Genomic DNA, 52,734 nt, shown 5'->3' with positions numbered 1-52,734 from the left:
CGGATGGGCGGCTATCGCCCTCCTCGGCCTCATCCTCGTGATTCTCGCGAACCGGTGGGACACCCTCCCGCGCTGACCACCGCGCACGGGCCTCGTCGCTCTCACCCGCGACCAGGGCGCTACTCGGCATGCCCGAGAACCGATGCCACCCCCTCGAAGATCCCCGGCCACCGACCGGCGTAGAGGGCACCGGCAGCAGAAACTCCACAGCGATAAGCGTCACGACGCCGCACGAGCGCCCCGAACGGGGGAGCGCGCGGCCCGTGGTGTGAAGACCGCACACCAGCGGCGGGCCGTCTCGAGAGGACGGCTGGCAGTGATCGAAGGGATCACCAGATACTTCCGCTCCCACGGATCGGCCGCACGAACCCCACGGGGTCGGGCCGATGACGGAGCGAGCGCTGACGGTCTACGCCGAGGTTCGACTCCTCGGAGCGCACATGAACACACCGACAGACGAACAGGTTGGCGAATCGCTACGGGATGCGCGGGAGGCTTGCGGACTCTCGCAACGCGCACTCGGCGATCAGATGAGAGAGAGCGGTCACGGTCACGAGTGGTCACAGCCCACGGTTTGGGCCGTCGAGACGGGAAGAAGGCACCTGCGATGGACCGAGGCTGTCACCCTGAACCGTCTAGTCGGGTTCAGTATCGGCTCCGGCACGAACGAGACGCTTCTGAGGGAAGCCGCCGCCTACCGGCGGGTTCTCGCGGCCCTCTCGGAAGGGAGCGGGTTGTGAACGAGCGAGAACGTCGAACGAACTTCGGCCAGCAGATCCGCCTCGCGATGGACGCGAAGGGTTTCTCGCAGAGCGAGCTTGCTCGAAGGATGCGGGCAATCGGATGGGCCGGCTACTCCCAGATGACGGTCTCGAGGATTCTCAACTACGAGCGGAGCGTGCCTGTCGAGGAGTGGGACGATCTGGCCCGGGTTCTGGACATATCAGGCGTCGAGATCTCAACGGACGAGCGCCTTGAGCTACAACACCTGAGGGGTCTAGTCCGATCGCTCGAGGAGAGCTTGGCGCACCCTATTCTTCATCGCTATCGGTCCACTCCCACCTCGCATCGTTGAGGTCGTCGTCCCATGTGCGCTCTCGTGAGGGCACGATCGGGATTTCGGGAGGTAAGCCCTTCACCCGTCTCCGCGTCACATACCACCACGATCCGCAGGCTTGGCTAATGCTTCGCGCCCACTGTTCGGTTCGGCGTCTGGGGCGATATCGGAACGTCCACACGCTTTCTGCTTCGCGGTATTCGCCCCGCGTGTAGACGCCGCTCTCTGTATCGAGTCGACGTGGTATGTCGCCCCATTCCCAGAGATCGAGGGTGAAGGGCTGACCGTCACGGCCCCCGCCGACGAAAAGTCCATGCCATTCCGGCCCCGTGCGTATCCGTCGCATGGGGCCATTATGCGACCCGGCTGCTTCCCCCGTGCGCCGGGTTCCCCCGCCCGACCGCTTCCCCCGGCGTCGGGCACCCCCCCCTGGCCCGGCCGCGTCCCCCGCGCGGCCGGGCCTCTCACTCTGCCCCGCAGCCGTCGAAGGAGATCCGCGATGACCACGACCACTTCCCATGAGCCCGTCCGCGCGGCGAAGGTCGCCGAGACGACGTCGCAGCCGGTTCCTGCCGCGACCACCGCGACGTCGCCGCTCATCGTCGCGGCATCCGCCGCGGCCGTCGTCGCGCTCGCCCTGTTCGCGATCGCCGTCCCGCTCCTGCCGTGAGCGTCCGAAAAGAACCCGCGAAGGCCGTCGAGAAAGCGTTTCGCGATCTCGGCGCGACGAAGGAAACGCAGCGGCACGGCGTCAACTACACGTTTCCCGACGGCGCCACGAAGCTCGTCCCGCAGAACCTCCGGTGGGGGCACGCGCACGAACTGATGAGCGAGGCGACGCGCCGGTACGGCTACGCGCCTCGCGGCGTCGCAGGAACGCAGGAGCGCGGCCGGGACGTCCCGCAGCTCGACCTCCGCCGGCTCGACGCGACCCCCCACGCCAAGGAGCGCATGAACCTCATGCGCCGACAGGCCGGCATCCGCGTCGAGGAAGTGATGACGACGCTCGTCTGCCCCATCCGCGTGATGTGGTCCCGCGCTCACGGCTCGTGGGTGTGGGTCGGCGAACGCGTCGGCGTCGCGGTCCAGTTCCGCGACAACGGGCACGCCGAGATCCGCACCCTGCTCTGGTCGACCGCCGAGCTATGGGAACTACACCCCCGACCCCAGAAAGAAAACAGCAGATGACCATTTCAAGCGCCTACGCCGACGCCTCCCACATCTCCCGAGAAGGTGACCGAATCGTCATCATTGACGCGGTTACAAAAGAAGCCGGCGAAAGCCTCGACATCATCATCGGCCCGCAGGCGGAACTCGCGCTCAGCGAGTTGTTCCGCGCCGAGACAGACAAAAACCTCGGCCGGTGGAGGTGGCCTACCGACCCCGATTACGTCGTGTACGCATTTGGACTCCGTGACGTCAAAGTACTGCGCGAGAGCACCGGGGCCAGCAGATCATTCACCACGGACGAACTCACGGTTCCAAGCGCCATGCGGGACGCGGCGCGCGCCTACTTCGACGCGCACCCGGAAAAGAATTTGGACGCCCCGAAGCCGTGGCACAAAGCCACCCTCGGTGACGTGTGGGTCATGGGGCCTCTTAACGTGGCCTACACCGTCGTCGGAGGCGTGGACAGCGGCTCATGGTTTACCCGTGCTGACGTGTTTGGGAAGGTCGAGAAGCGCGACCTCACCGACGACGTGTTCACCACTGGCACGCTCATCTGGCGGGGGATTGCCCGATGAGCGGCACACGGGAACGTATCGATGCCGCTGTCGGTTCCGTCCTGTTCAACGTGTCGAACTTCCCCGAGAAGGCCCAGTCGCGGCTTCTCGGTCAGGACATGGCAGTGTTGCGGGCGCGGTTGACAGAAGCCGTTCTCGACACCGTGTCCGCCCCGCCCGCCGACGACGTGCGCGGCCTCTGTGACCAGTGCGGCAACTCATTCGACGAGCACTACTGCGCCCCGATCCCTTCCTGCATTCATCTCCCCGCCGAAGGGGACGATCGTGAGGCTCTGATCGCAGTCTTCGAGCGAACCCCGGGGGATGAACCCAGTCCCGAAGATGAGCACGAATCTGCGCCCGGCGCGTATCGCCGGATGTGGGAAGAGCACATGGCGGACGCCGTCCTGGGTGCAGGTTTTGCCCGTAAACGTGGCGGGGCTACGCCGCCCCCGCCCGCCGACGACGTACGCGAAGCGCTGGCGAGCGTTCACTACTGCCCGGAGCATGGCGATCTGCTCGCCCCGCTGGACGGTTCCGACACCCGCAGCCTCCGTTGCATCGAGGCTCACACGATCGCGCAGATTCTCGGATCGGTCCGCCCGCGCGGGACGGTCACCGACGCCGCGCACGATCGCGACGGAATGATGATCTGCCGCAAGTGCGGCTCGGGCCTCACTGCGCTTGACGTGATCAACGGCGAGAACCCGTGCTCCGGGACGCGCGGGACGGCTATCGCGCCCAGCGAGGACATGCACGCCAACAACGTGCGCGAGTTGTTGGGGGAGGCGCGTGAGCTTGTCGCGTCCTGGGATCTGCGCGGCTCGTGGACGACCGAATCGCCCGTCGGCCTCATCATGCGGCTCGCGAACGCGCTCGAAATCGAGGCGGTCCGCCCGCACGGGACGGTCACCCCGCCCATCGACGACGTACGCGAACTCGTGGACCAGGCAAAGAGTCACCTCGAGCGCATCGAAGGCGAGTGGGGCAGCAGCCGAAGCTACGAGCAACTGCTCGAACGCGGTGACGATGAGGCGGCCGTGATCGAGCGCGTTGACCGCTTCCTCCGCGGCTCTGCCGAGGAGCAGCGCTCGTGACGTCCGCGCCGCCCCTGATGCTTTGGGAGGACTCGCCGCGTGCTCGCGCCGACGACCCGCTTACGTCGCACGCCGCGGCCGACACGAACGACACCGCCGGATCTCGCCGGGCGGTGCTGCTCATCCTCGCCGCGTACGGCCGCGCCCTCGCCGACCACGAGATCGAAGCGATCCACACGGATGCCGGCGGCCGGTACACCGGGCAGCGTCTCCGCACCGCCCGCGCCGAGCTCGTCGACCTCGACCGCGTCCGCCAGCACGCAGAAGCGCTCACCCCGAAGGGCGCGGCGTGCTGGACGTGGCGCCTGACCACCCCCGGCGACCCGCCACCCACCGAAAAGCGACCGCGCGCACGCCGCGCGCACGCCACCACGAAGGAGAACCCGTGAAGTACCGGAAGTACCTCAGCGCGCCCGGCATCATCGCCGCGTCCGCCATGCCCGTGCTGCTCATCGCAGCGATCATGATCGGACACGCATCGGGGGTCGGTCGGTGACCGCATCCTCGGAATCGACCGCCCTCGTCCCCCTCGAAATGGACGTCGTGGATGCCGAGATCGTCGAGGAAGGCGTCGTCAGCGCTTTCAGCGGCCAGTACGGCATCTTTCACGACGTCCCCGAGGGGGCGTATCACGCGCACCCCGCGCTGTCTTCGACGCAGTTGAAGTGGCTGCTCGACTCGGCCGCCCGGTATCGCTACAACAAGGATCACCCGCAGCCGTTCAAAAAGGCGCTCGACGTCGGCTCCGCAACGCACGTGCTCGTCCTCGGCGTCGGATGGGGAGTCGTCGAGCTGGACTACCCCGACTTCCGCACAAAGGCCGCTCAGGCGGCCCGAGACGAGGCTTACGCCGCCAACGAGATCCCCATGCTGTCGAAAGACATGGCAATCGTCCGAGGCATGGCCGAAGCTGTGCTCTCAGACCCGGACGCCCGCGAGGTGCTCGAGGGAAGCTCTCGTGAAGTTTCCGTCGTCGCCCGCGACGCCGCGGCGGGGCTCGACCTCCGGTGCCGGTTCGACGTCTTCCAAGACGATCTCTCGCTCGTCGGCGACCTCAAGACCTCCGCCAACCGCGCCACCAAGGCCGGGTTCTCCAAGGCCGTCGCCGACTTTAAGTACGACGTCTCCCACGAGCACTACCTCGACACGCTGCAGCTCGTCGCCGGGGAGCGCCCCGAGAAGCGGTACATCGTCGTCGAGAAGGAGGCGCCCTACTTCACGGCCGTATTCAAGCTCTCGGACGACGAGATCCAGATGGGGCGGAAGGAGGCGCGGTACGCCCGCGCCGTTCTCATGTCGTCGCTCGAGTCGGGCATCTGGCCCCACCGCCCGCTCGGCGTGCAGACCACCGAGGCTCCCATGCGCCGTATCTACGAACACATCGACCGATTCAAGGAGTCCGCGTGACCAACCCCACCCCCATCAAGAGTCGCCTGCAGATCGCGCAGGAACGAGCCGCCCGAGATGATCTCCCTTCGACGGCGAGCGAGAACCTCGACGACTACGAGACGGTCGCGACGCGCGTCTCCCGTTTCTGGCGATCGCACAGCAAGGGCCGCATCCTCACCGAGATCCACGAGACGACCCACCGGATCTCCCGCGAGGGCGGGAGTGGCTACCGCTGGGTCGTGAAGGCGAGTGTCTGGAAAGACAAGACGGACGACGACGTGCTCGACGGCCGGATGCCGGACGCGACGGGGTTCGCCACCGAGACGGACGGAAGCGGCGACTCGATCACCGCGGCGTCCGCGCTCGAGACGGCCGAGACATCCGCCGTCGGCCGCGCGCTCGCGAACCTCGGGAAGAACGGGAAGTCGCCCCGCCCGACGCGTGAAGGCGTCGAGCGCACCCGCGCGAAGGTCGCCGCTACCGCGGCGTGACCGACGGGAAGTTCACCCCCGCCACAGTGGCCCTCATCCTCGACCGGGATGAGGGCCGCTGCTGGTGGTGCGGGATCTACGTCCTCAACGGCACCCGCGGATTCGACTGGTCGATCCATCACCGGTGCCCGCGCGGCATGGGCGGCACGTCCGAGCCGTTCGTCGGCGCGGCGTCCAACGGGATCGTGCTGTGCGGCAACGGCACCCAGGGATGCCACGGCGAGTTCGAGGACGACCGCGACCGCGCGCTCGACCTCGGCATCCTCGTGCACCGCATCGCCGCGTTCCGTCGCGAGGAGAACCGGCCCATCCACATACCGATCTGCGACCGCGACGGCCGCGCCTGGAAGCTCACCGACGACGGCGAGAAGAAGCCGGCCGACACCGAACAGGAGAACACCCCATGCCCTTCCCCGATATCGGCCTCATGGGGTGTGCGATCGACGTGACCTTCCGCACCCCCGACGGTGGCGCTCTCGTGCTGCACGTCGTCGACCTCGTCGGGATCAGCGAAGACCGCGAGGAGATCGCGACCTTCGCGTCGCAGCACGTCCGAGACGTGACGAAGGTGACCGCGGCGCTCCGACTGCACCGCCGCGCTGACGGGCGGCTCTACGAGTACCGCGAGCCCACCGCGCCCGACACCACACCCATCTACGACCGCCTCGTGCGCGATCGCGAGTTGCTCGACCGCATCCGCCGCGCCCAGGCCCGCATCGAACACCACCGAGGAGACACACCGTGACCGACAACACCAAGCCCCGCATCGTCAGCATGAGCCGCGACGGCCACAGCGAGAACTACCGTCTCAGCGACGGACGGGAAATCACCTCTCGCATCGACTGGACCCCGGAGGACGCGGCGTCGGGCCTCGTCGATGAGTGGGCGGACCAGGCCGAGATCAGCACCCCGCGCCGCATCCGCACGGCCGACGGGAAGCTCCTCGGCGTCCTCCTCACCGCCGACGACTACGAGGAAGGGTGCGACGCGATCCGCCGCGTCAACTCGGACGCGTACGGCGACGACAGCACGAGCTACCGGCCGTTCGGGCACTCGCCGTCGTCCTTCGCCGACCGGCTCATCAACACCGACGGCCTCGAGCGCGTCATGAAAAACCTGATCCACGGGGCCGACGCCGAGATCTCGAAGCAAGACGCCGACAGCATCCACTACGGCGCCCTCGTCGCAGCTATCCAGTTCACCTTCGACCCCGACAGCCGAGGCCTCGTCCCCGTCATGACGCCCGGCCGCGCCACCGACGGCACCGTCCAGGAGTACTACTGGTCGTTCCTCTACCCGACCCCCGTCGCCGGGCTTTTCCTCCGCCCTGACGACGACTTCATCGCAGGCACGAACTACACCCTCACCGCCGGGTCCGGTTACACACTCGTCGGCGGCTACTGGGACAAGGGCCACACCGAAGCCCTCGCCGTGAAGCTCGGCGAGGCGCTCCCCGGCCTCAACTGGTTCACCGTCAAGAACGGTGATCTCACCTCCGAAATCAAGAAGACCGCCACCGGGATCATCCGGGAGCACGGCCGCTACCCCAAGGAGGCCTGACGTGCCGATCCTGAACTACACGACCACCATCGACGTCGAGAAGACGATGGGCGAAATCAACCGAGCCCTCGCCAGACGCGGCGTCACCCGAATATCCACGATCTACGACGATCAGGGCGTCGCCGCCGGCATCGCCTTCACCATGAAGACCGACTACGGGTTTCGCGAGTTCGAGCTGCCCGTCCGCACCGCGGGCGTCCTGTCCGCGATGAAAGCCGACCCGGCAGTGAAACCGGCGCAGAAGACCGCTGCCCAGGCCGCACGCGTCGCATGGCGGATCGCGAAGGACTGGCTCGAGGCGCAGTCCGCGCTCATCGACGCGCAGCTCGCGACGCTCGACGAGGTGATGCTGCCGTACATGGTCGGTCCGAGCGGAGAGACGATGTACGCGGTCTTCCGCTCGCAGCAGAAGGAGATCACCCAGTGAGCACGGTGTCCCGAAACGTCGTGTTCTGGCCTCGCATGAGGGTGCGCGGACGTCGGAACCGCGCGAAGCTCGCCGCCCGCTACACCGACCGGGTCGTTCAGTATGCCGTCGTGGGGAACGCCTGCCCTGAGAGCGGCAGGGTCGAGTTCATCACTGTCCCCGCCGAACGCGCGACGCACCGGCTCGTGCACAGCCAGACGCGCGACGGGTTCGGTCGCATCGTCCCGACACCCAAGCCCGCGACGAAGTCAACCCCGAAACCGCCGTTGAGCGCCTTCCCGATGCCGAGACGGAGGGAGATCTCAATGAACCTCAACGTCGCGATGGACCCGGATGCCGCGCGCGACATCTTCGACTCGATCCTGGGGAGGGCGGCACCGCGAAATGCCCTGGTTCAAGATTGACGACGGCTTCTGGTCGCACCCGAAGGTGCTCGAGTTGTCGGATGCCGCGATAACTCTCTGGGTGAGAGCCGGGTCTTACTGCGCGGGGCACCTCACCGATGGAGCGTTGACGCGGGCGACGCTTCGCCTTCTGTCCGCTGTGCCCGACGACGCAACCGAACTGGTCGCCGTCGGTTTGTGGGACGTCACGCCGACGGGCTGGGAGTTCCACGACTGGGCGGACTACCAGCCGACGCGTGAGCAGGTTCTCGCGCAGCGCGCCGGCGACAACCGCCGACAGGAGCTATCTCGCAACCCGGAGCTTCGCGACGCCATTCGTCGCCGTGACGGAAGCAACTGCCAGTACTGCGGGCGCGCCGTCAACTGGTCCGACAGGAAAAGTCCGACAGGAGGCACGTACGACCACGTCGACCCGGCAGGTCCGAACTCGGTCGACAACCTCGTCGTGGCATGCCGAGGGTGTAATTCGAGGAAGGGAAAGCGAACACCCGATCAGGCCGGAATGAAGATGATGCGATCTAGGTCCGATCTAGTGACAAATCAAGCCCCGTCCCGTCCCGTCCCGACCCGACCCGACCCTCCTGACCTAGTCGGTCAGTCGTCACGCGACGGACTGACCGACGAGAGCTACGAGGAGATCATCGGAGCTATGGGCATCGACCCAGGGCGACTCAAGGCCCACATCAAGGAGAAGACCGGCCGCGTCGTCTCGGCGCAGGAAGCGATGAGCGTCGCCAGCGCGATCCTCTCCCGCGGCAAGGACGTAGCTAAGCCTCAGGGGTACGTGCTCGGCGCGATCACCCGCGCACCCGGCGAGGTGCGCGAGCAACTCGATCAGGCCCGGCCGACGTCCTCGCCTCGGCGCGAGCACGAGTGCGCCGAGCATCCGCACTACCCACTGCCGTGCGACAAGTGCGCGCAGATCGCATCAGAAGGCGCGCTCGCCGCCTGACCCCACCCCACCCACAGACCCCGGCCGCCGGTCGGGGTCACTTCGTGCTGCCGTCGCGCAGCTCCACAGAAAGAACCACCATGTCGCTGTACCTCATCATCGCCCTGTCCGTCATCGTCTTCGCCGGCTTCCTCTGCCTGATCTCCGGGATCGGGCAGACGTCGAAAGCGCAGATGGTGAGCAACGACTGGGCGCGCGCCCTCGGATGGGTCATGGTCGCCGCGATCATCGCCCTCGCCGCCGTCGCGGCGGTTGATCGGATGCCGCTGTGACGCTCGCTGACGCCGCCATGCTCGCGTTCCTCGAGCGCGTGTCGCGGCTGTATCGAGTGCGGGCGCGGTCTCGGCTCGCGCTCGAGCGTGAGCGGCCCCGTCGCCGTGGGTAGGCCGTCGGGCCGGACTTACCGGTGCCCGAAGACCCACAAGCACGGCGAGACGGCCACCTGCTACGCCCACGGATGCGGATGCGCCGACTGCCGCAAAGGGCACCGCGAGCGCACCGTGCGCCGCAGGAAAGACCAGGCGTACGGCCGCTACGAGTCGCCGATGGTCGACTCCGCCGCGACCGTCGCCAAGGTCGAGATCCTCCGCACCGATGGATGGACCTGGGAGCAGATCGCGACGGCCGCCGGGTTCAAGCTCAAGGCCCAGGCGCAGATGATCGTCAACCGGCGGTCGTCGAAAGTGCATCGGAAAACCGAGGCCGCAGTGCTCGCGATCACTGACCGCCCCGCCTCCCCGCCGCGCGCCACCGTCGACCCGACGGGGACGCGCCGCCGGCTGTACGCGCTCGCCCGTCTCGGATGGTCGTGGACGGCGATCGCCGAGGAGTCCGGCTACGGCTGGACGGTCAAGTTCGTCAGCCACACGGCCGTCGGCGGCAAGAGCGTGATGCTCAAGACCGCGGATGCCGTGCGCGAGGTCTACGAGCGACTCGCCGACACACCCCCGCCAGCAGGCGGCCCGAGCACCCGCGCGAAGAACTACGCGATCGCGCACGGCTGGCACGCGCCGATCGAGTGGCTCGACGTCGACATGGACGACCCCGAAGCCGAACCGACCCCTCTCGAGGAGTCGGAGCCCGGGTGGGCCGTCGCCGAGGCCGCACACCTGTACGCGCTCGGCGAGTCGTCCGTCCAGGCAGCGGCGCAGATCGGACGCGACCCGTCGGTGCTCGCTCGCCTCGCCCGCCGGCACGGCCGGAAAGACCTCGCGTCGTGGCTCGGAGAGAGCGCGCGCGCCGCATGACACACACATCACCCACGAAAGGACCGGACGCATGACCGCGCCCACCCTGGCATACGAATCCGACCTCGCGACGATCTGGCTCGGCGACGCCCGCGACGTCCTCCCGACCATCCCGAAAGAGTCCGTCGACCTCATCGTCACCGACCCGCCCTACTCGGTTGAGTGGCAGTCGAGGCGGCGTGCCGAGAGCTTCGAGCAGCTCCTCGGCGACGGCGATAACGACGACGACCGAGCCGTGATCTCGGCCGTGCTCACGCAGTGCGTCCGCATCGTCGGGCAGAACCGTCACCTGTACGTCTTCGGTCCCGCGGAAGCGCTGGCCGGCCAGAAGGTGTCGGAAGTCGTCGAGCTCGTCTGGGACAAGGGCATGCTCGGATCGGGCGACATGACGGCGGCGTGGGGACCGCAGCACGAGCGCGTGAGCTTCTGCACGTCGAAGTTCCGTCACGCCGGCGAGACGGGCAAGGCGAACGTGCCCACACGTCTTCGGAAGGGATCGGTGCTGAGCTTCACCCGTCCCACCGGCCGCAAGGTGCGGCATCCGTCGGAGAAGCCGTGGCCGTTGCTGGCAGAACTGATCGAGTCGTCGTCGCGGCGCGGCGATCTGGTGGTCGATCCGTTCGCAGGCGTCGGATCCACCGGCGTCGCCGCGATCCTCACCGGACGACGGGCGGTCCTCGTCGAGAAAGACCCCCGCTGGCTACCGATCGCAGTCGAGCGGATCAAGGCCGCCGAAGCGATCGCCCTGCAGGGGGTGGCGGCATGACGACCTACTTCGGAATTGACTTTTCGCTCGAGTCGACCGGCCTCGCCATGTTCGACGGCGAGACGTGGGACACCACGACGGTCAAGACGAAGACGCTCGGCCCCGCGCACGGCGACTTCATCGACCGCATGGACGAGATCGCCGGGAAGGTGATCTCGTGGTGCGACCCGCACGAGGGCGACGTGGTCGCCCTCGAGGGTCCGGCGCTGGCCGCGAAGTCGCGCGCACTCGACCGCATGTTCGGCGGCTGGTGGATGCTGTACCGCGCGCTCCGCGAGCACGGGGCCGAGCCGTTCGTCGTCACCACTGGGACGCTCAAGAAGCTCGCGACAGGCTCGGGGTCGGCGGGCAAGGATCAGATGCTCCTCGCCGGCGCGCGACGGCTGCAGGCGGCGCCCATCGAGAACAACGACGAAGCGGATGCCGCGTGGCTCACCGTGGCCGCGGCGCGCATCGACGGGCACGAGATCGTCAAGCTCCCGAAGCTGCACACCGACGGCCTCGACGGCCTCATCCGCGGCACGCGGAAGGCCACCCCGTGAGCGCGGTGCGGTGCATCGAGGGCCTCGTGCTCGCCTCGACGTCGGTCCGGGTGCAGTTCGGCGTGCCGCGGGCGTGGGTCCGCCGGTCGGGCTCCACCCGGATCGTGACCGAGGCGCACGCCGTATGGCGACTCACGGACGGGCAGTGGGAGATCGGCCGAGTCACCGTGACCTCCGCACCACCGCTCCGCGACGGCGTGACGCCGTCCACCCGATCGAAAGACCAGGATCTCGGCCGGTTCGAGATCCCGGCATTCCTCGACGCGTTCCCCGAGGTCGGCACCCCGCCGGCCGTGCGCGTCACCATCACCGACGGAAAGGCCCAGTAGTGGCGAAGGTCGAAGTTCAAGGCGTCGTCGAGCGCATCCACACCCGAGGCTCCGGGTTCACCGTCCGCGAGTCGTGGACCCGCCGCGACGGATCGGGGGAGTCGAGCCGGTTCTGGTCCGTCTTCCTGCCGGAGCGGACGGCCGTGCGCGTCATCGCCGGGGACCGCGTGCGCGTCGTCGGCGCGCTCCGCGCTGACGTGTCGAAGCGCGACAACCGCTACGTCGACCACACGGTCAGCAACGCGGCCGTCGAGATCACGCAGGAGAACGGCCCGCGCTCGTGGGGGCCGCCGTCTGACGATGAGCCGCCCGCGCCGACGGACGCCGACGCCCCGCCGGCTGACCCGGTGTGGGACGTCGCGCGCATCCCCGGCGACGAAATCCCGTACTGATCCTCACCATGCTCGCGCGCCCCGGCGTGCCTGCTCTCACATCGAAGGAGGCGGCGTGACCGACTCAAGAATCTGCATCACTCACGAGTTGAACCTGATCGCCCGCACGGACCGCCCGCGCCCGTGCATGCGGAAGGGCGAGCACTACGCCGCGTGCGAGACGGAGGAGACGGGATGCCGCGGGTGCGTCCCGCGCACGGCCCGACACGGCCTGCTCTGCGACGTCTGCTGGGAGGTGGCGAAGGACGCGATCGCCCGCGTCGGCGAACTGATCGCCCACCTCCGCTCCATCAACAACGGCGGCCAGTCGATCGGCGAACGCGTCGACACGTCCAAGACCATCAAGATCCCGCTCTACGAGTCGTGGCTCGCCGCCGACGAACTGCTCGACGCCCTCGGCGTACGCCCCATGCCGTCGACCGTCGAGATCTGGCAGTTGGCATGGATCGTGTCCGACGCTCTCGTCGACTGGCGCGACCTTGAGGCGCGCGTCGACACGATCGCCGGCGCATCCGGCGTCGTCATCCTCGCCCGCCGGATGCAGACCGCGCTCCGCCGCTGGCCCGGCGCGGAGGCCCACTTCCGCCCCATCCCCGAGCTGCTATGCCCGTCGTGCCGACAGCGCACGCTCTGGCGCCGTGGGCCGCTCGAGTTCGGCGACGATCTCCGCGCCGAGTGCCGCGGATCGAACCTCATGTACGAGCAGGGCATCGGCTACGACCACTGCGAGTTCTCGCAGGACTGGTTCGAGTTCTCCGCGATCTACGCCCCGATCTTCGAGTGGGTGCTCAAGAAGCGGGACCAGGACGAGCGCGCCGAACGGAAGAAGGCGCGGAAAGCGCAGCTCGCCGAGGCGTTCGGCGACGAGCAGAAGGAGATCGCGTGAGCGAGGTACAGGACTCCGACGTCGTGGAGGCGGTCGTCGGAACGGAGCGTCGCGAGGACGAGCACGTCGGCCGCGCAGTGACGGCCGAGGAGCGCATGTACGTGCTCCACTCCCGACGCTGCATCGAGTCCGGCATCGACGTGCGCGCGTGCGCGTTCTCGGCTTCCCTCGACCGCGGCATCGACCTCAACGTCTGGCGCGACCACATGGACGCGCCTGTCGTGCTCGGCATCGGCGACGCCCTCGGCGACCTCGAGCCGCGGAGCGCCGCGTGATCGGCCGCGACGGCATCGAGAGCGCCCGGGCGCAGTTCGACGCCGAGACGACCGAGCACCGCATGACGGTCGTGCTCGACGAAGGGCTGCACCGTCACCTGCACTTCGCCCGTCCCGGCACCGGCATGTGGTCGTGGAGCGTCATCACCTGGCCCGGCCACCTCGCGATCGCTGGCGATATCGGCGACGGATGGATGTTCGCCCGCGAGGACGACATGCTGCAGTGGTTCGGCCGCAACGGTCACCAGTCGGGCATCAACCCCGGCTACTGGTCCGAGAAGATGCCCGAGCACCACCGCAACGCGGCCCGGCATTTCTCCGCCGCCCGCTTCGAGCAACACATGCGAACGGCCGTCGCCGAGCTCGACGTGAACGAAGCCACCCGCCTCGACGTGCTCGGCGCGCTTGAGGACGACGTGTTCCTCGGCTACGACGACCTGTCGTGGACGGCAGCCGCCCTCGAGGGGATCAGCGACCTCGTCCCCTTCTACGCAACGGAGCCCACGGATGCCGACTAAGCCCATCCCCACCCCCCAGCCCGGCGACTTCGTCGGCGCGATCTGCCCCGCGTGCGGCGCATGGGGCGTCCACCACTGCACCACCTCGACCGGCCGCGACCACCCCTCACGCACCCGCGCCGAGGCCGCCTGGAACGCCGACCTCGATCGCGAATTCACCCACCTGACCAACACCATGAAGGAGACACGATGACGAGCCTGACGAAGATCCTGGCCGCCGACCCGACCGTCCCGATCCCCACGCAGGGCGCGCTCCCCGAGTACGCCCGTGCCGGCGACGCGGGTGCTGACCTGTGCGCCGCCGATGACGTCTGGCTCACCCCGGCCGGCTTCCGCGTCATCAACACCACGACGCGCGTCAAGATCCCCGAGGGGCACTTCGGACTCGTCGCCGGCCGATCCGGGCTCGGCCTCAAGCACGGCATCGCGCTCGTCAACGGCATCGGTGTGATCGACGCTGGCTACCGCGGCGAGATCGCCGTCGGCCTCATCAACCACGGCGCCCAGCCGTTCCACGTCGAGAAGGGCGACCGCGTCGCGCAGCTCATCATCGTGCCGTTCGTCACCGGGCACTTCGAGTCCGCCGTCGTCCTCGCTGAAAGCGAGCGGGGCGAGGGCGGCTTCGGTTCGACGGGGGTGCGCGGTGCAGCGTGAGCGTCGGCGCGCCGGGCGCGCGATCCGCAAGGCCCGCCGCGAGCAGCGTGAAGCGTTTGAGGCCGTCGCGACGCTCGACCTGAGCGCCATGTTCGCCGAGATCAGCGCGGCCGTCGAGCGCGTCGCGGCGGAGTTCGCCAACGTCGTGCGCGTCATCGTCATGGACTTCGCGCGAGCGAGCGCGCCCCTCATGGCCTACTACCGGCTCGCCGTGTTCGAGAGCGAGCAGCAGGCGTTTCGCAATCGGCTCGCGTTCCGCGCGCTCGAGCCCCTTCGTCGTCCGCACGCCGATCACGTGACCGTCGAGGCGTGGCCGCTGGACTGCATCGAGGGGGAGTGCGATCACGTCACCGAGGAGGGCGAGGGCGACCTCGGCCTGTGCTCGCCGACGAATTTCGCGGCGTGCGTCGACTGCATGGACGAGAAGGGCGCGGGCCGCGACGAGGAGGGCTGGGAAGACTGGCCCCTCGAGGCGTGGCCGCACCCCGGCTCGTCGGGCTGGATGGAGACACCCCCGACCATGGCGGATGCCGCGTGACCGGCAAGGAGTGGGTCGAGTGCCCGTGCGGCGAGTCCATCAGCGTGTCGGGCAGCGACTTCGGCCGCGCCGTGCTCGCCGCCTGGCGCTCCCAGCACGCCACCCACGAGAAGACCACCGACACGAAGGGGAGTGAGGCGACGTGATCGACCTGACCACCGTGCCCGAGCCGTCCAACGCGTTCCGGGTGATCTGCAACCTGTTCGGGTGCTACATGCACAACGGCGCGTGCGTGAACTGCTGTGCGCCCGAAGACGCGGAAGCGAGCGAGTGATGGGCATCCTCGTCATCCTCGTGCTCACCGTCGTCCCCATCGCGCTCTACTGGCCCGAGCGTGGTGACGAACGAAAACGAGCCGTCTACGTCACCAAGAGCAGCGATCCCATCTTCGGGCGCAAGGCGTGGAGCCACCGGTACGACGATCTCGATCGCATGGCCGGTCGCCCCATCCATCGCGGCATGAGCGTCGCGCCGCCATGGGCGAAGCGCCTCAGACGCCGCAACCGACACGACCACCCGAACGGGAGCGCAGCGTGATTCCACACACCCAGACGATCTTCGTCAACGACCCGAGAGGCATCCCGGGTGACTGCATGCGCACGGCGGTGGCGTCGCTCATGGACTTGCCAACCGAGGCGGTGCCGCACTTCGTACTGTTCGATGCGCCTGGTGCATGGTTCCAAGTGTTCACGCTCTGGCTGCGCGGTCGCGGCCTGACAATCCGCCCGATGCGAGGCGAGGACGTCGACCAGCCATGCCTCGCGATTGGCATGTCACCACGCGACGTCGAGCACGTCGTCGTGTGGGGCCCGAATGGAATGATTCATGACCCGCACCCGTCGCGCGATGGCATCGAGCCACGACAGTTCTGGGCGCTCGTGCCCACCAACCTGCTGGACAGGAGCACGGATGCGTAATCGCACCCCTTGGCAGCGACTCACGCCGCGCGGACTGATCGCGTTCTGGCAGTGCTACCGGATGCAGTGGCGGCACCTGCGCCGCTCACACGGCACGCGCCGATCTGCGGCCCACACCGCCTGGTATTACGGGCCGATCCGATGACCGAGAACCACCTGATTGGGAGCCGAGGGTGACTACCGCTTGCCAGCCCACTTGCGGACGGTCATCCGGTCTACGCCGAGTGCCCGCGCCACCGCCGCCTCGGCGTGCCCCTCGGCCAGTGCTCGGATTGCCGTCTCTCGCGCTACCTCGACCGCTTTGTCGAGGGACGCGCGAGAGCGCCGGAGGCGAGCCCCGGCGCTCTCAAGCTCGTCGTTCATGCGACGAGCATCTCACGGCTGCCGTTCCACTTTGCGAAGCATTCGTTCGCGGCCTTGCGGGCGGCTGCCTCGGTGAACTCGACCTTCCAGGTGGTCGAGCGGCGGTCAGCGTCACGCTTGACCATGTGGACGAAGTCAACGATGAAGATTGTGCGGCCTGCGTGGTTGACCTCGCGGAAGATGCTGACGCGGGTCGAGTTGTCGGCGGTAAGGACGGTGGCGATGCGGTGGCTGCTCATGTAGATGACTCTACAGGGCAGACTGTAGATGTGTCTACACATTCGAGAAAGAATTTTGAACCGAGGAAGAGCAGCATGCATCAGACCACCCAATCGACTGCACAGGACCACGTGAACGGGGGTCCGGAGCATGGCTAGGCTCGCGATCGCAGACCCGCCCTACTACCGTCGCGGTGAGCGATGGTACGGCAACGGCAACGGCGACTGGTCGGGCAACGGGACCGCCGACGTGCACCCGGAGGCCGGTATCTGGGACTCACCAGGTGCGCACATCGATCTGGTGCAACGCCTCACCGTCGAGTACGACGGATGGGCGATCGCTCTGTCGCCGGATTCGCTCGCGCTCTACCTCGCCGCATGCCCTCCTGACGTGCACGTGATGGTCTGGCACCGCCGCAACGGCATGCCGGGCGGAAACAGGGTGCGACGGTGCTGGGAACCGGTCATCTTGCGACAGCCTGCCGACCGTCGCGGGCGCGGCGTGGTCAGCATGACCACGAGCGACGTGCTCGATGCACCCGCGGGACGCCCGGGGTTCGCCGGAGCCAAGCCCGCCAGCTGGACCCGGTGGGTTCTCGACGCGCTCGGGTACGCACCTGGTGCCGACACGTTGGACGACCTATTCCCGGGATCGGGCGCGGTGTCGGCCGCGGCGGACGGCATGCTCGCCCTGGTGTCCGGATCGAGTGATCGGGGGTCCGGGTGACGGGGGAGCGGGACGAGCAGCGCCGCGCCGCGCTCGTCCCGCTCGACGTCCTCGAGGTGCGCTTCGGGATCAGCCGGCGCACCCTATTCCGCTGGCTCAAGGCGGACGGGATCGAGACTCACGGCAACGGCACGAAGGAAAAGGCCGTCAAATGGGGCGACGTCGAGGATGCGTCCATGCGTTCGACACACTGGCCGGGCGCGACAGGGTGGCACTCGAAAGTCTGATACAGTTCTCTACTGTTGGGCAACGCCCGCAACCACCCCGCCTCAGAGCGGGGTTTCGTGCTTTCAAAGAGGGTCCTCGGAGCGGCCGCGGGAACAGCCGCCTCGAGTCGAGAGAAGCACGGATCGGTCGCGGCGAGCGGCCCGACACCCAGGATGCCGGCACGGGAGCGCAAACCCGCCGGCTACACAAGACCCCGGCTCCGAGGGACGCAAATCGGGCACCCCAATCCACCCCGCCGCGCAGCATCCGCACGCGGTACCCAGAGCGCGCCGAACACCTACAGGGCTCGCGGCGGGGAACACCTACAGGAAGGCGCAACCGTGGACGCAATGACGCCTTCCCGGCGCAAAGAGCCCGAGCTCCGCCATGACGGCCTGTACGAGTGCCCCGACTGCGAGCGCACCTACGATGCCGAGATCGCGCTCGTGTGGTGCTGCAACTCGGCGGCGCTCAACCGCTACGGCGCAACCTCCGACTGATCCCTGAGAGAATCGGGGGCATGAGCGCCCCGCAGCAGCAGACCCGTACCGTTTCCGGCCTCGCCGTCGCCGCGCTCGTCGCAGGCGTCGCCGCCATGATCCTGCTCGCGAACCTGCCCGCTCGCGACGCCGCGTGGGCATTCGCCGTCGGCGCAGCAGCGCTCATCTTCGCCCTCGTCGAGACGGTCAACTGCGTGCGCACCGGACGCGGCCTTAGCTGGCTCGCGATCGCGGGCGGGATGCTCGGCCTCGTCGTCACCGTGCTCGGAGGCCTCGCCTCACTCGTCTAAGGAGCCCGCATGCCCGGATGCGCCGTAGAGCATTGTTCGACACCGGCGCGATCCCGAAACGCGCGCTACTGCGAGAAGCACTACACGCGAAACCGCGTGCACGGCGACCCCCTCGCGACAAAAAGGCGAACCCCCACTGGAACCTGTCACCGGTGCGGCGAGCCCACCAAGGAGCCCTCACGAGGGATCTTCTGCTCGATGCTGTGCGCCCGCCGCGATCGTCTCGGCGTTGCAACCGGCGCGCTTTCGTGCACGGTGTGTAGCGGCGCAATCCACGAGGATCGCCGGCTCGACTCCACGCTCTGCTCGATCGAGTGTCGCAACGTCCGAGATCGAGCGCGCCGCTATGGCGTGAAAGCACCGGACCTTCACGCCGCGCTGGCCGCGCACGATGGGTGCCACATATGCGGCGCGCTCGGCGCAACGCACATCGACCACGACCACGCGACCGGCATCGTCCGCGGCATCCTGTGCTCCACCTGCAACACCGGACTCGGCATGCTCAGGGACTCGCCCGTGATCCTTCGGGCAGCCGCGAACTACATCGAAGAACGGAGCCGCGGTGAGTGGATGGAAAGGATCAACCCGCAAGCAGACGCTCCCCCCGGACTGGGAAAAGCGGCGTAAGGCGCAGCTTGAGCGTGATCGCTACCGGTGTCAGCACATTCGCGAGGACACCCAGCAAAAATGCGGGGCGCACGCGAACCAGTGCGACCATGTCGGCGACCGACTCGACCACACTCGGCTCACCTCCCTGTGCGAATACCACCACCAGATCAAAAGCAGCGCGCAGGGCGGCCAAGCGGCCTCAGCGCGACGGAAATCAGCTCGACGCAATCACCCCGGCGTCCGCCGCTGACGCTGATCCCTTCGGCTTTCGAGCCCCCCAGTTGCCCCGTCCGGGGCGCGACGCGTGCCACGCGTCGATCGTCGCCTGCGTCCAGCCGCGCGCCGCGTTGATCCCGGACCCGACACGGACGTCGGGCTCGGGCAGCGGGTACTTCGCGACGGTGTCGCGCGACACGTCGAGGTGACGCGCCACGTCGAGCAGGGACATGTACTGGACGGTCATGTCCTCAGTATCGCGTGCCTCGACAGGCTCGTGTGTAATATCGACCACGTTCGGTTCCCTTCGATCCGAGCAATTGGATGCCGCAAACTTGGCCGTGGCGGCATCCGGCGGCCCCGGTGAGCAACATGCTCCCGGGGCCGTACTTCTTTGAGGTGGCCCGACCCGGGCCACACGATCCTGCACCGGAGGCGCAAGACATGACTACTTCGAGCGGCATGACCGGAAGCCCCGACGGCGTCGTCTACCCCGGCACCACTCAGACCGAGGGCGACTACATCGCCGCGCAAATCGAGCGACTCCGCATCGAGGCGGGCGTGCAACCGCGACCCGCCGCCGAGACGGTCCCGGTCCTGGTGTGCGACGTTCCCCAGTGCGAGCAGCCTGCAACTCTCACCGCCGGTTCGTTCGCACGCTGCAACAGCCACCCCCCTCAGTAACCACGGCCGCGGGCATCCCGGATCGGGAACGCCCAGAGGACGAAGCGGTCGGCCAGGATGCGCGCCCACTCGCGCGCCGTGGGCTTCCCGTCCGGCGCGAACCGGACGCTCACCCTGCAACTCCCCGCGCGCCCCACGTCTGCAATTCGCCCTCACCGGGCGCAATCTCGACGAGCGCAATCTCTCCGCGCGCCTCACCTGCAACCCCCTGCCAGTCGATACCTGCAAGAGTCGCCGGCCGGGCGGACGTTGCCGCCGGCGTGGGAGCGGCTGACGCGACGCCCGTGGGCGGCTCGAGCAAGAAGTCGCCCATCAGTCATCCTCATCCGGGAGCTGCAGCTCTCGCACGGTCACCCAAGAGCCCCCGTCGAGCGACGCGACCAGGCCAAACCCGCCCCCGGTGACGAACGAGAGCACTGCCGACTGATCGTCGTCACCCCGCGCCGAAACCCACACGCGACCCGACGGTCCCACCGCCCCGATCTCCACTCGATCGTTCATCAGGGCATCCATCACGTCGGATGCGTCGAGCCCCTGGGACTCTGCAATTCGCTCTGAGATCTCGGCCGCAAGATCCTTCACCGCGCTCACCGGGTGACTCCCTCGAGCTCGCTCGCCGGGATCGCGACCGTCTCGCCGTCGGCGTAGAAGACGACACCGTCGCGCACCTCGAACGACCGTCCCGCGCCGTTGCTCCGTGTCTGCGCGTCCCAGTAGCAATCCGTGACCTGATCTTCGGTCGCGCACGCCGGGAGCGGGAGAGCGTCGCGCACAGCCGCGGCCGTGCCCCACGTGAGCGCCGACATGACGACGACGCCCGCAATTGCTCGCGTCACGGTGCGGAGCGCGGTAGATGCAATGAACATGATGTGATCCCTTCGGTTGCCCCCGGCTTGGCTCCGGGGGTTGGTGGCGCGTGGGGGACTTGCAACCCCGGCCCGGCGTCAAACCGGACGCGCCTGTCGGCGTCAGAACACCTCGACCCATTCGCCGGATGCAAGCTGCCGCCATTCCGTGTCGACGGGCACCTCGACGTCCGACCGGATAGGCGTCACAGGCGCGAGATCGGCCGCTGACACGATCGAATGCACCTGCTGACGGGAGAGCCCCACGGCCGACGCGATCGCCGTCTTAGCCGCCCCACGCCGCGACGCCTCGACGATGAGCGCGTCACGCTCACCCATGAGTCGACGCAACTCGACAAGCTGGCCTAGCGAGTAGTCAGCCGAGTCGAGGTACGCAACCTCGGCGCGCTCCGCAACGGCCGCCGCCCGCCACTCCGTCGGCGTCATCCGCGCGGTCGCGTCCTCCTCCTCGACCCACTGCCGAAACTCGGCCGACAGGTGCTTACGGATGACGTGCCACGGCCCACGGAACGCGGCGAGATCCGAGTCTCCACCGAGACGCGAGACGAGACGCTCCGCCGCGGGCGTCGCCGCCCACAGGTACGTTGCTCCGCCGCTGAACGCGTGGAACCGTGCGATCTCGCCCGCGACGTAGTCGCGCCATGCCTGTTCATCGTTGCGATTCACCGCAACCCCCTTCGATCGTCGGCCGCTTGGCTCGGCCGGTAAGTGTGTGAGGTAATCCCCGACCCGCGCCCCGGCATCCGGGACGCGAGCCGCAAACGGCCTACGTGTGTGCGAGATCCGCGGTAGGGCGAACGATCGTTCCCCGCGACGTGAACACGAGCCCCGGGATGACGTCGAGGCGGTCGAGGCTGACGATGCCGTCACGGGCCGTCTCCGCCTCGCCGACAGTCGGGAACGGTCCCGCCACCTGCCCGGAGGAGACGCCGCGCCGGTAGACGTAGAAGCCGGTCACGTAGCCGCGACGGTTGCGGCTTGGGAACGCCCGCGCAATCCCGTCGGCCTCATCCGCGCCCCATGCATCCGCGCGCTCCGCCCACGCCGCATATGCCGCGCCCTCATCGGCGAACCGTGAAGGCCGCGGGTCGACCTCCGCGAACGCAACCGCATATGCCGCCCGGATCTCGCCGACGCCGGTCATGCCGACACCTCAAGCGGCCAGGTGATCTCAGCTTGGCGGTATGGGGTGTCGTCCATGCACGCGCCGCAGCACGTCTTGAACATCAGGTGCGCACAGACGTCGTCGCATCCTCCACAAAGGCACCGCGCGGCGATGGTTACGGGTTCTTGCATGATCCGATTCCCCCTCGGTCTCAGGTGCTTGGCTCACCTGCTTGGCTTGTGAACACAACAATACCCCCATTCGTGGGGGTTGTTCAATCGGTTGACACTGCAACCCACCGCAACGGCTCACAAAACCCCGCAAAGACGCGGGAAAACAGGGCGCCATGAATACCGGGACACACTCACAGCGCCGGCGTGTCGCGACCCCACAGCGCGAGAGGCCGACCATGAGACTCCACCTGCTGCACAGCTGGACACCATGGGAGTACACCCGCGAGTACAGATGGTTCGCGCCGTTCGAGCACGACTACCCCGCGAAGGTGTACCGCGTGTACGTCCGCACCTGCTCCACCTGTGGCGCGCCTCAGTCCCGCCGGATGGCCGCCTGACACGGGACACCTCGCAGCTCACCCGCTCACCCATGCCTCATGCGTAGGGGGAGAGAGGCACACACGGGGGAGAGACACGGAGCCCACGCGCACGCCGCACCGCACGCGCCCCGCTCGCCGCCTCTCCCGCCTCTCGGGTAGTGCCGACACACGGGGAGTGACACACGCCCGCACACGCCGCGCCCGTCGCCTCGCCTCACGCCTCGCCCGTGTCGCCTCGCCGGTCACCCGCACATGTGTCGCGTGACACGACACCCTGCCCCCGTCGCCCGACGCGACGCCCGACGCGCACCCCCGGGGCACCACCCCCCACCCCCCTGCCCGCCCCGCTCGCAAGCGTTCTGCCTTTCGCGGTGCGCGCGACTCTGGGGGGTGCTCATGCGCCCCGCGGCCGACCGCGCCCGACCCCCGCGCCGATCGCCACCGTCGCCCCCGCAGGCCGCCCCGGGCGATCCCCGCCCCGACCCTCGAGGAGATCCGAGCCATGACCGACACCCCGTTCCGACTCGACCCGAGCCTGTCCGAGCCCGCCACTTCGACCGACCGGGCGCTGACCGGCCCCGTCGTCGACCGCCGACCCGCCGACGCAATCGCCGCGCGCTTCACGCCCGCCGCGACGAGCTCGCCGCCGACGCCGGTGCAGCACGCGCACGTCGCGGCGCTGCAGGCCGATGTCATCACGCTCGCCCGCTCGATCGATGCCCTCGTGCCCGACGGCCGGGACAAGTCGATCGCGCTCACCGCGCTCGAAGATGTGCAGATGCGCGCGAACCGCGGCGTCTTCGCGGACGCCCGGTGAGCGTTCAGACGCTCGCGGCGATCGAGGCGGCGATCATCGCGCACCACCGCGACACCGCAGACTCTGAGAACGTCGAGCGGGCCACCGCGCTCGTCACGAGATGGGTGATCGGGTACGAGATCGCGAACGTGGTGGACGTCGGCGAGGCCGAGGGTGGGCACGTCATGGGCTACGCGAACTCCTACGTCATGTCCGACTCGTCGCCGAACACGCTCGCGCACCTGGCCTACTGGACCGGCGACGTCATCGACAGCGAAATCAACAGAGGCGGCGAATGACGCTCGGCCCGCTGTACCACTGGTCGCCGCGGGACCGTCTGTCGAGCATCAAGCGGCTCGGGCTCGTGCCGGGGCGTCGGAACGTCCGCGGTCCCGTCTTCCACGGGACTACGGACAACCCGTCGAACTCGGAGAACGAAGACCTCGGCGCAGGGGAGTTCACGCAGGCCGGCGTGTGCTTTTCGCTCGACCCGGCGACCGCGTGGGCCTACTCGCACGCCGTCTTCAACGTTCCCGGCACCTACGACCTCTGGCAAGTCTGGCTCGAGCAGACCGACGAGGTTCACGTGCTCCCGATGTGGGGCGATCGGATCGTCGAGGTCCGCGTCCGGAACCGCGTCCGCAAGGCCCGGCTTGTCTGGGTCGGCGAACGCACGATCGCCTGACCACGCGCGCTTGCGCGCACCTTCCCCGCTCGTCTAACGGCAGGACACCCGATTCTGGGTCGGGCAATCGAGGTTCGAGTCCTCGGCAGGGAGCAGTTACCGCGTCATCAGCGTGATCGCCGCGGCCACGGCCGCGAGCACCGCGGCGCAGCTTGCGACGTTGCGCGTCGCCGGGTTGCGGATGCCGCCGAGCACGGCGAGAACGATGCCGGCGAGGCCGATCAGCAGGGGGATGAGCCCCCAAATGCCGAACACGGCGCCCATGGCGGCGACGATCGCGAGGCCGAGTCCCCATGCCGTCAGCGCCTTCGACGCTTCGCGCGTCTCGCCCTGGTCCGCCTGGTGCTCGATCCGGTTCGTCATGCCCACATCGTCCCACGCGTCGCCGGCGCACCCCAACCCCTCATTCCCGCTCCGATCTGGCGCGGGCTTCCGCTTCGGATGGAGACACCCACATGCCCGACCCCATCGACCCCCGGACCATCGCGATCCTCGGTGCGACGCTCGACGACGCGCGCCGGTGGCGGGAGGAGCATCCCGCGCTGCAGGGCGCGCGCCTCTACTCCCCGCTCTCGCGGAGCCTGGACGGTGCGATCGTGTCGGACCTGTACACGACCCCGGCTTTCGATCTGCTCCGCTCGCGCGACGCCGAGATCGCGCTTGTGATGATGCGGCGGAACCTAGCCAAGATGCAGGGGGCGCGCCGTGGCGGGTAAGGGCTTCGCCGCGAGTGGTACGCGCTCGCGTAAGCGCGACGAGCAGGTGCGCGACACCGTGCGCTCGGACGGCAAGCTCGGCGGCTACGACCTCCGGGATCTCCCGCAGGAGTACCTCCCGCTCAAGCCGAAGAAGGAGTGGGCGGACGAGAACGTCCCCGAGTACGAGCAGTGGCACATCGCGACGCTCACGTGGTGGGATAACTGGCGCAGCTCGCCGCAGGCGACGCGGATGCTCACCGACCCCGACTGGGACTACCTGCTCGACACGGCGCTGATGCATCACCGCACCTGGATGAGCGGCGGATCGAACACCGAGCGCCTCGCCGAGATCCGCATTCGAGTCGCGAACTTCGGCGCCACCGTCGCCGACCGCGCGCGGCTCCGCTTCGAGATCGAAGCCCCCGCCGAGCAGCACGGCCCCGGACGCACCGGCGTCGGTGGCGAGGTCATCGACATGGAAGACCGCCGACGAGCCCTGGGAGGCTGACATGCCTCGCCGCCTCATCACCCACCCGCAGCACAACCGGAAGCGGTCGCTCGGGTTCCTGGCGACGTGGTGGATCGAGTCGTTCGTCGTGCACGGCCGAGGCGGCATCCGCGGGACGCCCATCCGGTACGGGCTCGAGTACACCGGGTTCATCGTCGACTGCTACGCGCACGACGCCCGCGGGAAGCGGCTCTACAACTCGGCGTTCTTCTCGCGCCCGAAGGGCACCGACAAGTCCGGCCTCGCCGGCGCGCTCGTGCTGTTCGAGGCGTTCGGCCCCGCGCGGTTTGCCGGCTGGGCGAAGGGCGGCGAGACGTACGAGTTCCTCGGGAAGACGTACACCTACGTCAAGGGCGAGCCCATGGGCAAGCCGGTCAACAACCCCGTCGTCAAGATCATGGCGACCGAGGAAGGCCAGACCGGCAACGTCTTCGACAACGTCTACTACAACCTGAACGAAGAGACGTCGCCGCTCTACGCGCTCAAGGCCGGGTACGGCCTCGACGTCGGCAAGACGCGGATCATCCTCGCCACCGGCGGGACGATCGAGCCGTCGACCGCCGGCGCGGCGTCGAAGGACGGTGGGCTCGAGACGTTCGCCGTCTTCGACGAGACGCACCTCTACACGACGCCCACGCTGCACGACATGTACGACACCGTGACGCGAAACCTCGACAAGCGCCGCTCCGAAGGCACGTGGTACATCGAGACGACCACGATGTACGAGCCCGGCGCGGAGTCCGTCGCCGAGCTGACGTTCTACCAGGCGCAGCTCATCGACGAGGGCAAGGCCCGATCGAAGTCGCTCCTCTACGACCACCGCTGGGCGGATATCTACTCGCTCGACAAGATCAAGGTCGACGACCCGACAAAGGTCGGCGGGAAGCGCGTCGAGACGGAGGCCGAGTACCTCGACCGGCTCCGCGCCGGCTTCCACGAGGCATTCGGCGACGTCATGGCGTGGAAGAACGTCGAGGACATGCTCGAGAGCGCGTTCGACACGCGCCGCGCCGAGCAGGACACGATCCGTTACTTCTTCAACGCCGTCGTCGAGGGCAAGCACCAGTGGATGAAGCACGCCGTGTGGTCGAAGCTGTCGATCGCGAGCATCCGCGCGGCTGCCAAAGAGCGCGGCGAGAAAATCTCCCTCAAACGCGTCTGGGACGGCGACAAGATCGCGCTTGGCTTCGACGGCGGCTTGACAGACGACGCGACAGTCCTCATCGGATGCCGAATCAGCGACGGATACATCTTCCCCCTGGGGATCTGGGAGGCGCCCGATACTGCGGAGGCGAAGGACTGGCAGGTGGATCACCTCGAGGTCGACGCCGCCGTTCGCGGTGCGTTCAAGAAGTACAAGGTGGTCGCGTTTCTCGCCGATCCGCCGCACTGGCGCGACTACGTCGACAAGTGGGAGCTCGACCTGGCATCCGACCTCGTGGTGAAGGCGACAGAGGCGCGGCCCATTGCGTTCGAGACGGCTCGGCACAACGAAATGGCGAAGGTCATCGAGCGCACGGAGACGGCGTTGCGGACCGGCGAGCTTCGCCACGGCGCGCACAAGGCGCTGACCCGGCACGTAATGAACGCACGCCGCTGGAAGCGCACGGGCGGCGACGTCATCGGCAAGGACCGCAAGGGCTCGCCGAAAAAGATGGACGCCGCCGTCGGCATGTGCCTCGCCGTGGAAGGCCGAGCGCGCTACCTGAAAGCACCTACGGCCCCTCAGACGGGGGTGCCGATCCGAGTTCGATGAAAGGGGTACGCCCGTGCTGATCGAGACGAGTATCCCCGGTTCTGACGACTGGTGGCTCATGCGCCTGGCCGAGAAGCTCGGCGCTGGGATGCCGCGCATGCACAAGCTCACGCGATACCGGAACGGCGACGCGCTCCTCCCGGAGAACGAGTGGGACGCCGGAACGCGCGAGTCGTACAAGCGCTGGCTCTACCGTTCCCGCCTGCACATCGTCGAGGCCCTCCGGGACGCGAAGACGAACCGTCAGCGTGTCATCGGGTTCCGCACCGGTGCCGGTGATGACGACTCGGGCGACTCGGCGGCGTGGGAGCACTGGCAGCGGAACCGCATGAAGACGCAGTCGCCCCGCCTGTTCAACGACACCGGGGATTACGGCCGCGCCTACCTGCTGACCATGCCGGCCGACGACGGTCCCCTGTGGAACGTGCGGAACGAGTGGACGACGATCACCGAACCAAACGGGCTCCGACCCTGGCTTACCGAGGCCGGGATCACGGTCGGTTACGACCAGATTCTCGGGCTCGAGGTCATCATCCTCTACCGGCCCGGCTATTACCGAGTGGCCTACCGTTCCACCCGCGTTCCGACGCTCCCGCAGAACGGATCGGTCTGGCACCCGGGGAACGGGTGGGACTGGGCAGGGGAACGGATCGCAACGCCGTGGACCGCTGACGCCCTGCTGCAGAAGAACTGCACGGTCGACGCCTACGGGATCTACGAGAAGCACCTCGACACGATCGACCGGATCAACGAGATCACGCTCAACACGATCACCCTGATCGTGATGCAGTCGTTTCGCCAGCGCGGCGTGAAGGGCGGCCTTCCGGAGTTCTACCCCGAGGGGCACCCGGACGCCGGAAAGCGGATCGACTACGACGAGCTGTTCAAGGCCGGTCCGGCGGCGCTCTGGCTCCTGCCGGCGAACGCCGACGTGTGGGAGTCCAACCCGGTCGATATCACGCCGATCTACCAGTACCGGCGCGAGGAAATGAAGATGCTGTCGTCGCTCACCGCGACGCCGCAGGACATGTTCGACGGGGACTCGCAGAATCAGTCGGCCATGGGTGCTCAGGTGAGCCGCGAGCCGCTCATCCACAGTGTGACGCGGCTGAACGACCAGGCCGAGGTGTCGCTGACGCAGGGCATGGCGCAGTCGTTTCAGATCGAGGGCGACCGTGTCCGCGGGAACGTCGCGAACCTCGAGGTCATGTGGGCGAAGGTGTCGCCGGCCACCCTGCAGGAGAAGGCCGAGGCCGTGTCCAAGATGGGCGGCAAGCCCTCGCAGGAGTACATCAACGCCGAGGTGCTGGAAATGACGCCCGCGCAGATCCGCGCCGACGATCAGGCCCGCTCGACCGAGATGTTCCGCGGAGCGCTCGGGCAGTCGACGAACGCGACGGGCGGCGCCAATGGATGAGCGTCGCGCCGGGCTCCTCGTCGACACCGTCGCCGCGCGGCGCACCTCGCTCGCCGAGGCGCTGCTCCGCGTGCTCCTCGGGCTCTGGTTGCCGTTCCGGTGGGCGAACAACCCGGATCTCATCAACGCGGCGGCGGCGCGATCCGCGGTCGACGTCGATATCGCGCTCGCGCAGGCCCGGCGGCTCGCGCGCGCCTTCGAGATCGAGCAGCTCCGCGCGCTCGACGCCCTGCCGACGACGCTCCCGCCGATCGAGGATCTGTACCCTCGCTCGGGAACGGCGATCGTCGAGGTCTACAAGCGGCCGGCGCGGCAGTACGAGCACGCGATCCGCGAGGGGAAGACCCCCGAACAGGCGGAGTCCATTCTCGTCGAGCGGCTCGAGCGGATCGTCGAGGCCGACGTCGCGGCGACGATGCGGGACGAGAAGGACCGCGTCCGCGCCGCCGCCCCCAAGGTCATCGGCTACCGCCGCGTGCTCCGCCCCGAGCGGACGAAGTCCGGCCCCTGTGGCCTGTGCGTCGTCGCCGCCGACCGGATCTACCGCACCGGCGATCTCCTCGAGCTGCACAACGGGTGCGTGTGCGAGACGGTCGACGTCACGGAAGATTCCGACCCCGGGCGATCGCTGAACCGCGAGGATCTCGACCTGATCTACGCCGCGGCCGGCTCCCAGTTCGCCGAGGATCTGCAGCGCACACGCGTCACTGTGCGCGAGAACGGCGAACTGGGGCCGATCCTCGTGCGCGACGGCGACTCGTTCAAAGAGTGGGACCGCGCGAACGCGCAGAACAAGCGCGGCGGAAGCGGCAAGACCTACTCGCCCTACCAGAAGCCGACGGTGGACGACGACTGGCGGAACTGGGTCGACCAGCGCGCCATTTCGGAACGGGCGATCAAGAGGTTCGAGGACGCGAAGCGAAGCGGCTCGAACGTCATCGACTACGACGCGGCGATCGCACACCACCGCTCGCTCATCACCCGGGCTCAGGCGCACGGCGCCTGACCCGCCCCCATCCGTCCCGCGTTCCGCGGGCACCCCGCCCTCGATCCGGGGGCGACACCACAACAGGAGGCATCCACAATGCGGCTCACCCAACCCTTCTTCCGTCCCTGGATCTGGTTCAACGGACCCGAGGTGACCGGAGGCGGCCCCACCGACCTCACGGACGATCAGTTCCGCGAGGCGAACGGCTTCCCCCGGAACACCAAGACCGACGACATGACGGACGCCGAGCAGGCCGCCTACTGGCGCGCCCAGTCGAAGAAGCAGCAGGCCGACGCGAAGGCGAAGGACACGGAACTCGCGAAGTGGCAGGGGCTCGGCGCGTTCGACGCCGTCAGCACCACCGTCACCGACGCCGAGGCAGAGCGGCAGAAGAACCTCACCGACCAGCAGCGCGCGCAGGAGGAGGCCGCCCAGCGCGAAGCCGCCGCCCGCGCCGCCGGCGAGTCGCAGGGAGCCTCCAAGCACCTCAAGGCCGCCGTCGAAGGACAGTTGCTCGCGCTCACGCGGCGCAGCGACGAGGAGCCCGCCGACGCACTCGCGCGAGTGCGCGGCGCGCTCAAGTTCGTCGACACGGCGAAGTTCCTCAACGCCGACGGCGACCTCGATATCGCCGAGGTCGAAGCGTTCGCAGCATCCGTCGCTCCGACTGGTCCCGCGAACTCCGCTACCGGCGACCCGCTCGCCGGGATGCTGTCGCGCCAAGTGCTCCCGCAGCCCGGGGCGGCCGGTTCGGTCGCTTCGCACCGCGAGGCGGCGTACGAGCGCGCCGGCGGCAAGAAGACCAAGTCCTAATCCACCCCTCAGAGAGAGGCAGTCGACATGACTGATTTCAGCATCACCAAGCAGGTGACCGGCGAGAAGATCGACACCCGCTGGCGCGCACAGCGCCACGGACAGGAGGTCACCATCCCCGGCACTCTCGACCCCGCCGCTTTCGCCGGTGTGGTCGCGAAGGGCGCGATCGTCCCCTCGGGCACCGCGCTCTCGAAGCTCACCGGCAAGCGCTACGGCCCGTTCAAGCCCGGCGCGGCGGAGGGAGCCCCCGGGCACACGCTCGACGGCTACCTCAACGACGACTCGGGCGTCGTGCTCACCGACCAGGCGACGTGCGCGGTGCTCAAGCACGGCGTCATCGAGATCGCCTACCTGCCCATCGCCGCGCAGCGCGCCGCCGTCGCCACGGCGGAGTTCACCGGCTCGTTCATCTACATCGAGGACTGATCCATGCCCTACAACCAGGGATTCCGCACCCCCGCGCAGCTCACCGGCGTCGCGCGCGGCGCGTTCGACGCGGCGTACGAGGCGTTCGAGATCGCCGGGCTCCTGCCCGCGGTCGAGAACTTCACCCTCGACTACTCGTTCGTCGTCGGGCAGTCGCCGCTTCCCGCGGCGGCGAAGTTCCGCTCGTTCAACACCCCGTCGATGGTCAACACCGTCGGCCAGGGCGAGACGGCGAGCGGCAAGCTGCCCCCGACCTCGATCCGCCTGCACGTCGACGAGTTCCAGCAGCTCTCGATGTACGGCCAGAACGACGCGATCGGCCGGAAGTTCGAGGAGTACGCCGAGCGCAACGCGCAGTCGATCGCGTACCGCCTCGTGCTCGCCGCGGCCGAGGCCGTCGAGACGGGCAAGATCACCGTCCAGGAGCGTGGCCTGCAGTTCTCGGTCGACTTCGGACGCAAGGTGGACCTCAGCGCCTGGGCCTCAAGCCCGTGGGGTTCGTACGCCACGGCCAAGCCGCTCGAGGATGTCGAGGCGCTCAAGCGGGTCTTCGGCAAGCGCGTCTCCGAGGTACGCCTCAGCGACCTGTCGATGAGCCACCTGCAGCGGAGCACGAGCGTCATCAAGCGCGCCATGCGCCGCGGCACCGACCTCCCCGACATGGTTTCGCAGGAGGACGTGCGCACCGTGTTCCGCGACTTCAACCTCGGCAACCTCATCGTCGTCGAGGACACCGTCATGGACACGAACGGCGACGAGGTGCCCGTCTTCTCCGAGGACGCTGTCATCCTCTCGTCGGGCGGCCAGCTCGGCTCCGCGCAGATCGGCGTCACCGCCGAGTCGATGGACTCGTCCAATGGCATCACCTCGGAAGAGGCTCCCGGCCTGTTCGCCGGCGCGCTGCCCACCGACGACCCGCAGGGCTTCGACGTCCGCGTGACCGGCATCCTCCTGCCGGTTCTGTCGTCCGCCAACAACACCGCCGTCCTCAAGGTCTGACCGACCCGAGCGGCATCCGCGGGGGCGTGGCTTCGGCTCCGCCCCCGCACCCTCACTTTCCTCGACCCACGGAGGTCCGCATGTCCCAGCCTCGGAAGATCACGTCCGGCATTGTCCACCTGATGCACAACGGGCGTCCCGTCACGCTCCGCCCCGGCGACACCGTTCCCGAGTGGGCAAACATCACCAACCCCCGACTGTTCATCGGCGCGGATGCCGACACGGCCGACGAGAACCCCGGAGGCGGGCAGACGCCGCCCGCAGGCGCCCAGACCCCGCCGCCCGGCGAGCAGACGCCTCCCGGTGACAAGTCGGTGGACGTTCCCGAGGTGTCGCTCAAACAGTCGGCCGACGAGCTCCGCGCGATCGCCAAGACCCTCGACCTCGACCAGAGCGGCACCAAGCCGGTGCTCGTTGAGCGCATCAACGCGCACTACGTCGCCGCGGCCACGGCCGCCGCGGAGGCCGCCGAGGCAGAACCCGCGGGGGAGGCCGGCCAGCCCGGCGAGGAAGACGGCCGCCCCGCTCTCGAGGAGCGCGCCCGCGCCGCCGGCATCACCGACTTCGACGAGAACACCACCGACGAGGAACTCGAAGCCCTCATCGAAGACGAGCAGGAGTAAGCCATGGCGACGACCCTCCCCGACGTCAGCATCGACGAGATCCCGAAGCACTACGCCGGCGAGATCGACGACCTGACCCCCGCCTTCCTCGAGGGGAAGCTCGGGGAGGTCGTCGACATGATCGCCGACCGCCACGGCACGGCCGTCGCCGCGCGGCTCGAGTCCGGCCGGCTCACCCTCCGCCGCTACAACGCGATCGTCGTGCGCGTGGCATCCCGCGTCTTCGGCAACATCGACGGGTTCACCGAGGAGGGCGGCGCGCAGGTGAGCTACAAGTTCAACCCCCACGCGGCGTCCGGCACGATCTGGCTCTCCGACGACGACGTGCACGATCTCACCGGCTCCAACCCCAACCCCAAGAAGTCCACCGTCATCGGCACCGCCACCATCGGCCGTCACCACCCGGGGCGCACCCGGTGAGCCGGCGCATCCTCGGGCGGGGACGCGTCGAACTCGAGGAGCGCCGCACCGTCCGCGACAAGAGCGGGCAGCGCATCACCGAGCGCATCATCGGACCCCGCCGACAGGTCAAGGTGTCCGTCGTCCCGGTGCGCGACTGGTCGGCGGCGGAGGAGCAGGAGACGCTCGGCCTGCAGATCGTCGACATGCTCGTGCTCTACGCGAAGGACTGGCCCGGCGACGTGCTCTCGCTCGTCATCAAGGACGGTCAGAAGTACGAGACGGTCGGCGCGCCGCAGCACTTCGAGTTCAGCCGGAAGACGTCCCACTGGCGCGTCACGATTCGATGGATCGGAGACGACGATGGCTGATTCGGTGTTCCTCTTCCAGCGGAACCGAGTGACCGCGGCGCAGATCGCGGGCGACTCGGCGGAGTTCTCCCGAATCTCCGGGCGAGTGCTCATCGCGGCGAAGGTCGAGGCGGCTCGGCATGTCGATACCGGCGCCTACCTCTCGAAGCTCCACATGAAGACGGTCCCCGGCATGATCGGCACCGGACGCGGCGTGAAAGACCGCCTCATCGTCGCCGACGACCCGGCCGCCGCGTCGATCGAGTGGGGGCACCTCGCGCGCGTCCGCGACGGCGTGATGACCCGCGTCGAGGGTTCCCGCCGCGTGAAGTGGGAGCCCGCCAAGTTCGTGCCCGGCAAGCACATCATGACCAACGCGCTCGGAAGGGTGAGGTGACGCCGTGGCGAAGCTGCTGAACGCGGCGCTGCTGTTCCAAACGCTCCTCGCGGACGACGCCCCGCCGTCGGCGACCGTGGCATCCGACCTCGACGTCGACTCGTTCGACGAGATCCCGTTCGTCACCCACTCCGCCAACATCGCGCAGGACGGGGCCGGTCCCGACCTGTGGACGGCGACGCTCGTCGTCAACATCTTCGCCCCGCCCCGCGACTCATTCGACGTCGCCGCGTACCTGTACGCAGCGATCACCGGCTGGGGTGAAGACCCCGACGCCGGCATCGTCCCGGGCGTCGGCGCAGTCGAGCGCCTCGACGACCTGAACGCATTCGTGCAGGTGTCCGGCGAGGTGTCGATGGTCAACAAGATCGTCGTCCACTACCAGGGCACGTTCACCCTGCTCGTCCGCGCCTACTGATCCACCCATCCATCCTTCTGCCCCCGCCGCCTGCGGGGAGGGTCTGCAAACCACCAGGAGGAACCTCGTGTCCGCATCCAGCACCAGCCTCGTCATCCCGGCGCACGGAACCGTCTTCTTCGCCCCGGCGAACACCCTGCCCCCGACGAACCCCCTCGGCCCGCAGGGCTTCAAGCTGCTCTCCGACGGCCCCGCCCCGTGGAAGAACCTCGGCCACACGTCCAAGCAGAACACCATCGCGTTCAACAAGGAGGGCGGCGAGCGTGAGTCGCTCGACACCTTCCTCGCCGACGCGGTCCGCGTCTCGACGGGGTCCGTGTCGTGGGGCTTCACCGCGTCGGCCCTGCAGTTCGACAACGACAACCTCGACCTCGCCTTCAACGGCGACTTCAACCCCGCCACGGGCGGCTACCGCGTCACCACGCCCGCCCCTCTCAACGTCGCGATCTTCCTGTACTTCCGCGACTCCACCGGCTCGCTCGGCTTCTGGCTCCCCAACACGGAGATCACGCTGGGCGACGCCCCGTCCGTCGACACCGCGAACTTCTTCGAGCTGCCCCTGAGCGGCTCGATCCTCGCGGCCGACGAAGACGTCATCCCGGCAGTCGACGGCCGTCCGTCCCTGTTCGAGATCTTCAAGACCGGGCTCGCCGCTCCCACGGCCTGACCCATCCAGCCGGGGCCGCGGGTGCAGACCGCAGACCCGCCCGCGGCCCCCACCCCCTCTCATCGGTCTGCCCCTCATCCACCGCACGCTCACGAAAGGTCTGCGACCCATGGCTGCTGCCACCCCCGCCAAGAACACCCCCGCCCGCCCCGCCTCCGCCCGCTCCACGAAGGCGAAGCCCGCCCCCGTCGTCGAGCCCGCCGAGGTCGATACGAAGGCCGCAGAGGAGCCCACGGCGCAGACGCCGTCCGAGGCGGTCGAAGACCGACTCGACCAGGCCGAGCTCCGCGCCGAACTGCTCGACGGGATGCCGGATCTCCGCCCCGCCCACCGCTTCCGCATCCGGCACCGCAACAACTTCCACAACCTCACCCTCGAGGCCGTGAAGACGGGCGCGTTCGACCGCGAGAACCTCGACTACGACCTCACCAACGCGGCCGATATCGAGGACTTCCAGAAGCTGCAGGAGTTCGTCGTCTCGATCGACGAGTGGGCGGAGTCCATCGCGGACGACCCGGAGGCGTACAGCGACTGGTCCGAGGGCAAGGACGAGGAGACGTTCATGGCCCTCTACGTCGAGTACCGGAACGCACTGGGGGAATCGCGCGGCTCCGCGAGCTGATCGACGAACTCGACGCTCAAGGAGCCCTTACCGCCGACCTGCAGCAGTTCTACACCCTCGACCTCGAGGACGTGTGGCGCGGCAAGGTCGACGCCCACCGCATCAACCTCCTCACCGAGCACCTGGCGCTCATCCCCGACTCGCGAGTCTTCGCGCTCCGAGGTGGTGCCAGCGAACTGCAGGGGTGGAACGCGCAGGCCGTGCTCACGGCCCGCGTGCACAACCTGATCGCCGGGCTCGTCGCCGGGCTCTCGAAGGACGTCAAGATCAGCGACCTCCTCATCGAGTACCCGGGCGCGAAAGCCGCCGCCGAGGCGGAGCAGCCGAAGACGCTCGCCGATCTCATGCACGGAACATCACTGGCCGACTTCTTCGTCGGCTGACAACTGAATAGGGGGCGGCGCGTATGGCGTTTAATCCGGGCCGGAACATCGGCCGAGTATCCATCCGCGTCGTCCCCGACACCAAGAACTTCAATAAGGACGCGCGTCGGCAACTGAACGACGCCGCCCGCACGGTGCGCGCTCGCATCAAGGTCGACGGCGCTGATTTCGACAAGGAGGCCGTCAAGAAGGATCTCGAGCGGCAGCTCAACGGCGTCGAGGGTCTTCGGATCAACGCCTACGTCAAGGCGACCGTCGACAGCGCGAAGGTCAACAAGACCCTCGTGCGGAAGTCGATCCAGGCGCAGTTCGACGAAATGTCCGTGCGCGTCGGGATCGAGGCGCACGTCAAGAACGCCGAGGACTTCAAGCGCGAGGTCCACAAGATGATCGACGACGCCGAAGGGAAGAGCGTCGACGTTCCGGTCAACCCGCAGACGGCTGCCGCCGCGGCGCAGCTCCGGTACACCGCCCGCGACCGCATGGTGACCTTCTTCGCGAAGACCGACAAGGCATCCGTCGCGGCCGTGGCATCCACGTTCGCCGCCCTCTCGGGCGCCCGTCTCGCTGGGCAGTGGGCTGACGATCTCGGCGAGTTCTTCCGCGACCTCGACAAGAACCTCCCCAGCATCCTCACCGCGACCACGGGCATCACGTCGATCGTCGCTGGACTGAGCGCGGCCGTCGGCAGCCTCGTGAGCGTCGGCCAAGGGTTGTTCTCGATCTCGCCCGCCCTGCTCGTGCTCCCCGGCCTCGCGCTCAACGCGATCGGATCGCTCACCGCATTGATCGTCGCGTGGAAGGACGCCGGCAACCAGCTTGAGCCGCTCGCCGACGGCATGAACGAGATCGGCGAGATCATCAACTCGACCTACTGGGATCAGGCTCGCCAGCCGATCCTCGATCTGGTCAACGGCCTCATGCCACAGATGCGGAACGCGTTCCGCGACCTGTCGCACGGTGTCGGCGAGTTCACCGGCGCGCTCGCGAAGGCGTTCGGTGAGGAGCTCGGCGGGGGTCGCTTCGAGGCGATCTTCGGCGGCATCGCCGAGGGCTGGCGCGTGCTCGGCACCGGCGCGAGCGGGTTCGCCGGCGCGATTGTCTCGCTGTCCGAGATCGCCGCGAAGTACACGCCGCGTCTCGCCGCGTGGTTCGTCCGCCAGGCCAACACCTTCGACGCGTGGCTCGAGGCGATCGCCAAGGACGGTCGCCTCGGAGCGTGGATGGAAAGCGCGATCGACTCGATGTACGACCTGTGGGACGCCACCACGGGAATCGCCGGCGTCTTCGAGGGGATCTACACCGCCGCGGCCGCCGCGGGCTCGGAGGGGCTCGAGGGCTTCGCCAAGCTCATGCAGCAATGGGAGCAGACGGTCAAGAGCGCCGACTTCCAGAAGGGGCTCTCCGCCGTCTTCCGCGGCTCCTATGCGGCCATGGACGCGTTCGGCGAGGCGATCAAGGGCATCGGCCGGCTGATCGCCGATCTGTCCGGCCCGATCGAGCGCTTCATCGGATCGTCGGGCGAGTTCCTCGGTGGACTCGTCGAAGCGATCGCGAACGCGCTGAACACGCCCGTGTTCGCCAAGGGGCTCGACGACTTCTCGAGCGGGCTCACCGCCGCTCTCGACGGGATCAAGCCCGCCCTGCATCCCATCGCCGACACGTTCGGCGGGTTCCTCGGGCTGCTCGGAAACCTGGCCGAGAACGTCCTGCCCACCGCGGCCAACGCGATCGCGCAGCTCACCCCCTCCGTCGACTCGCTCATGGGCGTCGTCGAACGGGTGACGCCCGGGCTGACGACCGCGGTCGACAACTTCGTGAACAAGGTCGCCCCGCCGATCAACGATCTCGTCGTGGCGCTCGGCCCTGCGATCCAGACGACGTTCGAGGCGCTCGGAACGGCACTCGACGGCATCGCTCCCACGATGGAATCGCTGACCACGGCACTGTCTCCCACGCTCGTCAGCGCCCTCACCGGGCTCGCGGACGCGCTCAAGCCCCTCGCTGACCTGTCGGCAGCGCTCCTGGCAATCCCGACCGCCGGGTTCCAGGGGCTCAAGGATCTGAGCTTCATCTGGGACAACAACGTGCTCGACAACGCGGTGCGTGAGATCGCGAAGCAGCCGACCTGGATCGGCGACCTCTTCACGTGGGCCGCAGAGGTCGACGGCATCGATCTGTCGGTGACGCCGAGTCTCTCCCCGATCCCCGAAGACCTCGCGTCGAAGTGGACGGGCAAGCTCCGGAGCAAGTTCGAGACGGGCGGCCAGGAGGCCGCGGATGCGATGTGGTCGCAGCTCAAGACGCTCGACCCCAGCGTTCTCTCTCAGATCGAGTCGAACCTCTCCGGGCTCGGCATCACGCTCAACGAGTCCGGCGGCAACGTCGGCCGGGGAGCGGGCGCGCGGCTGAGTTCGGGCTTCATGTCGGGGTTCAACGACGGCAAGCCGGCGATCTCGACCGCGTTCGCCAGCTTGAGGCCGACGACAGAGGCCGCGGTCGGCGACACGAGCACCTGGCTCACGTCTTCGGGCACGAACGCCATGCTCGGGTTCAAGACCGGGTCTGAGGGGCAGAAGCCTGGCATCGCCGGGTGGTTCGCGTCGCTCGGGACGCCGTTCGGTGACGCAATGTCGGCGGCATCCACGTGGCTTCTCGGCCGCGGTGGCGAGACGATGGGCGGCTTCCGAAGCGGCGCAGAGGGCGGCACCGAGGCGACCAAGGGCGTCTTCTCGGGGCTGAACGGCAACCTCACCAGCGCGACCAGCGGCTCGAACATGTGGCTGACCGGCCGCGGTAGCGACGCCATGGGCGGCTTCGGTAGCGGCGCAGAGGGCCGGAAGTGGGAAGTGAGCGGCGTCTTCGGCGGGCTCGTCGGGCTCGTCGGGAGCGCAATCCCGAACCCGTGGGGGCTCCTCATTGGGGCCGGCTCGTCGATCATGGGCGGATTCCTCAGCGGCCTCAAATCCGCGTACGAGGGCGTCAAGACGTTCGTGTCAGGGATCGCGTCCTGGATTCGCGACAACAAGGGACCGGAGGCGTACGACCGACAGCTTCTCGTGCCGGCAGGTGGCTGGATCATGGACGGCTTCCAGCGTGGGCTCGAGCGCGGCTTCGGTCGCGTCCAGTCCCGCGTCGCCGGAATGGCCGCCGCGATCCGCGACGAGTTCAGCACAGGGCTGAACGGCGAGATCGGGGCAGGCATCGACCTAAGCGCCAACGCGGCACGGTCGATCGCGGCATCCGCGAAGGCGAAGGCCGACCAGGACGCGTCCGCGCGCGCCGCGCAGGGGCAGGGGTCGAAGACCTACGTCCTGCAGGGGCTCACGACGCGTGAGACGGCCGAGGAGATCGCCGAGGAAATCGACAAGAAGGAACGACGCAGCATCGTCCGCACGGGCGCTCTGCCGACTACGGAGGTCACCTGATGACGCCTTATGCGCTTGCATCCCCGCCCGTCGGCGCACCCACCGGTGCGACGTTGTGGCGCGGCCTCGCCCTCACCTGGGAGGGGCCGAGCGGGGAGCGGTGGGATCTCACCCGCCGCGCCGGCGGCATCCTGCTCACGGCGCAGGGGCTCGAGGGGCTGCACACCCCTCGCATCACGAAGTACTCCTCCTCCTCCCGCGGGGTCCCGGGCAACCGGCCCCGCGGGTGGCGGGCGGAGGCTCGCGAGGTGTTCTGGCCGATCTTCGTCTGGGCCGACGGCTCGGATGAGTGGGCGAAGCGCATGGGCGACTTCTTCGACAGCATCCACCCCGAGAACGCGGGCGTCTGGCGCGCCGACACCGGCGAGCAGGTGCGCAGCCTCCGGTGCACGGGCGTCTTCGACAGCACTCACAAGTACAGCTACGACCCGTTCCGCACCGGGTGGCAGCTCTACGGCGTCGCCCTCGAGGCGCACCAACCGTTCTGGGAGGGCGAGCCGATCGAGCGCGGCCCGTGGCAGAGCGCGAACTCCAAGCCGTTCTTCGGTGGGCCGCCGCTGCATATCTCGTCGTCCTCGACGTTCGGCGGGGCGGACATTCCGAACCCGGGCGACGTGGACGCCTACGGCACGTGGGACGTCCGTGGCCCGCTCACCGACATCACCCTCGGCGTCGGCGAGATCCGCAACGTCATCCCGTTCCCCATGAACGACGACGACGTGCTCGTCATCGACACCGATCCACGTGCGCCGTCGGCGACGCTCAACGGCTCAGACGTGACCGAGGATCTCGGGCTGCAGCGCTGGGCGCCGGTCCCGCCCGGCGAGAGCGTCCCTCTGTTCGTCTCCGCCGTCGGCGAGGGCAGCATCCGCTTCCGCCACACCCCCCTGTTCTTCCGAGCTTTCTGAGGAGGTCGTCATCGACGGTCTGAGTTTCGTGGTCTACGACCGCACGGGTCGATACAAGCGGGAGTTCGCCGGCGTCGACTCGGCGGCCGACATGGACCCCAACGTCATCCCGACGTCGTCCTTCACCATCGACGACAGCCACGTCGCGATCGACGCGATCTCCGAGAAGGGCGCGCGGTGCGCCGTCTGGTTCCGGGGAGAGGAGCAGTTCCGAGGCATCGTGCACGAGCTCCGCGGGTCGGGGCCGCGGGGCAAGGTGACGGCGGGCGTCCGCGGCGACCTTCGCAAGCTGTGGCACTGGCACGGCCGTCCGGTCCCGACCGCCGAGGTGACCGCGCAGAACGTCGAATACGCGACCTACTCGGGCACATCCGAGGAGAACTTCAAGGCGGCGCTCGAGGCGAACCTCGTGCGACTGGGCGTGCCGTGGACGGTCGAGCCCTCACGTGGTCTGGGCAAGCCGGCGACCGCGCAGCTCCGATTCCATCCGCTCGCCGACAAGCTTCTGCCGGCTCTCACCGAGCACAACCTCATGGTCGTGCTCGCCTACGACGACGCGTACCGCGTGCACGTGGACGTCCGCGAGTCGAAGCTCATCCTCGGCACGCTGACACACGAGTCCGGGATCTCCGACTCGTACACCTACGAGCGTGTCGAGCCCACTGCGACTCGCGTGATCGTGGGCGGGCGGAAAGAGGGCGTCGAGCGCGAGTTCGCCGAGGTCCGCGACCCCGCACTGGAAGCCGACTGGGGCGACGTCATCGAGTCGTTCCAGGATGCGCGGAACTCCGAGGAGGGCAGCGACCTGTCCGTGGAGGGGCGCGAGACGCTCGCCGCGGCCGGCATCACGTCGGGCGTCAGTTCCGTCCTCGCCGAGACGAACGCATTCCGCTTCGGCAAGACCTACCGCGTCGGCGACCGGGTCCGCGTTCAGGTCGGCCCCGTCGACCGAGAACAACAGATCGGCGTCGGCATCACCGACTCCGTCGAGGAAGGCGTACTCGTCACTCCCCGCATCGGCGAAGTGACCGAGTCGACGAACGCCGTCCTCGCCGCTCAAATTGCGCGCCTCGCCAAGACGCAGCGCGACGCAGGAAGAAGGTAACCATGCCCGTACTCATCCCCACGAGCGCTGGCTACGAGGGCACAATCAACGAGGCCGAGTGGTCGGTACTCACCACCGAGGCCGGCGGACGCCGCTACGGCGTGCTGAACGCCGCGAGTTGGAAGGTCACGGCCGGCACCGCGGACCGAGAGGTCCGCATCGCCCCGGGCAGCGGCTTCGGGCTCGGCATCATGGATCAGTCCACGGCAGAGGCGTCCCTCTCGCTCCCGGCGCCCAGCAGCGGCTCCCGGTGGTGGCTCATCATCGTCCGCCGCAACTGGGCCGAGAACAAGTCGTACTTCGACTGCATTCAGGGGCCGACCGAGGCCGCTTCGATCCCTCCGCGGTCCAACTCGTTCGGGGTGGTCGACGACCAGCCGATCGCTCTCGCGCGAGTCCAGGCGGGGCAGTCGCAGGTGGTCGAGTTCCGGGACCTTCGTGTCTGGGGTGGCGACGGCGGCAGCTTCGCGGTCGACGAGCTCGTCCTGCAGTACCTCACCCGCGTCGGGACGCGCATCCGCGTCGACTCGACGATGTGGGAATGCGTGCTCGACCGGTTCTCGCAGCCGGTGTGGGTGCGCGAATCGGGCATGGCTCCGATCGGTTCCGTAATGCCGTTCGCGGGCACCACGCCCCCCTCGGGCTGGCTGGTGTGCGACGGGCGCACGGTGCTGCAGAAGGACTACCCCGCGCTGTACGCAACCATCGGCGAGCCCTGGAAGAAGGGCGCGACGGAGGGCACTTTCGCGATCCCGAACATGCGTGGCCGCGTCGTCATCGGCGTCGACCCGGGCGACCCCGACTTCCCCCTCAGCGCCATGGGCGGAGAGAAGGCGCATCGCCTCACGAAGAACGAGATGCCGAGCCACAGCCACTACATCGACGGCCCGAACGGCGGACAACTCTCGGGCACGAACGGCGGCGGATCAGGCGGAAACACCGCCGGCTACGCCCCGTGGTTCGGCGGCGGATTCGGCGCCCAGGCAGCACGCGTCGTCGCCGAGGGAGGCGACGGCTGGCACAACAACCTGCAGCCCTTCCTCGCCCTCAACTACATCATCCGGGCGTTCTGACCCGGCTCGAGAAAGGAACGGCCATGTCCTACATCACCCCGGCTGACGTCGGCGTCTCCGACGACAGAGACGCCCACCTCGCGCGAGACAGCGCGGAACCCGGAACCGACTACAAGACCGCCTACGGCACGGATCTCCGAGCCCCCGGCGACGGCCGTGTCATCGGCGTCGACCACTCGAACGACGGACCCGAAGGCCGCCGGCTGACGTTCCTCATGGACAACGGCGAGGTCATCGACTGGATTCACCTCGCCGAGATCACCGTCAAGGTGAACACCCGCATCCGAGCCGGGCAGCTCGGCATCGCGCTCTCCGGGGCGTCCGGGTTCGGCAAGGACCGGCACTACGCGCCGCACCTGCACGTCACCCGCCGCGCCCGCATCGGCCTGCCGTACCGCACGACCCTCGACTTCGAGCACGCGATCGTCCGGCCGAGCACGGCATCCACCCCCAGCCCCGCGGACCCCGCGGCCACCCCCAAGAAGAAGGAGTACCCCGACATGTTTTACGCGATCGTGGGCGAACAGGACAACGCCCCCTGGTACCTCGTCATCCCTCAGGGCAACGCCAAGCCCCGCGCCGTCATCCTCGGCGCGAACGCGATCAAGGGCGGCGACGCACCCGTCATCGAGTTCAAGTGGGATGCCAGCATCCAGGGGCTCAAGGGTGCGGTCGACGGCATCCTCTGAGACACCTCAGATCGTCGTGATCTACGACGAAACCCTCCCGGGCGGCAGCGTGCACAACGCTGCCGCCCGGCGTCGTTTCGCCCGGCCCACTGCACCCCCGCCGCGACCTCCCAGGCGGCGAAGACGCCTCAGCGCTCGCGCCGCCGACGCGATCACCTACGGCACCGCCGGCATCCTCGCCGCCTCGGGCTTCACCGTGTGCGGCCTCATCATCGCCAGTCTGCTCGGCGCGTTCCGCGCCTGACGCCACCAGCCCTTACCCCGCGCGCCGCCACCTCCGCCAGCGCGCGGGGTCCGCGCGCCTCCGCGTCGGACGTCTGTCCGCACTCCCGAAAGGACACCCCGTATGGCTGAGATCGTCGGCTACTTCCCCGGCATGCTCGCCGTCGACATTCGCACCCGCACGCCGCTCCGCAACGCACGGGGCCGCGTCTACGACGCGAGCGACACCGCGTTCGTCCAGCCGCTCCCCGTCACCGGCATGACCGGCATCCGCTTCGACGGCGACGTCATCCAGGCAAACGGCGACGGCGTCTTCCCCGACTTCAAGGTGCCCGCCGGCATCACCCAGGTCATCATCAAGTCCGAGAACGCCCTCACTCCCATGACGTCGGTGACCGTGTTCGTCGAGGAGGCGCAGCGGGCGCGTAGCGAGGCCCGCAGCGCAGCAAGCGACGCCGGCACGGCGTCCACCAAGGCATCCGGCTTCGCCGCGGACGCGGCTCGAGCCGCGGACCGCGCGGCCGCCGCGAGCGGCACCACTGACGCGATCGCCGCCGGCCTCATGCGCGACGAGCGATCCGCTCTCCACGCCGAGACGTCGAGCCTGATCTTCGACCTGAGCGGGTCCGGGCTCGAGCTTGTCCAGGACCCGGAGAACCCGGGCATGGGCCTGATCGTCGCCGTGGGCTCGGCCCCTCCGCCGACGCAGAACGAGGCCCCGGTCATTCTGACCACGGATCTCGGTCCGATGACGGTCGGTGTCGCGGTCGATGTGCAGATCGTCGCAACCGGCACGCCAAGCAGCTACTTCATCTCCGCTGGCTCTCTCCCCGTGGGCCTCGAAATGTCGGCGTCCGGTCGAGTCACGGGCAAGCCGATCACCGCCGCCGACTACACCCTGACCGTCACCGCGACCAACGCGGTCGACGCCGACGTGCAGTTGCTCAGCGGCAAGGTCGTCGCCGCCGGCACCGCGCCAATCATCCAGGGGGCCTCGGGGCTGACGCTCACCCAGGGCGTCCCCGCCAGCGCTCGGCTGAGCGCGTCCGGCTCCGGGCCGATCACGTGGTCGGTGTACGCCGGCGCTCTGCCCCTCGGTCTGCAGCTCTCGCCCGAAGGCGTGATCTCGGGCACCCCGCTGTACGGTGGCGCGTACTCGGTGACGGTCCAGGCCAAGAACCAGTTCGGCACCTCTGTGGTCAAGTTCGAGGGCTCGGTCGCCGCGTCCACGGGGCCGGTCAACCCGAGCCCCGGAGGAAGCGCCGGTCGCGTCCCCTCGGTTGGCCCGAACGGGACGCATTTCCCGTCGCGCACGCCCCGCCCGTCGGACACCGCTGGGTGGGACTCGAACGTCGTGGTCGAGTGTTCGTGGGCGGATATCGGTCAGGCAATCCAGGTCGCTCAGGCGAAGTACCCCAACGGCAAGTGCGTGATCTGGGTCAAGCGCGGAACGCTCGGCGGTAACGGCGCGGGGTCGACCTCGACGCCGGCGCTGCAGAACGTCGGTGGTACGGGCCGGAAGACGCGCATCCTCGTCGCCCCGCTCGAAGGCGCGTTCTCGATCAAGCACACGGCATCCGCCCGACTGCACGGGATCGCAGGGGTGACGTTCCTCGGCTTCTGCCCCTGGGGGTTGGGAGTCGCGGAAAGCGCTTCCTTCGGAGTGGTCTTCACCAACTCGAAGGACGTCGCCTGGGGCTGGTCCAAGGGCCGCTTCTTCAACATCACGTCGACCGCGGGACCCACGGACGGCGTCGAGTTCGTCGAGTGCGTCGCGCCTCTGCAGGGAATGCGCGACGAAGATCGCATGGCATTCCGCCTCGGCACGGGCGGTAACATCTACAACGTCCTCCTCGACGGCTGCTACATCGCTGGCACCTACAAGGCCGCCGGGTCGAGCGCGCACTGCGACACGATCCAGCTATCCGGCAACGGTGCCTTCGACGGCATCCACTTCCGCGACACGGCAGTGTTCGGGTCGACCAACGCGACGTTCATCACGACGGGCGGCACGCGCGGAAGCCTCGAGAACACCATCTTCATTGGCGGCACGCGCACCTTCCTCCGCTACCCGCTGGGTAGCGACCGTGCGACGACGCCGAGCGGCCCGGTCACTTTCAACGGTGACCCACTGTTCAAGGCGAAGGACTCGAAGCTCGTCGGCAAGGTCGTGCCCAAGATGGAACTCGTCGAGAACAGCACCATCATCGCCGCGGGCTCCGCACCGGCGCCACTCTCCGGTGCATGGATGATCGACGGGAGCATGCTCGATACCGTCGCGAAGATCGACGCGGAGATCCCGTTCCCCACCGACGCGCTCATGCAGTGGTGGTGGGCGTTCGACATGATCGTCGCCCCGACGCCGAACCCGAACCCGACCCCGGACCCGACCCCGGACCCGACCCCGGACCCGGACCCGACCCCGACGCCGATCCCGGGAACGTGGAAGACGACCGTGTCAGACGACTTCGCCCGCCCGAACGGAGCGCTCGGTTCGACGCCCGTCGGTTCGGCGGCGTGGAGCGCGGCATCCGCCACGCCTCCGACCATCGAGTCGGGTCGAGTGCGCGCGACCTCCACCAACGCGTTCGCCTCGGTGCCGGTCGGATCGGATTCGTTCGAGGTGAAGGCGAAGGTGATCGCGGGCAACTCGTCTCGCGCCGGCGTCATCATCGCGGTCGACGCCGCCAACTTCATGTTCTGGGGCACCCCTGACAACGGTTCAGTGCGTCTGTACCGAATCGCGTCGGGTGGCGGAGCCATGCAGGCCGGCAAGACCAACTCGGTCATGTGGGCGACGGGGGAGGTTCACACCCTCACCGCGCGGAAGCTGGCCTCGGCCGGGAAGATCGAGCTCTACATCGACGACCTTCTCGTCGAGACGTACACCCTCATCAGCCAGGAATCGGCGGTCCTCACCGCGCGCCGCGCCGGCATCCGCCTCAACGGTGCCAGCGCCGACGGGTACGGCTACATCGACGACTTCGTCGTCAACGAACTCACCGCCTGACGGTCGGGAAGGAGTATCACATGGCAATTCGCATGGTCCTCACGGACACTGAAACTGGGGCTCTCGACGGAAAAGTCGAAGAGTGGATCGAAGCCAAGATCGCTGAATCACCAGAGCTAGCCAACAAGATTGCGTCCCTCATCGGATCTTCGGGTGAGGGTGCCGAGGCAGTCTTCGATCGCGTCTTCGAGCTCGCCGCAGCTCCGAATATCCCGACCGTTGCCGTCTCGACCGCTTCTGCGTTCAGCTCCGGCACCACCACGCGGCCCGCTGCGAAAAGCGGCGACGCCACGGCTGTAGACATGGCGGGCGACACTCACTTCCGCTATGACGGCACGCCGTCGATGTCGATCGCCGCGTCGTTCGCCCAGGTGCCTTACGTGCCCGCGGGGCCGAGCGAGGCGGGCACCGTCGGGAGCTTCGTATGCCGCGTTCACTTCCTCACTCCGTACACCGACCGCGTCGAGATATCCTTCAAGCCGCCCCAGTCCGCCGGCAACCGATACCGCCTATGGGTCGACGGCCAGCCCGTCACCTTCGAGTCGCAGGCGCTCGGAAACCTCACGACCGCAGCCGAGCACTACATGCTCCTGACTTTCCCCAGCGCGAAGGTTCGCACCATCACGTGGGAAAACCCGACCCGTAACCTCTTCGGAGGCGTCCGCCTCCCGTCCGGTCTGGCACCCATTCGGCCCGCACGCCCCGCAGGCCTCCGGATTGCCTTCCTCGGCGACTCCTTCACGGACGGAGCGGGTTCACCCTCTGACGGTGCGACGCGCATCGACACGTGGGCCGCGCAGGCCGCGCGCATGTTCGGTGCGGCGGAGTTCGCCCTCTTCGGAATCGGAGGCAGCGGGTATCTCGCCACTGCTGTGGGTCACGGACCGGTATCGGGCAAGGGGCCGTACTCCGGCCGTGTCGCGTCGATTGTCGCGTACGCGCCCGACGTCGTGATCGTCCTCGGATCAATCAACGATCTCGCATGGGCTTCGGGGTACTCGACCGAGCTGCAGGCCGCGGTGAAGTCGGTGATCGACGGGCTCTCCACCGTGCCTCGAGTGATCGTCGTCGGCCCACCGATGCCTCCGTACACGAAGGGCGGAGTTCCCACGGACTACGGCCTCGTCAACGAGGCGGTCCGCGCCGGGGCTCTCTTCGCCGGCCGTGAGTTCGTCGACCCGCTCCGGGATACGACGAACGACGCGTGGATCGTCCCGGCTGACCTCGGCAGCGATAACGCGCACCCGAAGATGAGCGGTCACAGCAAGATCGCACGGCGGGTGTTCGGTTCCATCGGCGCGCTGCGGGTGACGACGCAGTCTGCGGCTGCGCCTTCCGGCGCGCCGACCACCACCACGCTCGCCTCGTCGAACAGCAACCCGACGATCGGTGATGCCGTGAACCTCACCGCGACCGTCGTGCCGTCGGGTGCGGGCGGAACGGTTCAGTTCAAGGACGGCGCGACCATTCTCGGGACTGCGGCCGTCTCCGCGGGGTCCGCGACGCTCACGGGCGCTGTCCTGTCGAACGCCGGCAGTCGCACCCTGACGGCAACGTTCTTGCCGAGCAGCGTGGATTACCAGACATCGACAGGCGTCCTGAGCCTCTCGGTCCTCGCCGCATATTCGGTGGGCGCGAACGACTACGCGCACCGATACCTCGCGTCGAAGGTTCCGGGGTCGGTCGGTGACATCGTCACGAGCGTTCCCGACCTCGTCGGCGGAGCCCCGCTTGTGCGGGTCGAGTCCAATGACACGCAGTTCACCATCCAGGAGACCGGGGGTGAGCGTTTCATCCGCGCGTTGCAGGACGGCACGGGAGGCAAGCTGTCGGACGGATCCGCCACGGTCGGCACACCTTTCACAATCGCGGCGCTCATCCGAGTGCCAGAGGTCAACAAGATCGTGTTCCAGGACGACGCGTACAACTTCTCCCGCGCCGCGAACGGGAGCTTCTCGATCACGGGGGCGGGGACAACCTCGACAAACGGATCAACAACCACCCCGGGAGGAACTGCCTGGGTAGTGGCGATCTACTCGGGCAACGGTGCGAGCTCGTTCCTACAGATCAACGACACCCTCGTCGGCGCGGGCTCCCTCACCGGACCGGGTGTCGGCGCGGCATTCGCAGGCGGTCAATCCACACCCTCCTCGTCGCTCGCGACCGGCGTCGTGCAGTCCGAGTGGGTAGAGCGCATCCGATGGGACCGCGTCCTCACCAGTGTCGAGATTGCGACAGTGCTTGCCGCGATGCGGGCGAACTCGGCGCTCGTCTAGCCTAAGAGCTGCAGCTCGAGAACCGCCTCCATCTGCTGAGCGAGGTATGCATGCCCGGCGTCGGTCGGGTGTGTTCCGTCGGAGCCGATCAGCTCCGGGCTGCCTTCGAACCACCGGGCGTCAATGGGGTCGAAAAATGCCACGCCCGCCGAACTAGCCGCATCGCGGACAGCGTCTCGTGATGTAGTGAACTCGGCGGGCACGGGCCACTTCGGAGAGGCAGGGCCGATTACGAGGATTCTCGCATCCGGCCACTTAATTTGCGCTGCGGCGTACGTCGCCGCCGCGGCGTCGTAGGTCGCCTGGTATCCGAGGCGGCCATCGTTGATCGAACCGAAGAACACTAGGTTGTCGACCCCGTCGGCGGGCATCTGCTCAACGCGGGTCATGAAATTGCTCGGACCGTCGGCGGAGTCGAGGGTCGCGGCGTATCCGGTTCCGCCCTCGTGATAGGTCGTCACCGAGAAGCCGGAGAGGTTGGCGGGCCAGCGCGCGGGCGCTCCGCTGTCCATCCCAGAGCCTCCCGTGAATGAGTCCCCGACTACGGCGACGTCCGTCACCTCGACAGGTGCGACCTCGCCTGCAGGCGGCGGGGTGTACAGCGCCGTCGGGGAGACGGGAGCCTGTCGCTGTACCAGCGCGAACCCGGCAAAGCTGAGTGTGACCGCCGCGAGGACGACCACGCCAGCGATCTTCCAGACGTGCGATCCATCGTGCACAAAGCTTCTACCAATGCGGTTCCCCATGCGCCCGATTGTATGTGACAGCCCGGTCGATTCATTCCGTCTCGGATATCACCACCCAGCACGACGACACCCCGGGCGTCCCCTCATCTCGAGCGGGACGCCGGGGTGTTCCTGAGCGACGACCAAATAACTGAATAGAGGAGACCCGATCGTGGCACACCCATGCACCCATTTGCATAACACCGGGAGCACCTGTGGCTGACGGCGATATCCCACCGTGGGTCGACTTCGTCCTTCGACAGGTGGGCGAGGAGTTCGCCCGCGTCAACGTGCGCCTGGACAACCTCGTCACCCGAGACGCGTTCCTGCAAGAGCAGAACCGCGTCAACGAGAACTTCCAGCGACTCGTGCGTGAGCAGGCGGAGCAGAAGGCCGCCCTGGCATCCGAGACGGCCGCGCGGCTGCTCGCCGAGCGCACGCTCGCCGAGGCCCGAGCTCAGGAGCAGAACGAGCGCGAGCGCGAGGCGGGTAACCGGCGCTGGCAGGTGTTCGGCATGTTCGCAACACCCATCGCCGCCCTCATCATCGGATGGGTCGTGGCGGCCCTGCAGTCCAGCGGAGGAGGAGCCTCGTGACCGACCCCAATCCGGAACCGATCACCACGAGCACGATCGTCACGCAGCCGCCCGTCTTCCGGCGACGGAAGACCCAGTGGGGCCTCGTCGCCGCCGTCGTCGCGCTCGTGCTCGCCGCGCTCACGGGCGTCGGTGTGGCGCTGGCGGCGCAGGCCGCGCACGTCGAAGCGCAGACGGCTCGCCTCGACGCCGCGCAGGAGGAGCGAGGAGAGCTGCACGATCAGGTGAGTGAGCTCGCTGCAGCACTCGGAACGAGCCAGGAGAACGCGCAGCAGCTCTACGACCAGTTGCTCGCGGCCGGGCAGGAGCCGACGGGCGTCGACCCGCGTGTGATCTCTGGACCGAGCGGCCCTGTCGGCGAGGTCGGTCCGCGCGGCCCCGCCGGCGAGCCCGGCGTGCAGGGCGAGCCAGGGGCGGCGGGTGTGGCAGGCCAGGACGGGGCTGATGGAAGCGACGGGTCGGACGGGTCGAGCGGGGCGAGCGGGTCGAACGGCGCCAATGGTGCCGACGGCCAGCCCGGCCCGGCCGGCCCCGCCGGGCCGCCTGGTCCCGCGTGCCCTGACGCGTTCGCCCCGACCCTCGCCACCGTGCTCACCCTCGACGGCGACGGCACCACCACCCCCCGGCAGGCGATCGTCTGCCTCCCCACCGACACCGCACCCGCGGAAGAAGGAGCACCACAGTGACTCTCGAGACGATCCGGCGCAGCGCGAAGGCGCTCGCACCGAAGCTCATCGCATTCCTCGCCACCGGCCTCACGGCATCCGCGCTCATCGGCGCCCTGCAGTGGGCGGGCGCGATCCTCGGATGGGATCTGACGATCTCCCCGACGCTCGCGACCCTCATCGTCGGCGGGCTCTCGTCCGTCGCCGCGTACGTGCAGCGCGACAAGCTGCTCGATCTCCCGCCGGCGCAGCTCGCGTCGAAGGTGGCCGTGTTCATCTTGACGTCCGTGTCGGCCGTGACGATCGTGGCCGTGGCGACCGAGTTCGGCGTGAACCTCGAGTCCGCGACGCCGGTGATCGGCGCGTCGCTCACCCTGATCGGCGCGATCCTCGGCTACGCCAAGGCCGACCTCGTGATCGCTCCCGAGATGATCGACCTCAACCCCGCGGACTTCACTCACGAGCAGTGGCAGGACATGTACGCCGCCCGAAGCCAGCGGTAACCCGAGCACGACGAAGCCCCCCTCTCCCGAACTGGGAGAGGGGGGCTTTTCGTCGTTCACAGGCGCCTGCCTACCGTTTACTCAACTCGCACCACCACGCACACGTGACCTCGTGGCCACTCACCGGTCGGGTCCGAGTGGTGTTCTTCCCAGCATGAGAAATGCATCGGCCCGCCTCCGGTGCGGACACTAGGGTTTCCACGCCCGCAGCACACGCAGATCACTGGGGGCCGCTCCCATCTTCCGATTCGGCGGCATCGACGTACTTGGTGGTGAAGCGGCCCGGTTTTCCCGAGCCGTCGGGAACGACAACGAGCTTCTTGCCGCGCATCTCCTCCGCTGTCGACTTGTCGATCTCCATGAGCAGCTCGCTAAATCAGGCCGTCCACTTGCTGCCACGCCTTGATAGCTTCGGCGGCTTGACTGCGCCAAGTAAGCATCCGAGCCCGGGTCAGCTGCTCTCCTCGCGTGAACACGTCGGGGATCATCGACCGTTGGATCGCGTCCGCAGCGGACCGCTTGATCTGGGTCGCCAGTTCGTTGCCCCGCTGCTGCAACGCCTCCCGGTCAAGAGCCGCACCTGAATCACGGATAACCCGCAGCGTCATTCCGACACCTCCCAGTCGCCGTCGTCGTCGCCGCCTGCGTCGTACACCTCGAGGGCACTCGCCTCGAGCACGTCCGGGTCGAGCCCCTCGCCGTCGGCCGCGGCGTCGAGCGCGCGCTGCTCGTCGAGCGCGTCCAGGGCGGGGGAGGCATGGCCGACGTCGAGCGTTTGCGCGATCGCCACGGCCATTTGCTCGTGCGCGTCGGGCACGAGGTGGCCGTACGTGTTGACCGTCGTCGTGATGCTCTCGTGTCCGAGGCGCGCTTGAATGTAGGGGAGGGGAACGCCGGCCGCGATCATCCACGACGCGTGCGTGTGACGGAGGTCGTGTGGAGTGGGGCGACGGTGCAGAGGTGTCAAGCCGAGCGACTCACAGAGCTCTCGGTCCGTTGCCTTCGCCACGGCCGAGTTCCAGGTCGACGCGTTGAACCGCGGATACCAGATTCGGGTGCCGGACTGAGGCCCGACGAAAATCAGCGCGTCGGCGGGGGCGTCGCCTCGGGGCGGGAGCCCGCGCACGAGCGCGGCGTGCATCGACACCGTGCGGTTCGCGCGCGACGACTTCGGGATGCCGAGGAGCGGTGCGCCCTTCGCGGCCTTCTTCCACGCCTTGTCGACGCGCGCCGTCGCCGGGTTCGTCCACAGGGTGAGATCCGACCACGTCAGCGCCGTCGCCTCGCCCCACCGCATCCCGGTCGACGCGAGGAAGAACACGAGCGGCTTGTAGTGCGGGCGGACGAAGTGCAGGAGCGTGTGGAACTGCTCGGGGGCGAGGAACACGTTCGGGCGCTTCTGGCCTTTGGTGAGCCGCATCTTGTAGGCCGGGTTGTCGTCGCGGAGCTTGGCATCCATGGCGGCCTTTAGCACGGAGGACAGCAGGGCGTGATAGTTCTTCACCGTCTTGGCCGCGACCGTCTCGCCTTTCCGGCGCTTCGACGGCTGCTTCTCCTGCCACGCCACCCAGCGGCCGACGTCGGTGCGCTCGATCGCGTCGACCGGGATCTCTCCCAGCACGCGGAGGAACGAGATCTCCGCCTGCGCGACGTAGCCGGCGCGAGTGCCGGGCTCGATGCCGGTCAGCATCCCCGAGTCGGCGTCGAGGTATCGGGCGGTGAACGCGCGCAGCGTCGGAGCGGCGTTCGCGCCCTGCCGGCGGCGCTCGAGCACGCTCAGTGCGGCCCGGCCACCGATCTGATCGACGAGATCCTTGAACTCGTACGCCCCGGCAGGATCTTCGAAGCTCTCCTGCCGCTGCTTCCCGTCCACACGGAATCGCACCCGGAACGTCTCGGCCCCCGTGGAGCCGGAAATACGTCTGTCAACACTTGCCATTGGTCACTCACTTCTGCGCGATTCCGCGCGACGTGCGTGTTCCGTTCGGCTAGTACGACCTCTCGATGTGGGCAAGATGTGGGCAAACCGTTTCCGGTGCTCCGTTTTCCCTTGATTTTACTGGGGTGGCTAACGGGACTTGAA

81 protein-coding genes (1 of these 81 only partly in view) are annotated in these 52,734 nt (G+C 68.3%); 69 read left to right on the top strand and 12 right to left on the bottom strand.

All coding sequences use genetic code 11. From position 1 onward, the window contains the following. The 32 genes from MT347_RS16635 to MT347_RS16485 form a co-directional block, all read left to right on the top strand. Positions 1–76, top strand: the 3' end of a protein-coding gene (locus MT347_RS16635) for a hypothetical protein (RefSeq protein WP_243502502.1). Its footprint begins 83 nt before the window's first position; 76 of the gene's 159 nt are visible here — the last part of the coding sequence; its start codon lies off the left edge, out of view; its stop codon occupies positions 74–76. Positions 77–386: 310 nt separating this feature from the next. Continuing rightward, positions 387–740: a helix-turn-helix transcriptional regulator gene (locus tag MT347_RS16630; protein ID WP_243502501.1), complete on the top strand. Its 354-nt coding sequence runs from the start codon at positions 387–389 to the stop codon at positions 738–740. Continuing rightward, positions 737–1,075, top strand: a complete 339-nt coding sequence (locus tag MT347_RS16625; protein ID WP_243502500.1) for a helix-turn-helix transcriptional regulator — start codon at positions 737–739, stop codon at positions 1,073–1,075. Before MT347_RS16630 ends, MT347_RS16625 begins: the two co-directional genes overlap by 4 nt. Before the next feature lie 481 nt (positions 1,076–1,556). Next, a complete protein-coding gene (locus MT347_RS16620) occupies positions 1,557–1,727 on the top strand; it encodes a hypothetical protein (RefSeq protein ID WP_243502499.1) in 171 nt (56 codons plus the stop codon). Next, complete coding sequence (locus MT347_RS16615) at positions 1,724–2,245, top strand: hypothetical protein (protein WP_243502498.1); 522 nt, start codon at positions 1,724–1,726, stop codon at positions 2,243–2,245. Before MT347_RS16620 ends, MT347_RS16615 begins: the two co-directional genes overlap by 4 nt. Beyond that, on the top strand, positions 2,242–2,802 hold the full coding sequence (locus MT347_RS16610; RefSeq protein ID WP_243502497.1) for a hypothetical protein: 561 nt from the start codon (positions 2,242–2,244) through the stop codon (positions 2,800–2,802). Before MT347_RS16615 ends, MT347_RS16610 begins: the two co-directional genes overlap by 4 nt. Next, positions 2,799–3,878, top strand: coding sequence for a hypothetical protein (locus tag MT347_RS16605; RefSeq protein WP_243502496.1), 1,080 nt, complete (start codon positions 2,799–2,801; stop codon positions 3,876–3,878). Before MT347_RS16610 ends, MT347_RS16605 begins: the two co-directional genes overlap by 4 nt. Then, the gene (locus tag MT347_RS16600; protein WP_243502495.1) at positions 3,875–4,267 is read left to right on the top strand and encodes a hypothetical protein; all 393 of its coding nucleotides are present in this window, start codon (positions 3,875–3,877) and stop codon (positions 4,265–4,267) included. Before MT347_RS16605 ends, MT347_RS16600 begins: the two co-directional genes overlap by 4 nt. A 103-nt stretch (positions 4,268–4,370) precedes the next feature. Continuing rightward, positions 4,371–5,285, top strand: coding sequence for a PD-(D/E)XK nuclease-like domain-containing protein (locus MT347_RS16595; protein WP_243502494.1), 915 nt, complete (start codon positions 4,371–4,373; stop codon positions 5,283–5,285). Further along, complete coding sequence (locus MT347_RS16590) at positions 5,282–5,758, top strand: hypothetical protein (protein ID WP_243502493.1); 477 nt, start codon at positions 5,282–5,284, stop codon at positions 5,756–5,758. Before MT347_RS16595 ends, MT347_RS16590 begins: the two co-directional genes overlap by 4 nt. Further along, complete coding sequence (locus MT347_RS16585; protein ID WP_243502492.1) at positions 5,755–6,207, top strand: HNH endonuclease; 453 nt, start codon at positions 5,755–5,757, stop codon at positions 6,205–6,207. Before MT347_RS16590 ends, MT347_RS16585 begins: the two co-directional genes overlap by 4 nt. Next, entirely contained in the window at positions 6,162–6,503 is a 342-nt protein-coding gene (locus tag MT347_RS16580; RefSeq protein WP_243502491.1) for a hypothetical protein, read from the top strand. The genes MT347_RS16585 and MT347_RS16580 overlap by 46 nt, the downstream gene beginning before the upstream one ends. Next, the gene (locus tag MT347_RS16575) at positions 6,500–7,318 is read left to right on the top strand and encodes a hypothetical protein (RefSeq protein ID WP_243502490.1); all 819 of its coding nucleotides are present in this window, start codon (positions 6,500–6,502) and stop codon (positions 7,316–7,318) included. Before MT347_RS16580 ends, MT347_RS16575 begins: the two co-directional genes overlap by 4 nt. A 1-nt stretch (position 7,319) precedes the next feature. Further along, a complete protein-coding gene (locus MT347_RS16570; protein ID WP_243502489.1) occupies positions 7,320–7,745 on the top strand; it encodes a hypothetical protein in 426 nt (141 codons plus the stop codon). Next, a complete protein-coding gene (locus tag MT347_RS16565) occupies positions 7,742–8,149 on the top strand; it encodes a hypothetical protein (protein WP_243502488.1) in 408 nt (135 codons plus the stop codon). The genes MT347_RS16570 and MT347_RS16565 overlap by 4 nt, the downstream gene beginning before the upstream one ends. Beyond that, complete coding sequence (locus MT347_RS16560) at positions 8,130–9,101, top strand: HNH endonuclease (RefSeq protein ID WP_243502487.1); 972 nt, start codon at positions 8,130–8,132, stop codon at positions 9,099–9,101. Before MT347_RS16565 ends, MT347_RS16560 begins: the two co-directional genes overlap by 20 nt. An 80-nt stretch (positions 9,102–9,181) precedes the next feature. Further along, positions 9,182–9,373 (top strand): hypothetical protein, encoded by a 192-nt coding sequence (locus MT347_RS16555; RefSeq protein WP_243502486.1) that lies wholly within the window; start codon positions 9,182–9,184, stop codon positions 9,371–9,373. A gap of 228 nt (positions 9,374–9,601) precedes the next feature. Continuing rightward, positions 9,602–10,348 carry a hypothetical protein gene (locus MT347_RS16550; RefSeq protein ID WP_243502485.1) on the top strand — a complete coding sequence of 249 codons (747 nt, stop codon included), beginning with the start codon at positions 9,602–9,604 and terminating at the stop codon, positions 10,346–10,348. A 31-nt stretch (positions 10,349–10,379) separates the two neighbouring features. Next, positions 10,380–11,114, top strand: coding sequence for a DNA methyltransferase (locus MT347_RS16545; RefSeq protein WP_243502484.1), 735 nt, complete (start codon positions 10,380–10,382; stop codon positions 11,112–11,114). After that, positions 11,111–11,656: a hypothetical protein gene (locus MT347_RS16540; RefSeq protein ID WP_243502483.1), complete on the top strand. Its 546-nt coding sequence runs from the start codon at positions 11,111–11,113 to the stop codon at positions 11,654–11,656. Before MT347_RS16545 ends, MT347_RS16540 begins: the two co-directional genes overlap by 4 nt. Further along, positions 11,653–11,985 carry a hypothetical protein gene (locus MT347_RS16535; RefSeq protein ID WP_243502482.1) on the top strand — a complete coding sequence of 111 codons (333 nt, stop codon included), beginning with the start codon at positions 11,653–11,655 and terminating at the stop codon, positions 11,983–11,985. The genes MT347_RS16540 and MT347_RS16535 overlap by 4 nt, the downstream gene beginning before the upstream one ends. After that, complete coding sequence (locus MT347_RS16530) at positions 11,985–12,377, top strand: hypothetical protein (protein ID WP_243502481.1); 393 nt, start codon at positions 11,985–11,987, stop codon at positions 12,375–12,377. Before MT347_RS16535 ends, MT347_RS16530 begins: the two co-directional genes overlap by 1 nt. A 55-nt stretch (positions 12,378–12,432) precedes the next feature. Beyond that, the gene (locus MT347_RS16525) at positions 12,433–13,263 is read left to right on the top strand and encodes a hypothetical protein (RefSeq protein WP_243502480.1); all 831 of its coding nucleotides are present in this window, start codon (positions 12,433–12,435) and stop codon (positions 13,261–13,263) included. Next, positions 13,260–13,538, top strand: a complete 279-nt coding sequence (locus tag MT347_RS16520; protein ID WP_243502479.1) for a hypothetical protein — start codon at positions 13,260–13,262, stop codon at positions 13,536–13,538. The genes MT347_RS16525 and MT347_RS16520 overlap by 4 nt, the downstream gene beginning before the upstream one ends. After that, complete coding sequence (locus MT347_RS16515) at positions 13,535–14,056, top strand: hypothetical protein (RefSeq protein WP_243502478.1); 522 nt, start codon at positions 13,535–13,537, stop codon at positions 14,054–14,056. Before MT347_RS16520 ends, MT347_RS16515 begins: the two co-directional genes overlap by 4 nt. Beyond that, positions 14,046–14,249 carry a hypothetical protein gene (locus tag MT347_RS16510; protein WP_243502477.1) on the top strand — a complete coding sequence of 68 codons (204 nt, stop codon included), beginning with the start codon at positions 14,046–14,048 and terminating at the stop codon, positions 14,247–14,249. Before MT347_RS16515 ends, MT347_RS16510 begins: the two co-directional genes overlap by 11 nt. Beyond that, positions 14,246–14,710, top strand: coding sequence for a dUTP diphosphatase (gene dut / locus MT347_RS16505; protein WP_243502476.1), 465 nt, complete (start codon positions 14,246–14,248; stop codon positions 14,708–14,710). The genes MT347_RS16510 and dut overlap by 4 nt, the downstream gene beginning before the upstream one ends. Then, positions 14,700–15,248: a hypothetical protein gene (locus MT347_RS16500; protein WP_243502475.1), complete on the top strand. Its 549-nt coding sequence runs from the start codon at positions 14,700–14,702 to the stop codon at positions 15,246–15,248. The genes dut and MT347_RS16500 overlap by 11 nt, the downstream gene beginning before the upstream one ends. Beyond that, positions 15,245–15,394 (top strand): hypothetical protein, encoded by a 150-nt coding sequence (locus MT347_RS16495; RefSeq protein ID WP_243502474.1) that lies wholly within the window; start codon positions 15,245–15,247, stop codon positions 15,392–15,394. The genes MT347_RS16500 and MT347_RS16495 overlap by 4 nt, the downstream gene beginning before the upstream one ends. After that, on the top strand, positions 15,391–15,522 hold the full coding sequence (locus tag MT347_RS18295) for a hypothetical protein (protein WP_279391465.1): 132 nt from the start codon (positions 15,391–15,393) through the stop codon (positions 15,520–15,522). Before MT347_RS16495 ends, MT347_RS18295 begins: the two co-directional genes overlap by 4 nt. Next, on the top strand, positions 15,522–15,785 hold the full coding sequence (locus tag MT347_RS16490; protein ID WP_243502473.1) for a hypothetical protein: 264 nt from the start codon (positions 15,522–15,524) through the stop codon (positions 15,783–15,785). Before MT347_RS18295 ends, MT347_RS16490 begins: the two co-directional genes overlap by 1 nt. Further along, positions 15,782–16,165 carry a hypothetical protein gene (locus tag MT347_RS16485; RefSeq protein WP_243502472.1) on the top strand — a complete coding sequence of 128 codons (384 nt, stop codon included), beginning with the start codon at positions 15,782–15,784 and terminating at the stop codon, positions 16,163–16,165. The genes MT347_RS16490 and MT347_RS16485 overlap by 4 nt, the downstream gene beginning before the upstream one ends. A gap of 177 nt (positions 16,166–16,342) precedes the next feature. Here the strand turns inward: MT347_RS16485 and MT347_RS16480 are convergent, their stop codons facing one another. Continuing rightward, complete coding sequence (locus tag MT347_RS16480) at positions 16,343–16,528, bottom strand: helix-turn-helix domain-containing protein (protein WP_243502471.1); 186 nt, start codon at positions 16,526–16,528, stop codon at positions 16,343–16,345. Further along, the gene (locus MT347_RS16475) at positions 16,525–16,767 is read right to left on the bottom strand and encodes a hypothetical protein (RefSeq protein WP_243502470.1); all 243 of its coding nucleotides are present in this window, start codon (positions 16,765–16,767) and stop codon (positions 16,525–16,527) included. Before MT347_RS16475 ends, MT347_RS16480 begins: the two co-directional genes overlap by 4 nt. A 130-nt stretch (positions 16,768–16,897) precedes the next feature. Between MT347_RS16475 and MT347_RS16470 the strand changes: the two genes are divergently transcribed. From MT347_RS16470 to MT347_RS16450, 5 genes are all read left to right on the top strand, one after another. Beyond that, complete coding sequence (locus tag MT347_RS16470; RefSeq protein ID WP_243502469.1) at positions 16,898–17,473, top strand: hypothetical protein; 576 nt, start codon at positions 16,898–16,900, stop codon at positions 17,471–17,473. Beyond that, on the top strand, positions 17,470–17,700 hold the full coding sequence (locus MT347_RS16465; protein WP_243502468.1) for a hypothetical protein: 231 nt from the start codon (positions 17,470–17,472) through the stop codon (positions 17,698–17,700). The genes MT347_RS16470 and MT347_RS16465 overlap by 4 nt, the downstream gene beginning before the upstream one ends. A 330-nt stretch (positions 17,701–18,030) precedes the next feature. Further along, positions 18,031–18,180: a hypothetical protein gene (locus MT347_RS16460; protein ID WP_243502467.1), complete on the top strand. Its 150-nt coding sequence runs from the start codon at positions 18,031–18,033 to the stop codon at positions 18,178–18,180. A gap of 20 nt (positions 18,181–18,200) precedes the next feature. After that, positions 18,201–18,470: a hypothetical protein gene (locus MT347_RS16455; RefSeq protein WP_243502466.1), complete on the top strand. Its 270-nt coding sequence runs from the start codon at positions 18,201–18,203 to the stop codon at positions 18,468–18,470. A gap of 198 nt (positions 18,471–18,668) precedes the next feature. Next, positions 18,669–19,097: an endonuclease domain-containing protein gene (locus tag MT347_RS16450; RefSeq protein ID WP_243502465.1), complete on the top strand. Its 429-nt coding sequence runs from the start codon at positions 18,669–18,671 to the stop codon at positions 19,095–19,097. Positions 19,098–19,293: 196 nt separating this feature from the next. Here the strand turns inward: MT347_RS16450 and MT347_RS16445 are convergent, their stop codons facing one another. Next, positions 19,294–19,542: a transcriptional regulator gene (locus MT347_RS16445; RefSeq protein WP_243502464.1), complete on the bottom strand. Its 249-nt coding sequence runs from the start codon at positions 19,540–19,542 to the stop codon at positions 19,294–19,296. A gap of 197 nt (positions 19,543–19,739) precedes the next feature. On the opposite strand from MT347_RS16445, the gene MT347_RS16440 reads away from it, so the two are divergent. Then, positions 19,740–19,979, top strand: a complete 240-nt coding sequence (locus MT347_RS16440) for a hypothetical protein (RefSeq protein ID WP_243502463.1) — start codon at positions 19,740–19,742, stop codon at positions 19,977–19,979. A 312-nt stretch (positions 19,980–20,291) separates the two neighbouring features. Here MT347_RS16440 and MT347_RS16435 read toward each other — a convergent pair whose 3' ends face one another. The 4 genes from MT347_RS16435 to MT347_RS16420 form a co-directional block, all read right to left on the bottom strand. Further along, entirely contained in the window at positions 20,292–20,570 is a 279-nt protein-coding gene (locus tag MT347_RS16435) for a hypothetical protein (RefSeq protein WP_243502462.1), read from the bottom strand. Continuing rightward, positions 20,567–20,845 (bottom strand): hypothetical protein, encoded by a 279-nt coding sequence (locus MT347_RS16430; protein ID WP_243502461.1) that lies wholly within the window; start codon positions 20,843–20,845, stop codon positions 20,567–20,569. Before MT347_RS16430 ends, MT347_RS16435 begins: the two co-directional genes overlap by 4 nt. Positions 20,846–20,947: 102 nt before the next feature. Continuing rightward, positions 20,948–21,511, bottom strand: a complete 564-nt coding sequence (locus tag MT347_RS16425; RefSeq protein WP_243502460.1) for a hypothetical protein — start codon at positions 21,509–21,511, stop codon at positions 20,948–20,950. A 100-nt stretch (positions 21,512–21,611) separates the two neighbouring features. Next, the gene (locus MT347_RS16420) at positions 21,612–21,989 is read right to left on the bottom strand and encodes a hypothetical protein (protein WP_243502459.1); all 378 of its coding nucleotides are present in this window, start codon (positions 21,987–21,989) and stop codon (positions 21,612–21,614) included. Between the two features lie 370 nt (positions 21,990–22,359). On the opposite strand from MT347_RS16420, the gene MT347_RS16415 reads away from it, so the two are divergent. The 4 genes from MT347_RS16415 (at position 22,360) to MT347_RS16400 (ending at position 23,984) form a co-directional block, all read left to right on the top strand. Beyond that, the gene (locus MT347_RS16415) at positions 22,360–22,521 is read left to right on the top strand and encodes a hypothetical protein (RefSeq protein WP_243502458.1); all 162 of its coding nucleotides are present in this window, start codon (positions 22,360–22,362) and stop codon (positions 22,519–22,521) included. A gap of 484 nt (positions 22,522–23,005) precedes the next feature. Beyond that, positions 23,006–23,320: a hypothetical protein gene (locus tag MT347_RS16410; RefSeq protein ID WP_243502457.1), complete on the top strand. Its 315-nt coding sequence runs from the start codon at positions 23,006–23,008 to the stop codon at positions 23,318–23,320. Continuing rightward, positions 23,317–23,598, top strand: coding sequence for a hypothetical protein (locus MT347_RS16405; RefSeq protein ID WP_243502456.1), 282 nt, complete (start codon positions 23,317–23,319; stop codon positions 23,596–23,598). Before MT347_RS16410 ends, MT347_RS16405 begins: the two co-directional genes overlap by 4 nt. Then, on the top strand, positions 23,595–23,984 hold the full coding sequence (locus tag MT347_RS16400; RefSeq protein WP_243502455.1) for a hypothetical protein: 390 nt from the start codon (positions 23,595–23,597) through the stop codon (positions 23,982–23,984). The genes MT347_RS16405 and MT347_RS16400 overlap by 4 nt, the downstream gene beginning before the upstream one ends. Before the next feature lie 96 nt (positions 23,985–24,080). Here MT347_RS16400 and MT347_RS16395 read toward each other — a convergent pair whose 3' ends face one another. After that, positions 24,081–24,347 carry a hypothetical protein gene (locus MT347_RS16395; protein ID WP_243502454.1) on the bottom strand — a complete coding sequence of 89 codons (267 nt, stop codon included), beginning with the start codon at positions 24,345–24,347 and terminating at the stop codon, positions 24,081–24,083. A 92-nt stretch (positions 24,348–24,439) separates the two neighbouring features. Here MT347_RS16395 and MT347_RS16390 point away from each other — a divergent pair, with 92 nt between their 5' ends. The 24 genes from MT347_RS16390 to MT347_RS16275 all read left to right on the top strand — a co-directional run bounded on the left by MT347_RS16390 (position 24,440) and on the right by MT347_RS16275 (position 48,162). Next, positions 24,440–24,700, top strand: coding sequence for a hypothetical protein (locus MT347_RS16390; protein ID WP_243502453.1), 261 nt, complete (start codon positions 24,440–24,442; stop codon positions 24,698–24,700). Continuing rightward, entirely contained in the window at positions 24,690–25,190 is a 501-nt protein-coding gene (locus MT347_RS16385) for a hypothetical protein (protein WP_243502452.1), read from the top strand. Before MT347_RS16390 ends, MT347_RS16385 begins: the two co-directional genes overlap by 11 nt. A 1-nt stretch (position 25,191) precedes the next feature. Next, on the top strand, positions 25,192–26,946 hold the full coding sequence (locus MT347_RS16380) for a terminase large subunit domain-containing protein (protein ID WP_243502451.1): 1,755 nt from the start codon (positions 25,192–25,194) through the stop codon (positions 26,944–26,946). A gap of 13 nt (positions 26,947–26,959) precedes the next feature. Then, positions 26,960–28,363 (top strand): hypothetical protein, encoded by a 1,404-nt coding sequence (locus MT347_RS16375; RefSeq protein WP_243502450.1) that lies wholly within the window; start codon positions 26,960–26,962, stop codon positions 28,361–28,363. Beyond that, on the top strand, positions 28,356–29,369 hold the full coding sequence (locus MT347_RS16370; protein WP_243502449.1) for a hypothetical protein: 1,014 nt from the start codon (positions 28,356–28,358) through the stop codon (positions 29,367–29,369). The genes MT347_RS16375 and MT347_RS16370 overlap by 8 nt, the downstream gene beginning before the upstream one ends. A gap of 78 nt (positions 29,370–29,447) precedes the next feature. Next, positions 29,448–30,164 (top strand): hypothetical protein, encoded by a 717-nt coding sequence (locus tag MT347_RS16365; RefSeq protein ID WP_243502448.1) that lies wholly within the window; start codon positions 29,448–29,450, stop codon positions 30,162–30,164. A 27-nt stretch (positions 30,165–30,191) separates the two neighbouring features. Continuing rightward, positions 30,192–30,593, top strand: coding sequence for a hypothetical protein (locus MT347_RS16360; protein ID WP_243502447.1), 402 nt, complete (start codon positions 30,192–30,194; stop codon positions 30,591–30,593). A gap of 3 nt (positions 30,594–30,596) precedes the next feature. Then, a complete protein-coding gene (locus MT347_RS16355; protein WP_243502446.1) occupies positions 30,597–31,592 on the top strand; it encodes a major capsid protein in 996 nt (331 codons plus the stop codon). A gap of 80 nt (positions 31,593–31,672) precedes the next feature. Then, positions 31,673–32,215: an SAP domain-containing protein gene (locus MT347_RS16350; RefSeq protein WP_243502445.1), complete on the top strand. Its 543-nt coding sequence runs from the start codon at positions 31,673–31,675 to the stop codon at positions 32,213–32,215. 3 nt (positions 32,216–32,218) lie between these two features. Continuing rightward, positions 32,219–32,635, top strand: coding sequence for a hypothetical protein (locus MT347_RS16345; protein ID WP_243502444.1), 417 nt, complete (start codon positions 32,219–32,221; stop codon positions 32,633–32,635). After that, positions 32,632–32,985: a hypothetical protein gene (locus MT347_RS16340; RefSeq protein ID WP_243502443.1), complete on the top strand. Its 354-nt coding sequence runs from the start codon at positions 32,632–32,634 to the stop codon at positions 32,983–32,985. The genes MT347_RS16345 and MT347_RS16340 overlap by 4 nt, the downstream gene beginning before the upstream one ends. Then, positions 32,978–33,361: a DUF5403 family protein gene (locus MT347_RS16335; RefSeq protein ID WP_243502442.1), complete on the top strand. Its 384-nt coding sequence runs from the start codon at positions 32,978–32,980 to the stop codon at positions 33,359–33,361. The genes MT347_RS16340 and MT347_RS16335 overlap by 8 nt, the downstream gene beginning before the upstream one ends. Before the next feature lie 4 nt (positions 33,362–33,365). Continuing rightward, positions 33,366–33,779, top strand: coding sequence for a hypothetical protein (locus MT347_RS16330; RefSeq protein ID WP_243502441.1), 414 nt, complete (start codon positions 33,366–33,368; stop codon positions 33,777–33,779). A gap of 67 nt (positions 33,780–33,846) precedes the next feature. Further along, positions 33,847–34,446 carry a hypothetical protein gene (locus MT347_RS16325; protein ID WP_243502440.1) on the top strand — a complete coding sequence of 200 codons (600 nt, stop codon included), beginning with the start codon at positions 33,847–33,849 and terminating at the stop codon, positions 34,444–34,446. Between the two features lie 109 nt (positions 34,447–34,555). Continuing rightward, positions 34,556–35,068, top strand: coding sequence for a hypothetical protein (locus tag MT347_RS16320; protein WP_243502439.1), 513 nt, complete (start codon positions 34,556–34,558; stop codon positions 35,066–35,068). 71 nt (positions 35,069–35,139) lie between these two features. After that, positions 35,140–35,451, top strand: coding sequence for a hypothetical protein (locus MT347_RS16315; RefSeq protein WP_243502438.1), 312 nt, complete (start codon positions 35,140–35,142; stop codon positions 35,449–35,451). Between the two features lie 23 nt (positions 35,452–35,474). After that, entirely contained in the window at positions 35,475–38,879 is a 3,405-nt protein-coding gene (locus MT347_RS16310) for a hypothetical protein (protein WP_243502437.1), read from the top strand. Next, the gene (locus MT347_RS16305) at positions 38,879–39,787 is read left to right on the top strand and encodes a hypothetical protein (RefSeq protein WP_243502436.1); all 909 of its coding nucleotides are present in this window, start codon (positions 38,879–38,881) and stop codon (positions 39,785–39,787) included. Before MT347_RS16310 ends, MT347_RS16305 begins: the two co-directional genes overlap by 1 nt. A 28-nt stretch (positions 39,788–39,815) precedes the next feature. Continuing rightward, on the top strand, positions 39,816–40,892 hold the full coding sequence (locus MT347_RS18490) for a siphovirus ReqiPepy6 Gp37-like family protein (protein WP_243502435.1): 1,077 nt from the start codon (positions 39,816–39,818) through the stop codon (positions 40,890–40,892). 2 nt (positions 40,893–40,894) lie between these two features. Continuing rightward, entirely contained in the window at positions 40,895–41,965 is a 1,071-nt protein-coding gene (locus MT347_RS16295) for a phage tail protein (protein WP_243502434.1), read from the top strand. A gap of 23 nt (positions 41,966–41,988) precedes the next feature. Continuing rightward, positions 41,989–42,654, top strand: coding sequence for a M23 family metallopeptidase (locus MT347_RS16290; RefSeq protein WP_243502433.1), 666 nt, complete (start codon positions 41,989–41,991; stop codon positions 42,652–42,654). A gap of 16 nt (positions 42,655–42,670) precedes the next feature. Further along, a complete protein-coding gene (locus MT347_RS16285) occupies positions 42,671–42,898 on the top strand; it encodes a hypothetical protein (RefSeq protein WP_243502432.1) in 228 nt (75 codons plus the stop codon). Positions 42,899–43,000: 102 nt separating this feature from the next. Next, the gene (locus tag MT347_RS16280) at positions 43,001–45,886 is read left to right on the top strand and encodes a hypothetical protein (protein WP_243502431.1); all 2,886 of its coding nucleotides are present in this window, start codon (positions 43,001–43,003) and stop codon (positions 45,884–45,886) included. Positions 45,887–45,906: 20 nt separating this feature from the next. After that, a complete protein-coding gene (locus MT347_RS16275) occupies positions 45,907–48,162 on the top strand; it encodes a GDSL-type esterase/lipase family protein (RefSeq protein WP_243502430.1) in 2,256 nt (751 codons plus the stop codon). Here MT347_RS16275 and MT347_RS16270 read toward each other — a convergent pair. Beyond that, positions 48,159–48,908 carry an SGNH/GDSL hydrolase family protein gene (locus tag MT347_RS16270; protein WP_243502429.1) on the bottom strand — a complete coding sequence of 250 codons (750 nt, stop codon included), beginning with the start codon at positions 48,906–48,908 and terminating at the stop codon, positions 48,159–48,161. The genes MT347_RS16275 and MT347_RS16270 overlap by 4 nt on opposite strands. A gap of 194 nt (positions 48,909–49,102) precedes the next feature. Between MT347_RS16270 and MT347_RS16265 the strand changes: the two genes are divergently transcribed. Genes MT347_RS16265 through MT347_RS16255 form a run of 3 tightly spaced genes read left to right on the top strand, consistent with a single transcriptional unit; the run spans position 49,103 to position 50,651 of the window. Next, the gene (locus tag MT347_RS16265) at positions 49,103–49,483 is read left to right on the top strand and encodes a hypothetical protein (RefSeq protein ID WP_243502428.1); all 381 of its coding nucleotides are present in this window, start codon (positions 49,103–49,105) and stop codon (positions 49,481–49,483) included. Then, complete coding sequence (locus MT347_RS16260; RefSeq protein ID WP_243502427.1) at positions 49,480–50,169, top strand: hypothetical protein; 690 nt, start codon at positions 49,480–49,482, stop codon at positions 50,167–50,169. Before MT347_RS16265 ends, MT347_RS16260 begins: the two co-directional genes overlap by 4 nt. Next, positions 50,166–50,651 (top strand): hypothetical protein, encoded by a 486-nt coding sequence (locus MT347_RS16255; protein WP_243502426.1) that lies wholly within the window; start codon positions 50,166–50,168, stop codon positions 50,649–50,651. The genes MT347_RS16260 and MT347_RS16255 overlap by 4 nt, the downstream gene beginning before the upstream one ends. 220 nt (positions 50,652–50,871) lie before the next feature. Here the strand turns inward: MT347_RS16255 and MT347_RS16250 are convergent, their stop codons facing one another. From MT347_RS16250 to MT347_RS18485, 3 genes are read right to left on the bottom strand one after another with little or no spacing between them, the layout of a single operon-like run. Then, a complete protein-coding gene (locus MT347_RS16250; protein WP_243502425.1) occupies positions 50,872–51,012 on the bottom strand; it encodes a hypothetical protein in 141 nt (46 codons plus the stop codon). A 10-nt stretch (positions 51,013–51,022) separates the two neighbouring features. Next, positions 51,023–51,259 (bottom strand): hypothetical protein, encoded by a 237-nt coding sequence (locus MT347_RS16245; RefSeq protein WP_243502424.1) that lies wholly within the window; start codon positions 51,257–51,259, stop codon positions 51,023–51,025. Beyond that, positions 51,256–52,536, bottom strand: coding sequence for a site-specific integrase (locus MT347_RS18485; protein ID WP_243502423.1), 1,281 nt, complete (start codon positions 52,534–52,536; stop codon positions 51,256–51,258). Before MT347_RS18485 ends, MT347_RS16245 begins: the two co-directional genes overlap by 4 nt. Between the last annotated feature and the right edge of the window lie 198 nt (positions 52,537–52,734).

This window comes from Microbacterium sp. VKM Ac-2923, from assembly GCF_022815605.1.
Taxonomy (GTDB): Bacteria; Actinomycetota; Actinomycetes; order Actinomycetales; family Microbacteriaceae; genus Microbacterium.
Note: the sequence above shows the minus strand (reverse complement) of the source record. Positions and strands in the feature narration are given on the sequence as shown.

Coding starts and splice junctions, on each gene's coding strand:
- MT347_RS16545 (WP_243502484.1), top strand. CDS start 10,380: ATGACCGCGCCCACCCTGGCATACGAATCCGACCTCGCGACGATCTGG.
- MT347_RS16280 (WP_243502431.1), top strand. CDS start 43,001: ATGGCTGAGATCGTCGGCTACTTCCCCGGCATGCTCGCCGTCGACATT.
- MT347_RS16335 (WP_243502442.1), top strand. CDS start 32,978: ATGGCTGATTCGGTGTTCCTCTTCCAGCGGAACCGAGTGACCGCGGCG.
- MT347_RS16270 (WP_243502429.1), bottom strand. CDS start 48,908: ATGGGGAACCGCATTGGTAGAAGCTTTGTGCACGATGGATCGCACGTC.
- MT347_RS16370 (WP_243502449.1), top strand. CDS start 28,356: ATGGATGAGCGTCGCGCCGGGCTCCTCGTCGACACCGTCGCCGCGCGG.
- MT347_RS16455 (WP_243502466.1), top strand. CDS start 18,201: ATGAGCGCCCCGCAGCAGCAGACCCGTACCGTTTCCGGCCTCGCCGTC.
- MT347_RS16420 (WP_243502459.1), bottom strand. CDS start 21,989: ATGACCGGCGTCGGCGAGATCCGGGCGGCATATGCGGTTGCGTTCGCG.
- dut (WP_243502476.1), top strand. CDS start 14,246: ATGACGAGCCTGACGAAGATCCTGGCCGCCGACCCGACCGTCCCGATC.
- MT347_RS16390 (WP_243502453.1), top strand. CDS start 24,440: ATGCCCGACCCCATCGACCCCCGGACCATCGCGATCCTCGGTGCGACG.
- MT347_RS16320 (WP_243502439.1), top strand. CDS start 34,556: ATGGCTGCTGCCACCCCCGCCAAGAACACCCCCGCCCGCCCCGCCTCC.
- MT347_RS16480 (WP_243502471.1), bottom strand. CDS start 16,528: ATGAACGACGAGCTTGAGAGCGCCGGGGCTCGCCTCCGGCGCTCTCGC.
- MT347_RS16345 (WP_243502444.1), top strand. CDS start 32,219: ATGGCGACGACCCTCCCCGACGTCAGCATCGACGAGATCCCGAAGCAC.
- MT347_RS16305 (WP_243502436.1), top strand. CDS start 38,879: ATGACGCCTTATGCGCTTGCATCCCCGCCCGTCGGCGCACCCACCGGT.
- MT347_RS16250 (WP_243502425.1), bottom strand. CDS start 51,012: ATGGAGATCGACAAGTCGACAGCGGAGGAGATGCGCGGCAAGAAGCTC.
- MT347_RS16470 (WP_243502469.1), top strand. CDS start 16,898: ATGGCTAGGCTCGCGATCGCAGACCCGCCCTACTACCGTCGCGGTGAG.
- MT347_RS16630 (WP_243502501.1), top strand. CDS start 387: ATGACGGAGCGAGCGCTGACGGTCTACGCCGAGGTTCGACTCCTCGGA.
- MT347_RS16560 (WP_243502487.1), top strand. CDS start 8,130: ATGCCCTGGTTCAAGATTGACGACGGCTTCTGGTCGCACCCGAAGGTG.
- MT347_RS16360 (WP_243502447.1), top strand. CDS start 30,192: ATGACTGATTTCAGCATCACCAAGCAGGTGACCGGCGAGAAGATCGAC.
- MT347_RS16605 (WP_243502496.1), top strand. CDS start 2,799: ATGAGCGGCACACGGGAACGTATCGATGCCGCTGTCGGTTCCGTCCTG.
- MT347_RS16410 (WP_243502457.1), top strand. CDS start 23,006: ATGACCGACACCCCGTTCCGACTCGACCCGAGCCTGTCCGAGCCCGCC.
- MT347_RS16380 (WP_243502451.1), top strand. CDS start 25,192: ATGCCTCGCCGCCTCATCACCCACCCGCAGCACAACCGGAAGCGGTCG.
- MT347_RS16620 (WP_243502499.1), top strand. CDS start 1,557: ATGACCACGACCACTTCCCATGAGCCCGTCCGCGCGGCGAAGGTCGCC.
- MT347_RS16490 (WP_243502473.1), top strand. CDS start 15,522: ATGGGCATCCTCGTCATCCTCGTGCTCACCGTCGTCCCCATCGCGCTC.
- MT347_RS16415 (WP_243502458.1), top strand. CDS start 22,360: ATGAGACTCCACCTGCTGCACAGCTGGACACCATGGGAGTACACCCGC.
- MT347_RS16475 (WP_243502470.1), bottom strand. CDS start 16,767: ATGAGCAGCCACCGCATCGCCACCGTCCTTACCGCCGACAACTCGACC.
- MT347_RS16445 (WP_243502464.1), bottom strand. CDS start 19,542: ATGACCGTCCAGTACATGTCCCTGCTCGACGTGGCGCGTCACCTCGAC.
- MT347_RS16540 (WP_243502483.1), top strand. CDS start 11,111: ATGACGACCTACTTCGGAATTGACTTTTCGCTCGAGTCGACCGGCCTC.
- MT347_RS16555 (WP_243502486.1), top strand. CDS start 9,182: ATGTCGCTGTACCTCATCATCGCCCTGTCCGTCATCGTCTTCGCCGGC.
- MT347_RS16395 (WP_243502454.1), bottom strand. CDS start 24,347: ATGACGAACCGGATCGAGCACCAGGCGGACCAGGGCGAGACGCGCGAA.
- MT347_RS16355 (WP_243502446.1), top strand. CDS start 30,597: ATGCCCTACAACCAGGGATTCCGCACCCCCGCGCAGCTCACCGGCGTC.
- MT347_RS16450 (WP_243502465.1), top strand. CDS start 18,669: ATGCTGTGCGCCCGCCGCGATCGTCTCGGCGTTGCAACCGGCGCGCTT.
- MT347_RS16245 (WP_243502424.1), bottom strand. CDS start 51,259: ATGACGCTGCGGGTTATCCGTGATTCAGGTGCGGCTCTTGACCGGGAG.
- MT347_RS16610 (WP_243502497.1), top strand. CDS start 2,242: ATGACCATTTCAAGCGCCTACGCCGACGCCTCCCACATCTCCCGAGAA.
- MT347_RS16365 (WP_243502448.1), top strand. CDS start 29,448: ATGCGGCTCACCCAACCCTTCTTCCGTCCCTGGATCTGGTTCAACGGA.
- MT347_RS16460 (WP_243502467.1), top strand. CDS start 18,031: ATGACGCCTTCCCGGCGCAAAGAGCCCGAGCTCCGCCATGACGGCCTG.
- MT347_RS16310 (WP_243502437.1), top strand. CDS start 35,475: ATGGCGTTTAATCCGGGCCGGAACATCGGCCGAGTATCCATCCGCGTC.
- MT347_RS16440 (WP_243502463.1), top strand. CDS start 19,740: ATGACTACTTCGAGCGGCATGACCGGAAGCCCCGACGGCGTCGTCTAC.
- MT347_RS16295 (WP_243502434.1), top strand. CDS start 40,895: ATGCCCGTACTCATCCCCACGAGCGCTGGCTACGAGGGCACAATCAAC.
- MT347_RS16430 (WP_243502461.1), bottom strand. CDS start 20,845: ATGTTCATTGCATCTACCGCGCTCCGCACCGTGACGCGAGCAATTGCG.
- MT347_RS16400 (WP_243502455.1), top strand. CDS start 23,595: ATGACGCTCGGCCCGCTGTACCACTGGTCGCCGCGGGACCGTCTGTCG.
- MT347_RS16350 (WP_243502445.1), top strand. CDS start 31,673: ATGTCCCAGCCTCGGAAGATCACGTCCGGCATTGTCCACCTGATGCAC.
- MT347_RS16510 (WP_243502477.1), top strand. CDS start 14,046: ATGCCGACTAAGCCCATCCCCACCCCCCAGCCCGGCGACTTCGTCGGC.
- MT347_RS16290 (WP_243502433.1), top strand. CDS start 41,989: ATGTCCTACATCACCCCGGCTGACGTCGGCGTCTCCGACGACAGAGAC.
- MT347_RS16580 (WP_243502491.1), top strand. CDS start 6,162: ATGCCCTTCCCCGATATCGGCCTCATGGGGTGTGCGATCGACGTGACC.
- MT347_RS16275 (WP_243502430.1), top strand. CDS start 45,907: ATGGCAATTCGCATGGTCCTCACGGACACTGAAACTGGGGCTCTCGAC.